The organism is Bradyrhizobium sp. AZCC 1719 (assembly GCF_036924525.1).
Classification (GTDB): Bacteria; Pseudomonadota; Alphaproteobacteria; order Rhizobiales; family Xanthobacteraceae; genus Bradyrhizobium.
Genome location: NZ_JAZHRU010000001.1, coordinates 3,513,995 through 3,571,665 on the forward strand (window position 1 = coordinate 3,513,995; position 57,671 = coordinate 3,571,665).

The 57,671-nt window shown below is 60.5% G+C and carries 53 protein-coding genes (2 of these 53 running past the window's edge); 38 read left to right on the forward strand and 15 right to left on the reverse strand.

The window, feature by feature from the left end; all coding sequences use genetic code 11:
* The 4 genes from V1292_RS16485 to V1292_RS16500 form a co-directional block, all read left to right on the forward strand.
* A protein-coding gene (locus tag V1292_RS16485) for an efflux RND transporter periplasmic adaptor subunit (RefSeq protein ID WP_334373777.1) crosses the window boundary here: on the forward strand, window positions 1-795 show its 3' portion. The gene continues 315 nt to the left of window position 1, outside the view; 795 of the gene's 1,110 nt are visible here — the last part of the coding sequence; its start codon lies beyond the left edge, outside the window; the stop codon is at window positions 793-795.
* Between the two features lie 41 nt (window positions 796-836).
* On the forward strand, window positions 837-1,292 hold the full coding sequence (locus tag V1292_RS16490; protein WP_334373778.1) for a nuclear transport factor 2 family protein: 456 nt from the start codon (window positions 837-839) through the stop codon (window positions 1,290-1,292).
* Window positions 1,293-1,408: 116 nt separating this feature from the next.
* On the forward strand, window positions 1,409-4,519 hold the full coding sequence (locus V1292_RS16495) for an efflux RND transporter permease subunit (RefSeq protein ID WP_334377069.1): 3,111 nt from the start codon (window positions 1,409-1,411) through the stop codon (window positions 4,517-4,519).
* A 15-nt stretch (window positions 4,520-4,534) separates the two neighbouring features.
* Window positions 4,535-5,149, forward strand: a complete 615-nt coding sequence (locus tag V1292_RS16500) for a TetR/AcrR family transcriptional regulator (protein ID WP_334373780.1) — start codon at window positions 4,535-4,537, stop codon at window positions 5,147-5,149.
* A 144-nt stretch (window positions 5,150-5,293) separates the two neighbouring features.
* Here the strand turns inward: V1292_RS16500 and V1292_RS16505 are convergent, their stop codons facing one another.
* Together V1292_RS16505 and V1292_RS16510 are read right to left on the reverse strand one after the other, a co-directional pair.
* Complete coding sequence (locus V1292_RS16505) at window positions 5,294-7,543, reverse strand: xanthine dehydrogenase family protein molybdopterin-binding subunit (protein WP_334373781.1); 2,250 nt, start codon at window positions 7,541-7,543, stop codon at window positions 5,294-5,296.
* A gap of 1 nt (window position 7,544) precedes the next feature.
* Entirely contained in the window at window positions 7,545-8,003 is a 459-nt protein-coding gene (locus V1292_RS16510) for a (2Fe-2S)-binding protein (RefSeq protein WP_334373782.1), read from the reverse strand.
* A 235-nt stretch (window positions 8,004-8,238) separates the two neighbouring features.
* Between V1292_RS16510 and V1292_RS16515 the strand changes: the two genes are divergently transcribed.
* Window positions 8,239-9,579, forward strand: a complete 1,341-nt coding sequence (locus tag V1292_RS16515; protein ID WP_334373783.1) for an SCP2 sterol-binding domain-containing protein — start codon at window positions 8,239-8,241, stop codon at window positions 9,577-9,579.
* A gap of 435 nt (window positions 9,580-10,014) precedes the next feature.
* Window positions 10,015-10,989 carry a LysR family transcriptional regulator gene (locus tag V1292_RS16520; RefSeq protein ID WP_334377070.1) on the forward strand — a complete coding sequence of 325 codons (975 nt, stop codon included), beginning with the start codon at window positions 10,015-10,017 and terminating at the stop codon, window positions 10,987-10,989.
* A gap of 164 nt (window positions 10,990-11,153) precedes the next feature.
* On the opposite strand, the gene V1292_RS16525 is transcribed toward V1292_RS16520, so the two are convergent.
* Window positions 11,154-12,251, reverse strand: a complete 1,098-nt coding sequence (locus tag V1292_RS16525) for an NADH:flavin oxidoreductase (protein WP_334373784.1) — start codon at window positions 12,249-12,251, stop codon at window positions 11,154-11,156.
* A gap of 223 nt (window positions 12,252-12,474) precedes the next feature.
* On the opposite strand from V1292_RS16525, the gene V1292_RS16530 reads away from it, so the two are divergent.
* The 8 genes from V1292_RS16530 (at window position 12,475) to V1292_RS16565 (ending at window position 22,670) form a co-directional block, all read left to right on the forward strand.
* The gene (locus V1292_RS16530; protein WP_334373785.1) at window positions 12,475-13,266 is read left to right on the forward strand and encodes a crotonase/enoyl-CoA hydratase family protein; all 792 of its coding nucleotides are present in this window, start codon (window positions 12,475-12,477) and stop codon (window positions 13,264-13,266) included.
* Between the two features lie 202 nt (window positions 13,267-13,468).
* Window positions 13,469-14,365 carry an alpha/beta fold hydrolase gene (locus V1292_RS16535; RefSeq protein WP_334373786.1) on the forward strand — a complete coding sequence of 299 codons (897 nt, stop codon included), beginning with the start codon at window positions 13,469-13,471 and terminating at the stop codon, window positions 14,363-14,365.
* 41 nt (window positions 14,366-14,406) lie between these two features.
* Entirely contained in the window at window positions 14,407-15,228 is an 822-nt protein-coding gene (locus tag V1292_RS16540) for an SDR family oxidoreductase (RefSeq protein WP_334373787.1), read from the forward strand.
* Between the two features lie 172 nt (window positions 15,229-15,400).
* A complete protein-coding gene (locus V1292_RS16545) occupies window positions 15,401-17,479 on the forward strand; it encodes a 3-hydroxyacyl-CoA dehydrogenase NAD-binding domain-containing protein (protein ID WP_334373788.1) in 2,079 nt (692 codons plus the stop codon).
* Between the two features lie 47 nt (window positions 17,480-17,526).
* Window positions 17,527-17,826: a putative quinol monooxygenase gene (locus V1292_RS16550; RefSeq protein ID WP_334373789.1), complete on the forward strand. Its 300-nt coding sequence runs from the start codon at window positions 17,527-17,529 to the stop codon at window positions 17,824-17,826.
* A 386-nt stretch (window positions 17,827-18,212) separates the two neighbouring features.
* A complete protein-coding gene (locus tag V1292_RS16555) occupies window positions 18,213-19,415 on the forward strand; it encodes an ABC transporter substrate-binding protein (RefSeq protein WP_334377071.1) in 1,203 nt (400 codons plus the stop codon).
* A gap of 73 nt (window positions 19,416-19,488) precedes the next feature.
* Window positions 19,489-20,688, forward strand: coding sequence for an ABC transporter substrate-binding protein (locus V1292_RS16560; RefSeq protein WP_334373790.1), 1,200 nt, complete (start codon window positions 19,489-19,491; stop codon window positions 20,686-20,688).
* A 179-nt stretch (window positions 20,689-20,867) separates the two neighbouring features.
* Window positions 20,868-22,670, forward strand: coding sequence for an AMP-binding protein (locus tag V1292_RS16565; RefSeq protein ID WP_334373791.1), 1,803 nt, complete (start codon window positions 20,868-20,870; stop codon window positions 22,668-22,670).
* A gap of 49 nt (window positions 22,671-22,719) precedes the next feature.
* Here the strand turns inward: V1292_RS16565 and V1292_RS16570 are convergent, their stop codons facing one another.
* On the reverse strand, window positions 22,720-23,235 hold the full coding sequence (locus V1292_RS16570) for a winged helix-turn-helix transcriptional regulator (protein WP_334373792.1): 516 nt from the start codon (window positions 23,233-23,235) through the stop codon (window positions 22,720-22,722).
* A gap of 244 nt (window positions 23,236-23,479) precedes the next feature.
* On the opposite strand from V1292_RS16570, the gene V1292_RS16575 reads away from it, so the two are divergent.
* Window positions 23,480-24,112: a 2-hydroxychromene-2-carboxylate isomerase gene (locus V1292_RS16575; protein WP_334373793.1), complete on the forward strand. Its 633-nt coding sequence runs from the start codon at window positions 23,480-23,482 to the stop codon at window positions 24,110-24,112.
* A 78-nt stretch (window positions 24,113-24,190) separates the two neighbouring features.
* A complete protein-coding gene (locus V1292_RS16580; RefSeq protein WP_334373794.1) occupies window positions 24,191-25,390 on the forward strand; it encodes a CaiB/BaiF CoA transferase family protein in 1,200 nt (399 codons plus the stop codon).
* 29 nt (window positions 25,391-25,419) lie between these two features.
* Here V1292_RS16580 and V1292_RS16585 read toward each other — a convergent pair whose 3' ends face one another.
* Both V1292_RS16585 and V1292_RS16590 read right to left on the reverse strand, forming a co-directional pair.
* Window positions 25,420-26,097 (reverse strand): glutathione S-transferase family protein, encoded by a 678-nt coding sequence (locus tag V1292_RS16585; protein WP_334373795.1) that lies wholly within the window; start codon window positions 26,095-26,097, stop codon window positions 25,420-25,422.
* Window positions 26,097-26,840 (reverse strand): SDR family NAD(P)-dependent oxidoreductase, encoded by a 744-nt coding sequence (locus V1292_RS16590; RefSeq protein ID WP_334377072.1) that lies wholly within the window; start codon window positions 26,838-26,840, stop codon window positions 26,097-26,099. Before V1292_RS16590 ends, V1292_RS16585 begins: the two co-directional genes overlap by 1 nt.
* 233 nt (window positions 26,841-27,073) lie before the next feature.
* Here V1292_RS16590 and V1292_RS16595 point away from each other — a divergent pair, with 233 nt between their 5' ends.
* The 12 genes from V1292_RS16595 (at window position 27,074) to V1292_RS16650 (ending at window position 39,463) form a co-directional block, all read left to right on the forward strand.
* On the forward strand, window positions 27,074-28,663 hold the full coding sequence (locus V1292_RS16595) for a class I adenylate-forming enzyme family protein (protein WP_334373796.1): 1,590 nt from the start codon (window positions 27,074-27,076) through the stop codon (window positions 28,661-28,663).
* A gap of 14 nt (window positions 28,664-28,677) precedes the next feature.
* Window positions 28,678-29,415 (forward strand): SDR family oxidoreductase, encoded by a 738-nt coding sequence (locus V1292_RS16600; protein WP_334373797.1) that lies wholly within the window; start codon window positions 28,678-28,680, stop codon window positions 29,413-29,415.
* Between the two features lie 15 nt (window positions 29,416-29,430).
* Window positions 29,431-30,612, forward strand: coding sequence for an acyl-CoA dehydrogenase family protein (locus V1292_RS16605; RefSeq protein WP_334373798.1), 1,182 nt, complete (start codon window positions 29,431-29,433; stop codon window positions 30,610-30,612).
* 21 nt (window positions 30,613-30,633) lie between these two features.
* Window positions 30,634-31,773 (forward strand): acyl-CoA dehydrogenase family protein, encoded by a 1,140-nt coding sequence (locus V1292_RS16610; RefSeq protein WP_334373799.1) that lies wholly within the window; start codon window positions 30,634-30,636, stop codon window positions 31,771-31,773.
* 14 nt (window positions 31,774-31,787) lie between these two features.
* Window positions 31,788-32,975, forward strand: coding sequence for an acetyl-CoA C-acyltransferase (locus V1292_RS16615; RefSeq protein ID WP_334373800.1), 1,188 nt, complete (start codon window positions 31,788-31,790; stop codon window positions 32,973-32,975).
* A 21-nt stretch (window positions 32,976-32,996) separates the two neighbouring features.
* Window positions 32,997-34,001, forward strand: a complete 1,005-nt coding sequence (locus V1292_RS16620) for an NAD(P)H-dependent flavin oxidoreductase (protein ID WP_334373801.1) — start codon at window positions 32,997-32,999, stop codon at window positions 33,999-34,001.
* A gap of 24 nt (window positions 34,002-34,025) precedes the next feature.
* Window positions 34,026-34,853 carry an enoyl-CoA hydratase-related protein gene (locus V1292_RS16625; protein WP_334373802.1) on the forward strand — a complete coding sequence of 276 codons (828 nt, stop codon included), beginning with the start codon at window positions 34,026-34,028 and terminating at the stop codon, window positions 34,851-34,853.
* 146 nt (window positions 34,854-34,999) lie between these two features.
* Entirely contained in the window at window positions 35,000-35,596 is a 597-nt protein-coding gene (locus tag V1292_RS16630) for a TetR/AcrR family transcriptional regulator (RefSeq protein ID WP_334373803.1), read from the forward strand.
* 81 nt (window positions 35,597-35,677) lie between these two features.
* Entirely contained in the window at window positions 35,678-36,667 is a 990-nt protein-coding gene (locus tag V1292_RS16635) for a fumarylacetoacetate hydrolase family protein (protein WP_334377073.1), read from the forward strand.
* Window positions 36,668-36,769: 102 nt separating this feature from the next.
* On the forward strand, window positions 36,770-37,567 hold the full coding sequence (locus tag V1292_RS16640; protein WP_334373804.1) for an enoyl-CoA hydratase/isomerase family protein: 798 nt from the start codon (window positions 36,770-36,772) through the stop codon (window positions 37,565-37,567).
* Window position 37,568: 1 nt separating this feature from the next.
* Entirely contained in the window at window positions 37,569-38,834 is a 1,266-nt protein-coding gene (locus tag V1292_RS16645) for a CaiB/BaiF CoA transferase family protein (RefSeq protein WP_334373805.1), read from the forward strand.
* An 80-nt stretch (window positions 38,835-38,914) separates the two neighbouring features.
* Window positions 38,915-39,463 (forward strand): winged helix-turn-helix transcriptional regulator, encoded by a 549-nt coding sequence (locus V1292_RS16650; RefSeq protein ID WP_334373806.1) that lies wholly within the window; start codon window positions 38,915-38,917, stop codon window positions 39,461-39,463.
* Here the strand turns inward: V1292_RS16650 and V1292_RS16655 are convergent.
* From V1292_RS16655 to V1292_RS16670, 4 genes are read right to left on the reverse strand one after another with little or no spacing between them, the layout of a single operon-like run.
* Entirely contained in the window at window positions 39,443-40,297 is an 855-nt protein-coding gene (locus tag V1292_RS16655; protein WP_334373807.1) for an FAD binding domain-containing protein, read from the reverse strand. The two genes, V1292_RS16650 and V1292_RS16655, sit on opposite strands and share 21 nt — an antisense overlap.
* Window positions 40,294-41,997 carry a xanthine dehydrogenase family protein molybdopterin-binding subunit gene (locus V1292_RS16660; protein ID WP_334377074.1) on the reverse strand — a complete coding sequence of 568 codons (1,704 nt, stop codon included), beginning with the start codon at window positions 41,995-41,997 and terminating at the stop codon, window positions 40,294-40,296. Before V1292_RS16660 ends, V1292_RS16655 begins: the two co-directional genes overlap by 4 nt.
* On the reverse strand, window positions 41,930-42,667 hold the full coding sequence (locus tag V1292_RS16665; RefSeq protein ID WP_334373808.1) for a xanthine dehydrogenase family protein molybdopterin-binding subunit: 738 nt from the start codon (window positions 42,665-42,667) through the stop codon (window positions 41,930-41,932). Before V1292_RS16665 ends, V1292_RS16660 begins: the two co-directional genes overlap by 68 nt.
* Window positions 42,664-43,155 carry a (2Fe-2S)-binding protein gene (locus V1292_RS16670; RefSeq protein ID WP_334373809.1) on the reverse strand — a complete coding sequence of 164 codons (492 nt, stop codon included), beginning with the start codon at window positions 43,153-43,155 and terminating at the stop codon, window positions 42,664-42,666. Before V1292_RS16670 ends, V1292_RS16665 begins: the two co-directional genes overlap by 4 nt.
* Window positions 43,156-43,315: 160 nt before the next feature.
* Between V1292_RS16670 and V1292_RS16675 the strand changes: the two genes are divergently transcribed.
* Window positions 43,316-43,816 carry a winged helix-turn-helix transcriptional regulator gene (locus V1292_RS16675; protein WP_334373810.1) on the forward strand — a complete coding sequence of 167 codons (501 nt, stop codon included), beginning with the start codon at window positions 43,316-43,318 and terminating at the stop codon, window positions 43,814-43,816.
* A gap of 13 nt (window positions 43,817-43,829) precedes the next feature.
* On the opposite strand, the gene V1292_RS16680 is transcribed toward V1292_RS16675, so the two are convergent.
* The gene (locus V1292_RS16680) at window positions 43,830-45,044 is read right to left on the reverse strand and encodes a multidrug effflux MFS transporter (protein WP_334373811.1); all 1,215 of its coding nucleotides are present in this window, start codon (window positions 45,042-45,044) and stop codon (window positions 43,830-43,832) included.
* Window positions 45,045-45,148: 104 nt separating this feature from the next.
* Complete coding sequence (locus V1292_RS16685) at window positions 45,149-46,345, reverse strand: acetyl-CoA C-acyltransferase (protein ID WP_334373812.1); 1,197 nt, start codon at window positions 46,343-46,345, stop codon at window positions 45,149-45,151.
* 390 nt (window positions 46,346-46,735) lie between these two features.
* Between V1292_RS16685 and grxD the strand changes: the two genes are divergently transcribed.
* From grxD to V1292_RS16730, 9 genes are all read left to right on the forward strand, one after another.
* Window positions 46,736-47,059: a Grx4 family monothiol glutaredoxin gene (gene grxD, locus V1292_RS16690; protein ID WP_334373813.1), complete on the forward strand. Its 324-nt coding sequence runs from the start codon at window positions 46,736-46,738 to the stop codon at window positions 47,057-47,059.
* 629 nt (window positions 47,060-47,688) lie between these two features.
* Window positions 47,689-48,912 carry an ABC transporter substrate-binding protein gene (locus tag V1292_RS16695; RefSeq protein WP_334373814.1) on the forward strand — a complete coding sequence of 408 codons (1,224 nt, stop codon included), beginning with the start codon at window positions 47,689-47,691 and terminating at the stop codon, window positions 48,910-48,912.
* Between the two features lie 98 nt (window positions 48,913-49,010).
* Window positions 49,011-49,304: an AMP-binding enzyme gene (locus V1292_RS16700; RefSeq protein ID WP_334373815.1), complete on the forward strand. Its 294-nt coding sequence runs from the start codon at window positions 49,011-49,013 to the stop codon at window positions 49,302-49,304.
* Between the two features lie 322 nt (window positions 49,305-49,626).
* Window positions 49,627-50,886 carry an aromatic ring-hydroxylating oxygenase subunit alpha gene (locus tag V1292_RS16705; RefSeq protein WP_334373817.1) on the forward strand — a complete coding sequence of 420 codons (1,260 nt, stop codon included), beginning with the start codon at window positions 49,627-49,629 and terminating at the stop codon, window positions 50,884-50,886.
* Window positions 50,886-51,380: an aromatic-ring-hydroxylating dioxygenase subunit beta gene (locus V1292_RS16710; protein WP_247514272.1), complete on the forward strand. Its 495-nt coding sequence runs from the start codon at window positions 50,886-50,888 to the stop codon at window positions 51,378-51,380. Before V1292_RS16705 ends, V1292_RS16710 begins: the two co-directional genes overlap by 1 nt.
* Window positions 51,381-51,398: 18 nt before the next feature.
* Window positions 51,399-52,193, forward strand: coding sequence for an enoyl-CoA hydratase/isomerase family protein (locus V1292_RS16715; RefSeq protein WP_334373818.1), 795 nt, complete (start codon window positions 51,399-51,401; stop codon window positions 52,191-52,193).
* 3 nt (window positions 52,194-52,196) lie between these two features.
* The gene (locus V1292_RS16720) at window positions 52,197-52,955 is read left to right on the forward strand and encodes an SDR family NAD(P)-dependent oxidoreductase (protein ID WP_334373819.1); all 759 of its coding nucleotides are present in this window, start codon (window positions 52,197-52,199) and stop codon (window positions 52,953-52,955) included.
* Complete coding sequence (locus V1292_RS16725; RefSeq protein WP_334373820.1) at window positions 52,952-53,887, forward strand: alpha/beta hydrolase; 936 nt, start codon at window positions 52,952-52,954, stop codon at window positions 53,885-53,887. The genes V1292_RS16720 and V1292_RS16725 overlap by 4 nt, the downstream gene beginning before the upstream one ends.
* A complete protein-coding gene (locus V1292_RS16730; RefSeq protein WP_334373821.1) occupies window positions 53,884-55,077 on the forward strand; it encodes an acyl-CoA dehydrogenase family protein in 1,194 nt (397 codons plus the stop codon). Before V1292_RS16725 ends, V1292_RS16730 begins: the two co-directional genes overlap by 4 nt.
* An 18-nt stretch (window positions 55,078-55,095) precedes the next feature.
* Here the strand turns inward: V1292_RS16730 and V1292_RS16735 are convergent, their stop codons facing one another.
* The 3 genes in view from V1292_RS16735 to V1292_RS16745 are tightly spaced (at most 30 nt apart) and all read right to left on the reverse strand, a layout consistent with a single transcriptional unit that may run on beyond the window.
* A complete protein-coding gene (locus V1292_RS16735; RefSeq protein WP_334373822.1) occupies window positions 55,096-55,842 on the reverse strand; it encodes an NAD(P)H-dependent oxidoreductase in 747 nt (248 codons plus the stop codon).
* A gap of 7 nt (window positions 55,843-55,849) precedes the next feature.
* Window positions 55,850-57,007, reverse strand: a complete 1,158-nt coding sequence (locus V1292_RS16740; protein ID WP_334373823.1) for an ABC transporter substrate-binding protein — start codon at window positions 57,005-57,007, stop codon at window positions 55,850-55,852.
* Window positions 57,008-57,037: 30 nt separating this feature from the next.
* On the reverse strand, window positions 57,038-57,671 hold the 3' portion of the coding sequence (locus V1292_RS16745; RefSeq protein ID WP_334373824.1) for a branched-chain amino acid ABC transporter permease. The gene runs 413 nt beyond the window's last position; the window shows 634 of its 1,047 coding nt (coding positions 414-1,047); its start codon lies off the right edge, out of view — the gene reads right to left on this strand; the stop codon is at window positions 57,038-57,040.

The following is a 57,671-nucleotide window of genomic DNA, read 5'->3' on the forward strand; positions in this document are numbered from 1 at the left end:
CGCCTTGCGGTCACGGCAAAGCGCAACGCCGTTGCTGCAGCGCGTGCATCTTTCGTTCAGACCGAAGCGGATGAACAGCGATACGCCAAACTGGTCAGCAACGGATGGGCTTCCCGACAGCGCTACGAGCAGGCGAAGGCCGCGTTGGATACGGCCGAGGCACAACTCGCCACCGCCGAAGCTGATGCGCGGGTCGCCGAGAATGAGGCGACCTACTCGGTCCTGGTAGCGGATGCGGACGGAACGGTGGTCGAAACGCTTGGAGAGCCCGGGCAGGTCGTCTCTGCCGGCCAGACAGTCGTTCGGATCGCCAAGGCCGGCCCCCGCGAAGCGGTGGTCGCGCTTCCCGAAACGATCAGGCCAGCGATTGGCTCCGAGGCTGAGGCCAGCATCTATGGCGTCGATGGGCGGCGCTATACGGCGCATCTGCGGCAGTTGTCGGACTCCGCGGATGCTCAGACCCGCACCTATGAGGCCCGTTATGTGCTCGACGGTGAGGCCGCGGCGGCGCCGCTTGGCGCGACGGTAACCATTCGGCTGGCAAGCCAGGCGAGTCAGCCGGAAGTCCAGGTGCCGCTGGGAGCCGTGCTCGATGACGGCCGGAAGACCGGCGTTTGGGTCTTCGACAGCGGTACGTCGACCGTACACTTTCGGCCCGTCAAGCTTGCACGTGTGACCAGCGAAACCGCCGTGATCTCCGGATTGAGCTCTGATGATCGGGTTGTTTCCCTCGGCGCTCACCTCCTCCAGGAGGGCGCTCGCGTCAGGACTGCATCTGAAAACAAGGGAAACTAACGCGCTTCAATCTTTCCGCGATCACCGTCGGAGGACGGCAAATGCCGTACAGCTACATTGTCAAGAAAGAAATCCGAAAGACCTTCGACCACGTCAACAACCATCGCTGGGATGACGCGGTGAAAGCGGTCGCGCCGCATGTTCATCACCGCGTTTCCGGCGCCCACGCGCTTGCTGGTGAGCGCCACGACAAAGAAGCGCTGCGCCGCTGGTTTGAGCGTCTCGGCCGCGTCCAGCCCACTCTCCATATCACGGTCAACAACATCTGGGTGAAGGGCTGGCCGTGGAATACCACCGTGTTTGTCCAGTGGGACGGCACCGCAACGCTGCTCGACGGCGACGCGTACGTGAACCGTGGTCTCCACGTGTTCACCCTGCGGTGGGGTAGAGTCTATGCACTTGAGGAATTTCAAGATTCACAGGAAGCGGCCCGTGGGCTTGCCGTCCAAGCGGCAGCTGGCCTCAAAGAAGCTGTCGCCGAACCAATTGTAAGTTAGCAGAAACACAGCCAGAGGCGCGCGTTCCTTAGAAAAGCGCGGTTCACTCGGCGCCCACCTGCTGCAGGACGGCGCGAGCGCCAGGACGAACGTCTAGGATTAGGAGTGGCCAAATGATGAATTTCAATCTTTCCGCGATCGCCGTTCGTGAACGGGCCGTCACCCTGTTCTTCATCATGCTGTTGGCGGCCGCAGGCGCCTACGCCTTCGTCATGCTCGGGCGGGCGGAGGACCCCTCGTTCACCATCAAGACCCTGACGGTCACGACAGTATGGCCAGGCGCGACGGCGCGCGAGATGCAGGACCAGGTCGCCGAACCGTTGGAGAAGCGGCTTCAGGAGCTGACCTGGTACGACCGGGTGGAGACGACCACGCGGCCAGGTTACGCGTACATGACAGTTACGCTGAAGGACAGCACACCGCCATCGAGCGTGCAGGAGGAGTTCTACCAGGCCCGCAAGAAGCTTGGGGATGAAGCGCGCAAGCTGCCGTCTGGCGTGCTCGGCCCGTTCGTCAACGACGAATATTCGGACGTGAGCTTCGCCCTCTATGCCCTCAAGGCGAAGGGCATGCCGATGCGAGAACTCGCCAGGCAAGCCGAAACCATTCGCCAGGACCTCCTGCACGTGCCCGGCGTCAAGAAGATCAACATCCTCGGTGAACGTCCCGAACAGATATTCATCGAGTTTTCCTATGCCAAACTGGCAACCCTCGGCGTGTCGGCGCAGGATATCGTTGCCGCCCTGCAGCGGCAGAACACCGTCACACCGGCAGGCTCGATCGACACCAAGGGGCCGCAGGTCTTCATCCGGGTCGACGGCGCCTATGACAGCGTCCAGGCGATCGCCGACACGCCGATCGTCGCTGCGGGGCGGACGCTGAAACTCTCCGACATCGCCGAAGTGCGCCGCGGCTACGAGGATCCTCCCACCTACCTCATCCGGCACCAGGGTGAGCCCTCCGTCATGCTCGCGGCGGTTATGCAAGAGGGCTGGGATGGCCTCGCGCTCGGCAAGGCGCTCGAGGAGAGGTCCGCAGCTATCGCTCGGACGCTGCCACTCGGGATGACTCTGGCCAAGGTCAGCGACCAGGCCGTCAACATCACCTCGGCGGTTGACGAATTCATGATGAAGTTTGCGATGGCGCTCGGCGTGGTGCTGCTGGTGAGCCTGCTCAGCCTCGGCTGGCGCGTCGGCATCGTCGTGGCGGCCGCGGTCCCTCTGACGCTTGCCGTCGTGTTCCTCATCATGCTGGAAACCGGCCGGTTCTTCGACCGCATCACGCTCGGCGCCCTCATCCTGGCGCTTGGTCTGCTCGTGGACGACGCCATCATCGCCATCGAGGTGATGGTGGTGAAAATGGAAGAGGGCATGGATCGCATCAAGGCGGCGGCCTATGCGTGGAGCCACACTGCGGCGCCAATGTTGTCGGGCACACTCGTGACCGTCGCCGGGTTCCTGCCGGTGGGCTTCGCGCGCTCGACGGCCGGTGAATACGCCGGCAACATCTTCTGGGTCGTGGGGTTCGCCCTGATCGTCTCCTGGATCGTCGCGGTGATCTTCACGCCCTACCTCGGCGTCAAGATGCTGCCCGCGATCAAGCCGGTCGAAGGCGGTCACCACGCGATTTACGGCACACCTAACTATCGGCGCCTGCGAAGCCTCATCACCTTCGCCGTGCGCCACAAGTTCGTAACCAGCGGCATCGTCGCCATCGCTTTCGCGCTTTCCGTCGTCGGCATGGGCGCCGTCAAACAGCAGTTCTTCCCGACGTCCGACCGCCCCGAAGTGCTGGTGGAGGTTCGCCTGCCGGAAGGCACCAGCATCGGGACGACGACCGCCACAGTCGAGAAGCTCGAACGCTGGCTGAACCAGCAGTCGGAGGCCAAGATCGTCACGAGCTATGTCGGTCAGGGCGCTCCCCGATTCTTCTTCGCGATGGCGCCGGAGCTGCCTGATCCGGCCTTCGCCAAGATCGTCGTGCTTACACCGGACGCGGAGGCGCGCGAGACTTTGAAGCACCGGCTCCGACAGGCGGTGTCAGACGGGCTTGCACCTGAGGCCAATGTGCGCGTCACGCAGCTTGTGTTCGGACCCTACACGCCGTTCCCGGTCGAGTTTCGCGTCATGGGGCCTGATCCCGCGCAATTGTACGCTATCTCTGAAAAAGCGCTCGGTATCATGCGTGGCGTTCCGGACGTGCGGCAGGCCAACCGGGATTGGGGTAATCGCACACCCGTGCTCCGCTTCATCCCGGATCAGGATCGACTGAACCTCATCGGCCTCTCGCCGGCGGAGGTGGGCCGGCAACTCCAGTTCCTTCTTACCGGCATCCCCGTTACGCAGGTCCGCGAGGACATTCGCAATGTCCCCATCGTGGCACGCAGCGCCGGCGGCGAACGGCTGGATCCGGCGCGTCTGGCGGATTTCTCCCTGATGAGCCGGGACGGCCGCCCGATTCCGCTCGACCAGATCGGCCATTCGGAAATCCGTCTGGAAGAGCCGATTATGAAGCGCCGCGATCGCACACCCGTCGTCACGATTCGCTCTGATATCAATGAGGCGACCCAGCCTCCAGAGGTCTCCAAGGAGATCAAGACGGCCCTTCAGCCGCTGATCGCATCCCTTCCGGCCGGCTATCGCATCGAATTGGGCGGATCGATCGAGGAGGCAACCAAGGCCAATGACGCGTTGGCGACGGTCTTTCCCGCCATGATCGCCGCCATGTTGATCGTCATCATGCTGCAGGTACGATCCTTCTCGACGATGGCCATGGTCATGCTGACGGCACCGCTTGGCCTCGTCGGCGTCGTGCCCGTGTTGCTCGCCTTCAACCAGCCCTTCGGATTCAACGCTATTCTGGGCCTGATAGGACTGGCCGGCATCCTGATGCGCAACACGCTGATCCTGACCGAACAGATCAAGGAGAACCGTGCTGCCGGCCTTGATGACTACCACGCCGTCATCGAGGCCACGGTGCAACGCACGAGGCCCGTGATCCTGACCGCACTTGCCGCCGTGCTGGCCTTCATCCCTCTCACGCATTCCGTCTTCTGGGGATCGATGGCCTATACGCTGATCGGCGGCACCGCGGTCGGCACGGTGTTGATCCTGCTGTTCCTTCCTGCGCTTTATGCCGCGTGGTTTCGGATCAAGCCGACGACAGATGCGATCCATGAGGATTCAACGGAGGAATCGGAATTGCAAACAGCAATGGCTGCCGAGTAGGGCTCTGTTGGATCCATGAATCGTCCGGTCCGAACGGGAACTGATCCCGATGAGGCGCGCGCGCGCATCCTGGAGGTGGCGGAGGAGCACTTTCGCCGCATCGGTTACCATAAGACGTCGGTGGCCGACATCGCCTCCGAACTCGGCATGAGCCCGGCGAATGTCTACCGCTTCTTTTCCTCCAGGGATGCGATCAACGAGTCGATCTGCGAGCGGGTTTTGAACGAGGTTGCTGACATCGCCTTTGCGATCGCACACACGAACGCGCCGGCCATGGAGAAACTCGATCAACTCCTGACCGCCGTTCACCGCCACAACAAGATGACGCTGGTCAAGCAAAGGCACATGCACGACCTGATTGTCGTCGCTATGCAGGAGAACTGGACGATCATCAAGGCGCACGTCGAACGGATAGTGGCGATCTTCGAGGCGATCATACGCGAGGGCATCGAAGCGGGCGAGTTCGAGGTCGAAGATGCCGCGAAAGCTGCGCGAGCTGTCAAATTCGCCTTCACGCCATTCTTCCATCCGCGTCTGATCGAGCACTGCGTTCAACACGGCGAAGATACCGAAGCAGACCTGCGCGAGCATATTCGCTTTATCGTGAAAGCTCTTGGCAGGTCCGGCTAAACCAGTCCGCGTATTCAGGTCTGTGGTTCCGAACTAAGCCGACTGCGTCGGAAACCGCAGGCTATGCTCTGTGGGAGTTGGAGGCTGGTAACTGCCTCCGGCGACCCGGTGAGTACAGTCGAGAGGCTTTCTCCCACCAATTTGTCACGCGAATTTGACGCTCTTGTTCAGGGGCAGTTCGCGCACACGCTTTCCGGTGAGAGCAAAGATGGCGTTCGCGAGCGCCGGTGCCGCAGGCGGAACGGGGGGTTCGCCAATTCCCCGCACCTCACCGCCAAGCTGCAATCCCTTGACGATGATTTCCGGTGCCTGATGGAATCTCATTCCCTCGAACTCGTGATAATTGGTCTGGACCGGCGCGAAGTTGTCGTAGGTCAGCTCACAATTCATCGCGTGGCCCAAGCCCCAGATAATGCCTCCCTGGATTTGCGCCTCGAAATTGATTGGGTCGAGAACGCGCCCCACCTCGCAAACGGCGTATACTTTGTCGATTCTGATGCCTTGAGCCGTATCGCTCACTTCAACGACTTGGGCCATCGGTACGCCAAATGATAATGTCAGGGCGACCCCACGAGCGCGCCTGCTGTCTATTCGCGGCCCTTTCCATGCAGAAATATCCCGCAAGGTCTCCAGGACTGCCTTCGATGTCTTATGATCGCATAGACGAATAAGTTCCGACATCGGATCAGCGCCGGCGGCATGGATCAATTCGTCCAGGAAGGAGGCGTGATGAAACCCATTCGCCGAGGCTCCAACCGATCGCCACGGGCTGACGGGCACCATTTCCTTCGCCCGGTAACCTGTCACCCGGTAGTTCGGTATTGCGAAAGGTTGGTCCCAAACACCATTGACACTGCTAGTATCGGGGCCGGGAGGAACGGGCGCCTGCAGACGGTTAAACCAAGAGGCCCCCATTGATTGGCCAGCGATATCGATGCTCATGCTCTCGACCTTGCCATCGCGAACCGTTCCCTTTGCGCGCGAGAGCTGGATTGGGCGCGGATAGTCGTGCGCCATGTTCTCTTCTCGGCTCCACGTCATTTTGACCGGAACGCCTTCCATCGCAATCGCAAGCTCGATGGCCTGCAACGCATAGGTATCGTCGAGTCGAGCTCCGAAGCTTCCGCCGATTGGCTGAGCGTGCACATAAACCTTGGATTCCGGCAGTTGGGCCAGCTTCGCGGCATGCACCTGGAGGAATAGCGGGATCTGCGTTCCCGTCCAGATGTCGAGCCGTTCCTTCGTGTAGAGTACAACCGCATTCATGGGCTCAAGCGGCGCGTGAGCTAGATATGGCGTTCGATACTCCGCCTCAATCTGGTTGGATGCGGCGGTCAATGCCTTCTCGACGTCTCCGTCGTTGCGAAGTCGGCTGTCCTGCAGGTCTTTGGAGAACGAATTCTCTAATAACTTCCACATTCCAGCCGAGTTGGCCGGATAGGGAGGATCGTTCCATTCGATCTTGATCGCGGCCGCAGCCTGAAAGGCTCTCCACGTGTTATCGGCGATGACGCCCACACCGTCTTTGACCGGGACGATCTTCTTTACGCCCCTCATCTTTTCCGCGATAGAGGCATCGTATCGTTTGATCGTGCCTCCCATGCCAGGATTGGCACGCACGGTTGCGTACAGCATCCGGTCCAAACGAACATCAATCCCATACTGCTGTGTACCGGTAGACTTCGCAACGATATCGATCCTGCGCATGCTCTTGCCGATGTAACGCCACTCCTGTTCCGAGCGGAGCGTGACATCAGTAATGGGCTCAAGCTGCGCTGCCTCGACGGCTAGTTCCGCGTAAGTAACGGACTTGCCATCGGGGAAGATCACCTGGCCATCTTTGGTTTTCAGTTGCGATCGGGACACTCCCGATCTCTTGGCGGCCGCCTCCTTCAGAGTCTCGCGCGCAACAGCCCCCGCCATGCGAAGTTTATGATATCCATCGGGTACAGTGGAGGAACCACCGGTGATCTGCATACCTAGCAGACGGCTTAACACTTCGCCGCCACCACGCGCACCCCGTGCCAAGAAGCCATCATCGATTGTAGCAAAGGGCAGGCTGTCGTCCATGATCCGGCTGTTGAAGTATGCCGGACTGGGCGGACCAGGATCGATGCGAACCTTATGCGGATCCACATCGAGCTCTTCAGCAATAAGATGAGCTTGGATGGAATAGGAGCCTTGGCCTTTATCGGCTCGCGGAGTAATAAGCGTGACGCCCTTCGCATCGACGCGGACGTAGGGCGTGATCGCGGCTTCACCCGGCTGGAGGCCTTTGAGCAACGGATTGAGAGGTTCCTTGCGCAAGTTGTAATAGCCGAACGCGACGCCACCGGCGATCGCCGCGGATCCGATCAGAAACGTGCGTCGTGCAATTTTTCCAAGCCGAGCCACGCTATTTCCCCTTCATCATCTGGGCTGCAGTTTCGACGGCGCGCCGGATGCGAGGGTAGGTGCCGCATCGACAGAGATTTCCGCTCATCGCATCGTCAATATCGGTCTTAGACGGATCGGGGGTTTTCGACAGGAAGGCTGCTGCAGTCATCATTTGGCCGGACTGACAATAGCCGCACTGCGCAACTTGGTGCTCGATCCAAGCCTGCTGAATCACGTGTGGGTTTGCCGGCGTTCCAAGACCCTCGATCGTCGTGACGCTGCCGCGAACCTCGCCAGCACTGATCGAGCAGGAACGAACCGCCTCGCCGTCCACGTGCACAGTGCATGCGCCGCAGAGGCCAGCGCCGCAGCCATACTTCGGTCCTGTAATGCCGAGTTCATCTCGAAGCACCCAAAGAAGCGGAATTTCCGGTTCGATGTCCAAGTCGTGCCGCTTGCCATTGACGGTCAATTGCATTGCGAGTGCTCCAGCGATTGAGAAAACGACGATTGGCGCCCGTCCACTCTTCAGGAGCTCCCAACACCCTGGCAGAGTTGAGGTCCCGCTGACAATGCGCGGTCATTCCCTATGGGGCGTTCCTCGTCTATTACCAGACTTGACTAGTTTTTTGCAAGTGACTAAGTTTTGCTTAGACATTTTGATTTGATCGAGATCGGGGCCGAGTTTGACCTGCTGATGAGGGAGCTGGTGTGTGGTCGATTTAGCGAGTCATCCAACCGTTGTATCGCATCGAGCTGAGACAAAAGCGTCGCCGCCGCACACATTGGATGCCGATCTGCTTAGATCATTGTGTTTGGAAGCGGGGGCGGACGACGTAGGATTCGTCGAGGTCGATCGGGAATATCTCGCGGCGCACCGTGCGGATATCGTCAGTGTGTTCCCGCGCACGAAATCGATCATCAGTATTGTGTGTCGGATGAATCGCGAGAACATCCGAACTCCAATGCGATCCATCGCAAATATCGAATTTCACCACGTCGTGCACAAGACAGACGGCGTGGTTCGAGAGATCGTCAGTAGACTGGAAGACGTTGGCGTTCGAGCGATAAATGCAGCTGCCGTCGGCTTTCCGATGGAAATGGACCGGTTCGGCGCAGGTAAGCAGTGGCTGGTATCGCACAAGCCCATTGCCGAAGCGGCCGGCCTTGGTCGGATGGGCATTCATCGCAACGTCATCCATCCCAAGTTTGGCAACTTTATTCTTCTCGGGACCGTTTTGCTGGACGCGGAGGTCAGCGCTTATTCCCGACCGCTCGACTTCAGCCCTTGTCTGGAATGCAAGCTCTGCGTTTCCGCTTGTCCCACGGGTGCGATCGCGCCAGATGGGCATTTTGATTTCGCGGCATGCTACACGCACAACTATCGTGAATTCTCAGGCGGTTTCACCGATTGGGTAGATACGATCGCCGACAGTCCGAGTTCGCGTGCCTATCGGGATAGAGTCACGCCGGCAGAAACGGCCTCAATGTGGCAAAGCCTTTCCTTCGGAGCGAATTACAAAGCCGCTTACTGTATGGCGGTGTGTCCGGCAGGCGAAGATGTGATCGGTCCGTATCTTGCCGACCGAAAGCAATACATGGAAGAGATAGCCAGACCGCTAAACGAAAAGGCTGAGACCGTCTATGTCGTCGCCGGATCTGACGCTGAAGCCTACGTGCCCCGCCGCTTCCCGCACAAGCCGATCAAGCGCGTCCGCAACGGGCTCTCGAACATACGTTCGATTTTCGCCTTTCTGAGATCGCTTACATTGGTCTTTCAGCGGGGACGTTCTGCCGGCCTTAATGCGACGTTTCATTTCACATTCGTCGGCCGCGAAACCGCGGAAGTGACCGTCGAGATCAGGAACAAGACGATAAAGGTTACCAATGGCCGCCACGGTGCGGCAGATTTCGCTATGACAGCCGATAGTGACGCGTGGCTGAGCTTTGTCCGCAAAGAGGTGAAGCTGCCTTGGCTGCTGCTGCGCAGGAGACTTCGCTTCCGCGGTTCACCGAGGCTGCTGCAGGCCTTTGGCCGGTGCTTTCCGTCTTGATCGTTCTGAGCGTGGACAGACGGCCATAAAGCCGTACAGATCTGATGCCCGAGCGTCTAAGCGTTGGCGCGGTAGCGCCCCCGGTCGCCAGTGTATCCTATCCTGCTATTTTGAAAGCACCGCGGACGGATGATCAACGCACTGCTTTACGAATCAAGATGCTCGCCGAGGCAAACGTTTTGCCTTGACGTTGTGCATGATGACCATCATTCTCGTTGCTGAAGATGAGGAACGAGGCAGAAAGCGCACCGAACTCTGGGCACTCTGGCAACTGTTCAGACGTCAGCGTTGCCCGTGCGGAATGGAGCAGATGCGCGCTGAGTGTCCAGGGGGGCGGCGATGGCGGTTGAGGTTCTGACGCAATCTTCCGGAGGCCATCGGGACGCTTGCCAGACCGTCGAGTCGACTACCGAAGCTGCAAGCGGTCAGGTCCAGATTTCGTCGCCGAGAGCACGAGGACGAGCGGCGGAAGTAAACTGGGATCTCTTCCGACTATTCGTTTCCGTCGCCAAGATCGGCAGTCTCAATCGGGCGGCTCGCGAAATTGGTATGAGCCAGCCGACACTCGGTCGGCGATTGAAGGAGCTGGAACGCTACATCGGAGCTCCGCTGTTCTTTCGAGTGTCGTCCGGTGTCAAGCTCACACAGGAAGGCGAACAACTCCGTCAGTCGGCGGCTGACATGGTACGTTCGTTCGAGTTGTTTCAGCGCGACCTGTCATCGCGCGTCGGGGACAGATCCTACTCTATCAAGATCTCTGCCACGGAAGGCCTGACCAAGCACTGGTTGTTGCCTCGCGTCAGAAAGCTGCGTGCGCTGGACGACCAGATCCGACTTGAGATTAACTCCACGGTTCTGCAGCAGAATCTTGCCGCAAGCGATCTCGATTTCGTTCTCAGGATGGGACATCCGGGCGACAACGAGCTGATTGGGCGGCGGGTGGCGACGGTTGCATTCGGTTTGTTCGCATCCGAAGCCTACCTGGCTGGGCATCCGGCGCCACGGTCTGTTGCGGATCTCGACAAGCACGAGATTATCGGGAGTCCGGTTGACTTTGCCGACCTTCGCAGTGAACGTGCTGGACAAATGGTTCTCCTCACGCGCTTCAAGGCTGCCGCGGACGCCCGCGGCGCATTGAGGGTAATGCCGATCGCAAATCATTTTTCGGCCGCTGCCGCGGGACTGGGGTTGGCATTCCTGGCGGTCCCGTTCGCTCTCGCAGAGGGCTTGGTGCGTGTTCTTCCGCACGAATCGTCGTCAATGGATCTTTGGCTATTGCGTCGACGCGAGAGCGATCTACGCAAGCTGACACGGCAGGTCCGTCGATGCCTCGAAGCAGAGTTTGCGGAGTCTCGTGCGTGGTTTCTGGGGCAGCAAGGGCCTCGAAGGCGTTTGCAGCGCATTGCGTGACGGTCTCATGATGCCCTGAAAACGAGCGCACCGGATCTTCCGCGGTCGCGGAGTGGCTTGGCGTCTCCTATTTCGCGGAGCCTATTGCCGCTAACAGCTATGTAGGCAGTGCTTGGCATGGCTCAGTTGCCAGAGCTTGTCTCAATCAAAAGGAGAAAGCCGGATCAAAGCATCGCCATCGATGCCGGAGAAAATGCCGACAGTTCGGCGAATTGCCGGTCGCGGACTTTCGATGTCCAATATGGATCGGCGATCAGCGCCCGGCCCACCGCGACAAGATCGAACTCGCCACGTCCAAGGCGCGCTTCCAGATCGTGCAACTCGCGGACTTCGGCGCTCTTGCCCTTGTAGGAGTCGATAAAGTCGGCACCTTTGAGGCCGACAGATCCAACGGTGATCGATGGTTTTCCGGTAAGCTTTTTGCTCCATCCGGCGAGATTGAGATCGGAACCGGAGAACTCGGGCTCCCAGAATCGTCGCGTTGAAGCGTGGAATATGTCGACGCCGGCGTCGACCAGCGGAGTCAGGAGGGCGGCCAGCTCGTCAGGGGTGTGCGCAAGTCGCGCGCTATAGTCTTGCTGTTTCCACTGGGAGAAACGGTGAATGATGACAAAGTCCGGTCCGACGCGCGTTCGAATTGCCTTGATGATCTCAGCGGCGAACCGGGTCCGCTTTACCAGGTTTCCCCCGTAGGCGTCGTCTCGCCTGTTGGACTGCGCCCAGAGGAATTGGTCCACCAGATATCCATGCGCCCCATGTAACTCGACAGCGTCGAAGCCGATCTCTTTCGCAACCAGTGCAGCTCTTGCAAACGCGTCGATCGTGTCGGCGATATCCGAATCGGTCATCGGCTCGGCGACTTGCTTCCCGGAACCCGAAAGTCCCGAGGGCCCGTCCGATTTGCCGGCAGGCCGGGGACCGGTGCCCGCTCTGCGCACCATGCCCTGATGCCAGATCTGCGGCGCGATCTTCGCGCCGGCGGCATGGACGGCAGCGACGACCTTGCGCCAGCCGTCGACGCTCTGGGGTGAATACAGGTTCGGGATATTGGAATCGTTTGAGCTGCCGGCCCGATCGATGGTCGTGCCTTCGGTAATGATCAGCCCAACCCCGCCTTCCGCTCGCCGGCGGTAGTATGCGGCAACATCGTCTCCGGGCGTCTCGTCGGGACTTTTGGAGCGGGTCATGGGCGCCATAACCACACGATTGCGAATTTCAAGCGATTTCAGCTTGAAGGATTCGAACAGTGGGTTAGTCGTCATGATGCGCCTCCGCAGTAGATATTGGGGTTTGCAGCGCTGCGGCCGCCAGCTGTTAGCGCCGGGAGAGTAAACGACCTACCCACCATCATGAAATTCATTCCTGAATAAGCGAGGCACAAGAATGTTGTAGCCGGCGTCGGGCACAAATTGTCTTGTGACCTGATCGAGCGCACCGCCGCGGGCTGCTATCCCCTCAGGTGTCAAGCGCTGCAAGGAGGAGCAAATGAGCGAGCAGAAGCCCCCGCTGGGTCAGATCCGCACTGAAGTTCATGATCGGGTGCTGAAAATCATCATCGACAATCCGACGAAGAAGAATTCGTTCAACCCGCAGATGATGGTGCAGATCTCCGATGCGATGACCTTGCTGGATCGCAATGACGATTATTGGGCCGGCGTGGTCTGCGCCGAGGGCAGCGACTTTACCTCCGGCCTCGACATGCCCAAATTCTTCGGCCCGAAGGCCGAAAGGGTTGATCCCCCGGCTGCCAACATCGACGTGTTCGCCCTCAAGGGACGTTGCCGAAAACCGGTTATCACCGCGGTGCAGGGCATCGTCTACACCATCGGCATCGAAATGATGCTCGCCGGAGACATTGTCGTCGCTGCCTCAAACAGTCGATTCTGCCAAATGGAGTCGAAGAGGGGCATTGCGCCGCTCGGCGGTGCGCACTTCCGCTTTCTGACCCGGGCCGGTTGGGGGGATGCAATGTACCATCTGTTCCTGTGCGACGAGTTCGATGCCGCGCAAGCCCATAAGATCGGCCTTGTGCAGGAAGTGGTCGAACCCGGAAAGCAAATTGAGCGTGCGATGGAGCTGGCGCAAGCGATCGTCAAGAACGCGCCGATCGGAATCCAGGTCACCAAAGAAGCTGCGTTGAAGTACATCGAGGCCGCTGAAAGAGCTGCGATCGACTACATCCCCAAGATCAAGGATCGTGTCTTCAACAGCCAGGACATGATGGAGGGCATCCAGTCCTTCGTCGAACGTCGTGCCGCGATCTTCAAGGGACGTTAGTCGCCTGCGCCCGCGACTAGTTCGGCAGTGAAAAGGAATCAGCGCGAAAGGCATTTGATCTTACGAAGATCGCGCTCGTGGCGGACGGCTAACGGTGGATTGGGCGCCAAATGGCCGAGGCGCTGGGCGAGCGAGGTGTCAAGGTGATTGTGCCGTCGCGGAATAGGTAGCTTGAGCAGAACCGAAGGAGCCATGACTTGCCATGATTCCCGCCCGCGAGACCTTTGGTGGAACTTGGCCCTTCAAACCACGCTTTTTTGAAGGGGCCGGCTTTCGGATGCATTACGTCGACGAGGGGACCGGCGATCCCATCGTTTGTTTGCATGGTGAGCCCACCTGGGGCTACCTCTATCGGCGTTTCATCCCGCCGCTTTCCGCGACGCACAGAGTCATCGTTCCTGACCACATGGGTTTCGGCAAGAGCGAAACTCCTCGGGATCGAGAATATTCGCTGAGGACTCATGTCGACAACCTGACCAAATTGATCGAAGCGCTTGATCTCAAGAACATTACGTTCGTTTTGCAGGATTGGGGTGGGCTGATCGGCTCAGCGTTCACGCTACGACATCCGCACCGCGTCAGGCGCCTGTTTCTCCTCAACACGTTGGCCGGCTATGGAAAGACCTCCGCGGGGTCGACGCCTTGGTTCCAGCTCATCCTGAAGCATCACAAAGCCGGCACGCTCGGGGAGGTGTTGGGGCACCTGGACGTGAATATCCTCGGCATCATGAAGACGCAGGGTTTGGAGAATTTGTCGGCGGTGGATTCCAATTGGCTTGCAGCCTTCGGCTCGGCCTTTCCAACCAAGGAGGACTGCGTCGGGGCAATTGAGTTTCCGCTCGACGCTTTGCTCGGTCGGATCATTCCATACCTCGAGGAGGGCTTTCCGCTTCTCCAAAACCTGAAATCGAAGCCCGCGATGCTTGCGGTCGGCATGAAGGATCGAGCGATCGCGCCGGAGAACCAGATCTCTGACTTCAGAGCAATATGGCCAGAGGGGCCAGTCATTAGGCTCCCGAATGCGGGACACTTTAGTCAGGAAGACGCACCGGACACCATCATTGCATTGGTTGAGCTGTTCATCCAAAGCGCCAGATGATTGTGCAAGCAAACCTGACTGGTTTGCAGGAACAGCGGTGCGTGTCCGGCTATGAAGAGCAACTCTTTGAAAAGGAATCGCTCATGGGCAGCGTGAAGAAGGCATTCGATCTTACGGGAAAAATCGCCCTCGTAACGGGCGGCTCACGAGGATTGGGCCTGCAGATCGCCGAGGCACTGGGCGAGCAAGGCGCCAAGGTGATTTTGTCCTCGCGCAAAGCCGCCGATCTGGAGCAGGCGTGTTCACATCTTTCGAAGCTCGGATATCAGGCGGACGCGATCGCGGCCGACAATTCCAAGGATGCTGATATCATGCGGTTGGTGGACCAAGCCTTGGGTAAGTTTGGCAGGATCGATATTCTCTTGAACAATGCCGGCGCTACCTGGGGAGCGCCGACGGAGGATCATCCTGTCGAAGCATGGGACAAGGTGATGAATCTCAATATTCGTTCCCTGTTCGTGTTGAGCCAGCAGGTCGCGAAGAGGTCGATGATTCCGAACAAGTACGGGCGCATCATCAACATGGCGTCGATTGCCGGATTGCGTGGTCATGTTGGCGAGCCGCAGATGATTGCCTACAACACGAGTAAGGGAGCGGTTGTCAATTTCACCCGCGCATTGGCGGGCAGTTGGGGTCAGTACGGCATTACGGTGAATGCGCTCGCTCCCGGTTTCTTCCCGTCCAAGATGACGGCCGGAACCATTAAGGCGGTTGGGCTCGACAAGCTGACTGAGGGTGTTCCGCTGCGTCGCATCGGCGATGAAGACGATCTAAAGGGGGCGATCGTCCTGTTCGCCAGCGACGCCGGCAAACATATTACGGGTCAGATATTGGCGGTGGACGGCGGCATCATGGCTGTCTGACAGCTCGCCCGCCGGCGCTTGCTGGCGCGCACTCAATTCAATGTTGAATTGCCGCTCGCCAGATGCGCTGTGGCCAGCACTGACCAAGCCGAACTACCAAGCTGCCAACCAGCCGATGCCGCGCAAACATTTGGGCGGATCCGAGCGCAGTCCTTCCTAAAGGAGATAGCCGATGACAAGCCCTGTTAGTATCGAGAAACACGGCACTGTGGCCGTTCTTCTGGTCGACAATCCGCCAGTGAATGCACTCGGGTCGGCGGTGCGCCAAGGTTTGCGCGATGCCATGCGGGAGGTTCTGGATAATCCGCAGTATGCGGCCGTCGTGCTTGCCTGCGCCGGCCGCACCTTCATTAGCGGGGCCGACATTCGCGAGTTCGACCAGAAGATCGAGGGACCCAGTCTCGACGAAATCAATCGCCTGTTCGAGAATCGGTCCAAACCTGTCGTCGCCGCAATTCATGGCGTCGCGTTCGGCGGCGGGCTCGAAGTTGCGATGGGCTGTCATTTCCGTATCGCGGCGAGCGATGCCAAGCTCGGGCAACCGGAAGTCAAACTTGGATTGATCCCGGGTGGTGGCGGTACGCAACGTCTGCCGCGTGCCATCGGACCGGCGAGAGCTGTGCAATTGATCGTGACGGGCGATCCGATCGGCGCGGAAGAGGCCCTGCAGCTTGGGCTGGTCCACGAAATATTCGAAGGGGATCCAGTCGCGGCAGGTGTTGCCTTTGCGCAGAAAGTTCTGTCCGAACGCCGTCCCGCGCGTTCCCTGCGCGATGACGATTCGAAGCTGAAGGCGGCGCGCGCTGACAGAAGCATGCTGACGAAGGCGGCGGCCGAAGCGATGAAGCGCAATAAGGGGCTGGAAGCTCCGGCGGCCTGCGTGGAAGCCGTTGCCTGGTGCCTGGACGTACCATTCGATGAAGCGATCCGGCGGGAATGGACGCTGTTCACCCGATTGAGAAGCGGCGATCAGTCTAAAGCACTGCGTCACGTGTTCTTCGCGGAACGCAGCAGCAACAAGATCGCTGGTGTCGAAGCGGGCACGCGCCCGCGCAAGATCGATTCGGTCGCGATCATCGGCGCGGGCACCATGGGTGGCGGCATCGCCATGTCCTTTGCCAACGCCGGCATCCCGGTGAAGCTGATCGAGATCGCAAAGGATTCGCTCGACCGTGGCCTTGGTACCATACGAAAAAATTACGAGGCGACCGCAGCGCGCTCCGGGATGTCTTCGGACACCGTGACCAAGCGCTTGGGACTGATAGCGGGTGCCGTTGGCCTGGAGCACGCTGGGCAAGCCGACCTCATCGTCGAGGCCGCTTTTGAGACTATGCAGATAAAGAAGGACATTTTCTCCGAGCTCGATAAAGTTGCGAAGCCGGGCGCGATTCTCGCAACAAATACGTCCTTTCTTGACGTCAACGCGATCGCAGCCGTCACGAAGCGTCCCCAAGATGTCCTCGGGATGCACTTCTTCAGCCCGGCGAATATCATGAAGCTGTGCGAGATCGTGCGTAGTGAAAAGTCGGCGCCGGACGTGCTGGCTACCGCCGCCGCAGTCGCGCGGCGCATCGGCAAGATTCCCGTGGTCGTGGGCGTCTGCTACGGCTTTGTCGGCAATCGAATGCTCGTGGTCCGCCTGCTCCAGGCCCGCAAGATGTTGCTTGACGGGGCACTGCCGGAGCAGGTTGACGCTGTCGCGACGCGGTTCGGAATGATGGGGCCTTTTGCCATGGGGGATATGGCAGGTCTCGATATCGGCTGGCGATCGCGCAAGGATAGTGGCGAGACATCTCCGATCGAGGATGCGTTGTGCGAAGCGGGAAGATTCGGTCAGAAGACCGGAGCGGGGTACTACCGGTACGATGCTGGATCCAGAACGCCGATTCCGGATGCCGACGTAGAGGCCTTGATCGTGGATACCAGTCGCAAGCTGGGCATCACGCGACGCCAGATCAGCGACGCCGAGATTCATGAACGACTGATTTATCCAATGATCAATGAGGGCGCACGAATTTTGGAGGAAGGGATCGTGGAGCGGGCGAGCGACATCGATCTGGTCTGGCTCTATGGATATGGCTGGCCGCCCCAGACCGGCGGTCCGATGTTTCTTGCGGATCAGGTAGGCCTGCCCGTCGTGGCTGAGCGGCTGGCGTTTATGGCCGCACTGGACAAGGACGAAACACTTCGGCCAGTGCCGCTGTTACATCGCCTCGCTACCGCCAGCGGAACCTTCGCGGCTTTCAAGTAGATGCAAGAGGTGCGGGATCTCCGCGTCAAGAGAGGACAATAGACGAGATGGTCTACGTGATAGCAACGCTCACGGTGAAGCCAGAAATGAAGGCGGAGTTGTTTTCCGCCGCGAAGGATTGCATCGCCGCCACCCGTCAGGAAGACGGGTGTATTTCCTACGAGCTGTTCGAAAGTACCACCGATCCGAACAAGCTCGTGTTCGTCGAACAGTGGCAGTCGGCCGACTGCCTCCCTCTGCATTCGAAGAGCGACCACATGAGAGCATTTGGCCGCGTGGCGGTGAAGTGCTTTGCAGCCCCTGTACAGGTCCAGATCATCACTCCCGAAAAGGTCGAGAAGCGGTAGCTCTATCGTCCTCAGACACACTGGGTAGCCATCAATGGGGCCCGGATAGTGGGTTCCATATAAGAACGATTTCAAGGGTGCACGGACTTCCCGTCACCTTTGTCGAGTCATTCAGTAACGACCGGTCCACCCCATGCCGATAGCAGCGTAAGCCGGTTGCCCGCTTCAAAGCTCAAACGCGGTTCTTGCGCGAGCTCAAACGGAGACGCCAGTCTCCCCACTGGATTGCTTCCGTACGGATACGCGGGACAATTCTTCTCGAAGCGGCTTGACGAGTTCTAAAAAAGAACTGTAGGTTAACGGAAAGACGGCTGAACAATGGCCGCGGTTTGCAGGATCGCGGGCCCCGCCGGGGCGCGCACTCCGCTGTTCACAGGGAGGACGCTATGCTCAAATTGTTCAAAGCTGCTTTCGCACTGATGCTTTTGGCGCTGGGATCATCCGCATTTGCCGCTGACGCCCCGGGGGTAACACAGACTGAGATCAAGATTGGCGGGGTCTTTCCTTTCAGCGGACCCGCTTCGTCGATCGGCCTGGTCGGCCGAGGGATTCTCGCTTATGTCCAGTCGATCAACGACCGCGGCGGCATCAACGGACGGAAGATCAACTACATCGCTTACGATGACGCCTACAGCCCGCCCAAGGCCGTAGAGCATGTTCGCAAGCTCGTCGAAAGCGATGAGGTTGCCTTCATCTTCAGCCAACTCGGCACGCCCGGTAATACGGCAGTGGCAAAATATCTGATGTCGAAGCGAGTGCCGGCTATCGGCATCGTCTCGGGGTCGAACAAGTTCACGAACGTGACGGACTTTCCGCTGACGACGACCAGCCTGGTCAGCTTCGACACGGAGGGAAAGATCTACGCCAAATTCCTGACCAAGACGCTGCCGAATGCGAAATATGCCATCCTCTATCAGAACGATGACCTCGGCAAAGATTACGTCAACGCTTTCAAGGCGAGTCTGAAGGGCGATTTCGACAAGAAAGTCACTGCCATCGCTTATGAAATCAGCGATCCAACAGTGGATTCTCAGGTCGTGAATTTGAAGAGCTCAGGCGCCGAAGCATTGCTGGTGGCAGGAACGCCAAAGTTTGCGGCGCAAGCAATCCGAAAGGCGGCCGAGATCGACTGGAAGCCAACAATCCTGCTGAACTACCCCTCCGGTTCGGTCGGCGCGACCCTTAAACCGGCAGGACTTGAAAGGTCGGTGGGGGTGATAGTCGGGACCATCGTAATGGATCCGACCGATGCGCAGTGGGATAGTACCGCAGGGATGAAGGATTATCGGGCCTTCATCGACAAGTACATGCCGGGCGTCGATATCGCCGACGGCAATTACCTCTTCGGTTACACGCAGGCCATGCTGCTCGAACAGTTGATCAAGCAGTGCGGCAACGATCTGTCCCGCGAGAACATCATCAGGCAGGCGAAGAGCATGAAGAATGTGGCGTTGCCGACGCTGCTGCCTGGCATCACCGTCAATACGAGCGACAAAATCAACATGAACTACACGCAGATGAGGCTGCAACGCTGGACCGGCACGCGTTGGGACCTTTTCGGCGAGGTACTCGATGCCTCTTCGGAGTGACCATGGACCAGTAGTAGCGCCGCAACAAAACAGAACCACCTGCCCGGAAGGGCGCGCGTTTGGAGGAAGAGCAATGTTGATGAGATGGAAGACCGTGGCGGCTTTGGCTTTAGTTTTGAGCGGCCCGGCATTCGCGGCCGAAGAGCCCGGAATTACAGCGACTGAGATCAAGATCGGCGCTGTTTTCCCCTTCAGCGGGCCGGCCTCATCGATCGGGCTCGTGGGCAGGGGAGTTATGGCCTATGTCCAGTCGGTCAACGATCGCGGCGGCATCAATGGCCGCAAGATCAACTACATCGCATATGACGACGCTTACAGCCCTCCCAAAGCGGTGGAGCACGTCCGCAAACTCGTTGAGAGCGACGAAGTGTCGTTCATGTTCGGTCAGCTCGGCACGCCCGGCATCTCGGCTACGGCCAAATACCTGAGGTCGAAAGGGGTGCCCAGCATCGCAATCATGAGCGGGTCATCCAAGTTCACGGATGTTGCCAACTACCCGCTGACCACGACAGGTCTCGTCAGCTACGACACCGAAGGAAAAATCTATGCCAAGTATCTGACGAGGGCACAGCCAAACGCCAAGTATGCCATCCTCTATCAGAACGACGATCTCGGCAAAGACTATGTCAACGCCTTCAAGGCGTTTCTCGGCAAGGATTTCGACCGAAAGGTCGTGACCGCTTCGTATGAGGTCACTGAACCGACGGTCGATTCACAGGTCGTCAATTTGAGGAGCTCCGGTGCGGAGGCTCTCGTGATCGCCGGCACACCGAAGTTCGCCGCTCAGGCCATCCGGCAAGCCGCGGTGATCGGCTGGAAGGCGACCGTAATCCTCAATTTTCCATCCAGCTCGGTCGGAGGCACGCTCGCACCGGCCGGACTCGACAAATCGGTCGGCGTGATCGTCGGCACGACCAACAAGGACATTCTGGATCCGGCATGGAAAGACGACCCGGGTATGCAGGCCTACCGGGTGTTCTTTGACAAGTATTTGCCGGGCGCCGACATCACCAATGGCAGCTATCTGACCGGCTATCAGCAAGGTATCGTGCTCGAGCAAATTCTAAAGCAATGCGGCAATGATCTGTCCCGCAAGAATATTCTTGCGCAGGCCAAAAACCTGAAGGACTTCGTCGTTCCAACTGCGCTGCCCGGCATCAAGGTCAACACCACCGACACCGAGAACATGATCTGGACGCAAATGCGATTGCAGCGGTGGGGTGGCACGAGCTGGGAAGCTTTCGGCGAAGTGCTGGACGCCAGGTCCGAGTGACCTGACCACCCGAAGCTACGAGTGCGGCAGTTCGATGCGAACTGCCCACCGTCTGGCCCGAAGCCCGATTGACGGATCACGCATCCAGGCGGTGGGCCCAGCGGCGATGGGCATCAGGGGTGGCAAAGCGCGTGCAGCGCGCGATGGGCTCAATGCAATAATTCAGGAGATCAATTTCGATGTCGACGAAGGCACTGACGTTTGCACCGAGGGAGCTTTCCATAGAGCGTCGAACCGACGGCACGCTCATATTGAGCTCGCCTATTCAGTTGGGCGAGTGCGATTGGCGCATCACAGACTTCCTTCCGACCTGGGCAAATTCTGTTCCGGATAGAATTTTTCTCGCGCAGCGCAACGCGAGGGGAGGATGGGACGAGATTACCTACAGCGAAGCATGGTCGCAGGTTCAGGCGGTCGGCCAAAGCCTGATCGATATGGGCGCAAAGCCGGCTGACAAGCTGGCGGTACTTTCAGGAAACTCGATCGAGAACGCGGTGATCTCGTTTGCAGCGATGTCAATCGGGGTAATCCTGGCGCCAATATCGCCAAACTACACGCTGATGCCCGGCGGCCTGGCTCGTCTCAAGGATATTGCGGAAACCTTGCGACCGAATTTCGTTTTCGTTCAGAGCGGACGCGACTTTTCCGCTGGCCGCTCCATTCCGGAACTGGCAGCCGCAACCTGGGTCAGCGTCGATGGCGCGAAGGACACGGTGCCTTTCCACACGCTGACCGCACGAAGCTTGAGCGACGGATTCGAGCGCGCTTCAAGTGCGGTGTCTTGCGATGCCATCGCAAAGATTCTCTTCACGTCCGGTTCGACCGGTTTCCCCAAAGGCGTGCTCAATACCCACCGCATGATGGCCAGCTCTTTGCAAATGGGGAGTCTGCTGGTGTCGCCTCAAGATGCTCCGGTCCAGGTTGAGTGGCTACCCTGGCACCACACGATGGGCAGCAACGTTATCCTTCACAGCATCCTCAAGAATGGCGGCACACTTTACATCGACGATGGCCGGCCGCTGCCTCAGCTCTTCCACAAGACAGTCGCGAATCTCAGGGAGATTTCGCCCACCGCCATGTTCAACGTGCCTGCCGGCTATAATCTCTTATGCGACGCGATCGAGAACGACCTCGAGCTTGGCGCCAGCGTGTTCAAGCGGATGGATCGATTGAGCTACGCCGGAGCTGCAATTTCGCAGGCGACGCTTGAAAAGCTCTATCGGCTGACATCGTCGATCACCGGCCGGCGAATTCCGGTCATGTCGGGCTACGGTACCACCGAAACGGCCCCGACCATCAGTACGACCCATTGGGCCACCGACCAGCCGGGAGAGATTGGTCTTCCGGCGCCGGGTCTGCAGCTAAAACTGATTCCTGTTTCTGATACTTACGAGGCGAGGGTGAAGGGGCCCAACGTCACCCCGGGTTATCTCGGAAGGCCGGATTTGACGGAAAAGGCGTTCGACGAGGAAGGGTTCTATCGCATCGGCGATACCGTCTCATTTTTGGACCCTCAGAAGCCGGAGCGGGGGCTGCGTTTTACGGGCAGAATTTCCGAGAACTTCAAGCTCGCGAACGGCACGTGGGTCTCGATCGGGAATATGCGCGCAGCAATCCTGGCTGCTACGCGCGGCGTCTTGCTGGACATTGTCGTTGCGGGAGAAAACCGTGAATCGTGCGCGCTGCTTTGCTGGTTGAATCCGACCGAGGCGGCGCGAATTTCGAAGACGCCAGCCTCGGATTTAACCTGCGACGCTCTCGTGGTTCAATTTCTGAGAGATCGTTTTCAGGAATACAATGAGTCCGTTGGAAGCAGCGAACGAATCTGTTCGTTCTGCCTGCTGACGGATCCGCCGTCATTGGCCGCAGGAGAAATCACCGACAAGGCCTATGTCAATCAACGTGCTGTGCTGAAACATCGCTCTGAACAGGTGGAGCGCCTCTACTGCAACGAAACAAATCGAGATGTGATACGGATTTGAGGCGAGTTCAGCCGTTCGCCTCTGAGGTAGTCCGGGGCGAGCAGCTACCTCAAGCGGCCGCTTTGCGGCGCGCTTTTGCCTTCGGGCTCTCTGGCGCCGTTATTGCCGGAGTGCTCCGGGCACCGGGGCCAGGGTGGGTATGAACCTCCTTGGCCGAAAGTGGCTCGCCGCATTCGGAGCACACCATGACCGGATCGAAGTTCTTGCCGCATTTGCGGTGCTGGTGCAGCAACGGTCGCCCGCGCTCGTCGACCATGTGGGTGTCGCCCCAATGCACGATCGCCATCATGATCGGATAAAGATCGAGTCCCTTCTGAGTGAGGATATATTCATGCCGCTTGGGCGACTCCTGATACGGAATGCGGCGCAGCACGCCTTGCCGGACCAGTTTCTTCAACCGCTCGGCGAGCAAATGCCGTGTAATCCCGAGCGCAGACTGAAATCCTTCGAAGCGGCGGGTGCGCAGGAAGCATTCGCGCAGGATAAGAAGGGTCCAACGGTCACCGATCACGCCGATGGTGCGGGCCATCGAACACGGCTCTTCTTCAAGGGCATCCCATCGCATTTTCCTGCTCTCCAGTCATCCGACGACCCGATTCCGCTCGAACCGTCCCGGGAACCTCAGCTTTACCTACCATTCTAGATAGGTACTCAGCTCCAAACAATCCCCTACTGGGGACGCCAAAAGCAGTAGGAATTCCCAGGAATTTGACAGTTCGTTTTTAGAACTGTAAAGATGGGTGGTAGCCGGAATTCGGCTATTGGACATTAAACCTGATCATTCGATGCACGCTCCGGGAGAAGCCGACATGCCCCTGAAGGTAGAATTCCAGTTCGATTTCGGCAGCCCCAACGCCTATCTGGCGGAGGTTGCCATTCCCGGCATCGAGCGGCGTACCGGCGTGAAATTCGAGTATGTCCCGGTTCTGCTCGGCGGCATCTACAAGGCGACGGGCAACATGTCGCCGTTCGATTCGCTTCGCGGCATCAAGAACAAGCCGGAATACCAGGCGCTGGAGACCCAACGCTTCATTCGCCGCCATAATGTAACGAAATTTCGCCAGAATCCGTTCTTTCCGGTCAACACGCTGATGCTGATGCGCGGCGCCGTCGCGGCCCAGTTCGAAGGCGTGTTCGAGCCCTATTTCCGCGCGGCCTACCATCATATGTGGGAAGAGCCGAAGAAGATGGACGACCTGGAAATCTTCCGGAGCGCATTCATCTCCTCGGGGATCGATATCGACCGGCTGATCGCGCGTGCGCAGCGGGATGACGTCAAGAAGAGGCTGATCGATCTGACCAACGACGCCGTCAGCCGGGGAGCATTCGGCTCACCGACCTTCTTCGTCGGAAAGGAAATGTTCTTCGGCAAGGACCAGCTCCGCGACGTCGAGGAATCGATCGTCGAGCAGACCAGACAGGCTGTTCCCAAGACGGCCTAACGGCGACGAGGGCCCGGGTAGAGTGCTAAAAGCCAAACTCCCGGACCTAAAGCAAAAGTGAACTCAGGGAGAATGCCCATGCCTGGCCCGCTTAGCGGTGTTCGCGTCCTCGACCTGACCGGGGTGGTGTCGGGCCCGTTCGCGACCATGTTTCTGGCGGACCAGGGCGCCGACGTGCTGAAGATCGAGCCGATCGGCGGCGATATTACGCGCCGCAGCCGTGCCACCATCGACAAGGATGGCGAATTCTCCGCGCTGTTCATCTCTTCGAACCGCGGCAAGCGTTCGCTGTCGATCGACGTCAAGAGCACGGGTGGCCGTGAGGTGCTCACCAGGCTGGTCGCACAGGCCGACGTGTTGGTGCAGAACTTCCGGCCCGGCACCATGGAGCGCCTCGGTCTAGGCGTAGAAGAATTGCGGCAGCGCCATCCGCGCCTGATCTACGTCTCGATTAGTGGCGTCGGCGATACCGGCCCGTATGTAAAGAAGCGTGTATATGACCCGATCATTCAGGGCCTGTCGGGCTTCGCCGATATCCAGTCGCAGCCGGTCACTAACCGTCCGCAGATGATCCGCACGATCGTATGCGACAAGACCACTGCAGTGTTCACTGCACAGGCTGTGGCGGCAGCGCTCTATGCCCGTGAGAAGACGGGGCAGGGCGATCATATCCAGGTCGCGATGCTGGATGCGATGATTTCCTATCTCTGGCCCGAAGGCATGATGCAGTACACGGTCGTGGGGGCCGAGGCTGCCGCAGCCGATCCCAACGATCGGCCGGATCTCGTGTTCAAGACCAGTGACGGCTACATCACCGCCGGCACGATTTCGGATTCCGAATGGCAGGGTTTCTGCCGGGCATCTGGCGATCCCGAGCTTGCCAACGATCCCCGGTTCGCGACGCCATCGGCGCGTTCGGTCAACGCCACCGCGCGCATCAACAAGATGGCTGAGTATATCAGCCAGCATACCACCGCGGAATGGCTGGACCGGCTAGACGCCGCCGACGTGCCTTGTGCGCCGATCCTGCGGCGGAGCGAAATCATCCACAATGAGCAGGTGGTGGCGCGCGGTATCATCGCGGAATTCGATCAGCCGAAAGTCGGCCGGGTGCGGCAGCCGAAGCCGGCGGCTCGCTTCGAAATCAATGAGGCTGCAATTGGCGGACCCGCGCCAAGGGTCGGTGAGCATTCGCGCGATGTATTGCGCGAACTGGGTTATGATGACAGCGCCATCGAGAAGATGATCGCCGAACGTGCCGTGCGTGTGGCCGTCTAGGTCAAGCTATCGCGATCGACGAACGGTTCTCAGATCTTCGCCGCTGCCGGCGTGATCGGTGCCACCGGGACATTCGCCGCGACGGCTCGCTGATAGGCCTCTCGGCTTTGGATGCGCTTAAGGTAGGGTTGCGCGTTGTCGCAGATGCCGACGCCGTAGGCGATGGCCCAATCGAGGCACGTCGTGAGCAGAATGTCGGCGCTGGTAAATTGGTCACCCATCAGGAATGTCCGCCCATCCGCCAGCGCGACCTCCACGTGTCGTAACTGCTGCCGGAAATACTCACCCGCCTGTGCGACAACTTCGGGCGCAACTCCATAGATATGTCCCAGTGCATCCGCGCGATGGCGGCGCATGACGTAGAGGCTCGTAGAATCGAGTTCGGCCACGATAAAGAAGCACCATTCGAGCCACGCGGCATACTCGCGCTGGGTTTCCGGGATCAGCGAGCGTTCCGGCGTCGAATAGGTTCGCGACAGATAGGCGACAATCGCGGCGCTTTCGCCGATGCAGAAGTCGCCGTCCTGCAGCAGGGGAATCTTCTGGCGGGGATTGAGCTTGGTGTATTCGGCCGTCTTGGTCTCGCCGGTCCGCGGCCCGATCGGTTTGACCTTGTAGGATAAGCCAAGCTCGTGCATGGCCCAGTGCGGACGAATGGTGCGACTTGTACCAACGCCCCACAGGGTGAGATCGGGTGTAGCGTTCATCACCATCTCTCCACGGACGGACGAAGATCGAGTTCATGGGTCCAGCCGTCTCGGCTTTGCTGATGGGCGAACCAATAGGCCTCGGCGATGGAAGACGTCTTCGTCAGGCTGTCCGGGGGAATCTCGCTTGCCTCGATTCCCTTCGCCGCTTTCATGCGCTGATGAATGGCTTCGCTATCTACGCCGGCGTCGATGATGAGATGGGCGACGTGAATGTTCTTCGGCCCCAGCTCGCGCGCCATGGCCTGGGCCACTGCGCGAAGGCCGAACTTCGCCGATGAAAATGCAGCAAACCCCTGGCCGCCACGCACACTGGCGGTCGCGCCGGTAAAGAAGATGGTGCCGCGTCCGCGCGGCAACATGACGCGAGCAGCCTCGCGCCCGACCAGGAATCCGGCGTAGCAGGCCAGTTCCCAGGCTTTGAAGAACAGCTTTTCCGTGGTCTCCACGAGGGGCTTGTTGACATTCGATCCGGCATTGAAAAGGCAGACTTCGATCGGTCCGATGTTGCTTTCGACGTCGGAAAAAAGCTTTTGAACTTCGGCTTCCTGGCGGGCATCGACACTGAACGCGTGAATGTTATGCCCCGCAGCCCTCAGCTCGCCCACGAGCCCCTGCGACTTGGACGCATCGCGCCTGCAGATGCAAACCGTATAGCCGCCCTTCGCAAAACGCCTGGCGACGGCCGCGCCGATGGCGTCGCCGGCGCCCACAAGTATCGCTACGCCGCGGCGCTCCACCATCCCGTTCTCCCATAAGTTCCTATTTGATACTTCAATCGTAGCTGCGGGAAGATGCATTGTAAACGAGGCTTTTCAACAACGTTGCGGATAATAATAGGGCAGCAAAGTTGCCCCTTCGGGCCTCATGAAACGGGGGGTGATGAATTAGTGATTGACGAGTTCTAAAAAAGAACGTTAGGTAAGCGGCGAATGTGCCGCGTTAGAGGCAGGCATGCTTGGTCGGGAGGTCGGTCGTGGCGGAGCTATCGGAGGCGATCAATCTCGACGAGATTGCTGTCGGCTTGCCGAGCCGCATCCATGAAGTAACGGCAGGACAGCTTGCCGAAGCCCCCGACCGGATCGCGCTGATCGAGAACGGGGCGTCCTGGAGTTACCGCGATCTGGAGCAGCGCGTTAGAGAGATCGCAACCGTCCTCTCCTCGCTTGGAATCAGAGCGGGTGATCGGATGGTCATTATCAGCGAAAACTGCATTGCGTTGGCGGCCTTGCTGCTTGCGGCGAGCCGGCTCGACGCCTGGGCAATCGTCGCCAACCCGCGATTGTCGGCGCGCGAGTTGGACCAGATCCGGGATCATAGCGGCGCCCGCCGGATGTTCTTCACGTCAGGTGTTTCGAAAGAGGCTGCGGCGCACGCATCACGCTATGGTGCGGAGAACCGGCAAATTGGCGCGCTGCGGGAGATTGGCATCGGTCCGCTGAACGAAAGCGCCACCGTCGAGCCGGTGGAGGCCGATCCGGCAAAACAAGTCGCAGTGCTGATCTACACCTCGGGAACGACGGGGACGCCGAAGGGGGTGATGCTCTCCCATGAAAACCTGCTGATCAGCGCCAAGACCACGGCGCATTTCCGCAAGATGGATCGAGACGACAAGATCTATCTGGTGTTGCCGATTTCCCATATCGTCGGCATCTCGCTCCTGATCATGACCCTGATGGCCGGCGGCACCGTGCGCTTGGCCAGCCGATACGATCCTGCCACGCTTGCCAAGTCACTGGTCGATGAAGGCATCACTATGCTCGATGGCGCGCCGGCCACCTATCAAGGTCTTCTCGAATACAAGAATGTCGCAGGTCTGAAGCAGGTTGACTGTGGCGTACTGCGTTTGATCGCCGTTTCTGGCTCATCCCTCGATCTCAATCTGAAAACTCGCGTAGAGAGGGAGTTTGGTTTGCCTCTGCTGAACGGCTATGGGACCACCGAATGCTCGCCAGGGGTATCTGCCGTGCGCTTTGATGCCCCACGGTCCGATGATGCGGTCGGTGCGCTGCTGCCGGGAGTGGAGGCCCGCGTCAGAACGCTCGATGGTATACCGCTGTCAAGAGGGGAAGTCGGCGAGCTTCACGTGCGCGGACGCAACGTGATGCGCGGCTACTATCGTGCGCCAGACCTGACGGCGAAGGTGATTGATACCGAGCACTGGTTCAACACTGGCGATCTCGCGCGTTTCGAAGGCGATTGCCTCCACATCGTTGGCCGTAGCAAGGAACTGATAGGCGCGATCTCAGCCAATATTGAGGCGATCCTCAATGCGCACAAGCATGTGCAGTCCGCCGTCGTCGGCCGAGCCCTCACCGGCAACGGGGAGATTGTCGCATTCGTGCGGCCGTTGCCAGGATCGCGCGTTAAGCCGACCGATCTGATGGAAGCCATCAAACCTTGGCTCACCTCCTATATTCGGCCGCCAAAAATCGTCGTCGTTGATGTTTTACCGGGAAGCTCAACCGGCAGGATACGCGAGCATGAGCTCGCGGCCTGTCTGCATCGCGACCGAGCTGCCGCCAAGCAGGCGGCGAAATTCCAGCGACGAACTCACTTTACTTGACCGGGAGAAGACCCTTGCAAAAGAGAAACGCGACCGTGGCCGTAATCGGCGCCGGGGACTATATCGGCGGCGAGATTGCGAAGAAGTTCGCCTCCGAGGGCTTCACGGTGTTTGCCGGGCGCCGTAACGGGGCAAAACTCGAACCGCTCGTCAAGGAGATCGAGAAGGCCGGCGGCGAAATTCACGCGCGCTCGCTCGATGCCCGCAAGGAGGAGGAGATCATCTCGTTTCTCAACGATGCCGACAAGCACGCGCCTCTCGAGGTCTGCATCTTCAACATCGGCGCCAATGTCAACTTTCCGATTCTGGAAACCACCGAGCGCGTGTTCCGCAAGGTGTGGGAAATGGCCTGTTATTCCGGCTTCCTTGCCGGCCGCGAAGCAGCGCGACTGATGCTGCCCCGCGGCAAGGGCAACATCTTCTTCACAGGTGCGACGGCGAGTCTCCGTGGTGGAACGGGTTATGCAGCCTTTGCCAGCGCCAAGTTTGGCCTGCGGGCCGTCGCGCAAGCCGCGGCGCGCGAGTTGGGGCCCAAGAACATCCACGTGGCGCATCTCATCATTGATTCCGGCGTCGACACCGAGTGGGTGCGCCAGCGACGGATCGAGGCACTCGGTCCGAACGCGCTGGATGATCCCGACGCTTTGATGCCGCCGTCCTCGGTCGCGGAATCCTATTGGCTGCTCTATCAGCAGCCGCGCAGCGCCTGGACGTTCGAGCTGGAGATTCGTCCCTTCGGCGAGAAGTGGTAACGGGAGCCTCGCACGATGGAGCTCAATCTTTCCAGCGAGGACGCTGCGTTTCGTGACGAGGTACGCGCTTTTATTGCGGAGAACTATCCGCAGGAAATGCGCGTTCCAAACCCCGAGACCGATTTGACCAAGGAGCAGTCGCTGCTCTGGCACAGGATCCTCTACAAAAAGGGCTGGATAGCGCCGCTATGGCCCAAGGAGTATGGCGGCCCCGGCTGGTCCGTCACGCAACGATTCATCTTTGAGCAGGAGACCTCGCGCGCCGGAACGCTGCCGCCGCTCGCATTCAGCGTCACCATGGTCGGTCCGGTCATCTACACCTTCGGCCACGAGGCGCAGAAGAAGAAATATTTGCCGCGAATCCTCTCCGGCGAGGACTGGTGGTGCCAGGGCTATTCGGAGCCGGGCTCCGGCTCCGACCTCGCCTCGATCCGCACCAAGGCGGTACGCGACGGCGACCACTACATCGTCAACGGCCACAAAACCTGGACGACGTTGGCCCAGCATGCCGACTGGATCTTTTGCCTGGTGCGAACGGACTCTAGCGCGAAGCCTCAGGCCGGCATCTCCTTCCTGTTGATCGACATGAAATCGCCCGGCGTCACCGTGCGGCCCATCATCACCATCGACGGTTCGCATGAAGTCAACGATGTGTTCTTCGAGGACGTGCGGGTCCCCGTGGAGAACTTGATCGGCGAGGAAAACAAAGGCTGGACCTACGCTAAATTCCTGTTGGGTAACGAGCGTACCAGCATGGCCGGGATCGGCCGGTCCACTCGGTATCTCGGGCGTCTCAAGCAGATCGTGAGAACCGAAGTTGGCGAGGACGATCCGTCCTTCGGGGAGTTCATCAGGGAGATCGCGCGCGTCGAGCTCGATGTGCTGGCGCTGGAGGCGACCGAACTGCGCATCGTCGCGCAGATGTCGCGCGGCATCGACCCGGGACCGGCCGCGTCGCTGTTCAAGATCAGGGGAACCGAGATATTCCAGCGCATCACCGATCTGACGCACCAGGCGATCGGTAATTACGGCCTGGCCATCCGTGAGCACCCGGCAAGCGCCAACCGCTTCATGCCGGGTCCGGACTACGGACACACCGCGACCGAGAAGTACCTGAACTCCCGCAAGCTCAGCATTTATGGGGGATCGAACGAGATCCAGCGCAACATCATCGCGAAAGCGGTGCTGGGTCTCTGATCACAGCGCACGAGGCATCCGATGGACATCCAGTTGACGGAAGAACAGGAATTGCTCCGGTCCAGCATTCAACGCTTCCTGCGCGAGCAGTACGATTTCGATGAGCGCCGCAAGATCGTTGCGACCGATGAAGGCTGGAGCCGCAGGCACTGGAAATCCTTCGCCGAACTTGGGCTCTGTGCGGCGCCGTTCCAGGAAAGCTCCGGCGGCCTTGGTGGCGGCTCGCTTGCGACGATGATCGTGATGCAGGAGTTCGGCCGCAACCTCGTCGTCGAGCCGTATTTTGAGACGGTTGTCCTCGCCGGTGGACTGATCGAGGACGTCGGCTCGCCCGAGCAGCGCCAGGCGCTTCTGCCGAAGATCATGGAGGGCGAGGCGATATGGGCGCTGGCCTGGGCGGAAGGACGGTCACGTTATGATTTCAACAACGTCACCACGACCGCGCGCCGCCAAGGGGACAAGTTTGTCCTGAGCGGAACCAAAGCCGCGGTGGTCGGTGCGCCATGGGCCGACAAGCTGATCGTTTCGGCGCGCACCTCGGGCCAGCAACGCGATCGCGACGGCGTCAGTCTGTTTGTCGTCGATCGCCATGCGGCCAATCTTCACCTGCAGAGCTTCAAGACGATCGACGGCCGGCGCGCCGCTGAACTCACGCTGATGAAAGTCGAGGTGCCGGCCAGCCAGATGCTGGGCAGCGAAGGCGAGGGCGTCGCGGCCCTGGAGGCGGCTCGCGATCGCGCCATCGCGGCCCTTTGCGCGGAAGCCGTCGGTGCCATGACGGAGCTGAACTCGGCGACGCTCGAATACAGCAAGACGCGCAAGCAGTTCGGGGTTGCGCTGGGAACGTTTCAGGTGCTGCAGCACCGCATGGTCGACATGTTCATCGCGCTTGAGGAATCGATTTCGCTCACTCAGCATTTGAATCTAACCCTGGCGTCGAAGGAACCGAACGGATCGAAACTGGCGTCCGGCGCCAAGACGAAGGTCGGCTACGCCGCACGCTTTGTCGCAGAGCAGGCCGTGCAACTGCACGGCGGCATGGGCATGAGCGACGAGTTGAACGTCGGCCACTACTTCAAGCGAATCTCCTCCATCAACATCCAGTTCGGCGATCCCGCCTACCATCTGATGCGGTACGCGCAGCTGGACGCGGCCGCCTAAGCAGAGAGGCAAGCATGACGACTGAAGCAGTAATCGTTTCCACCGCCCGCACGGGCGTCGGCAAAGCCTATCGCGGTGCGCTCAACAACACCGAGGGCCCGACTTTGGCTGGCCACGTCATGGCCGAAGCGGTGAAGCGGGCCGGCATCGCGCCCGGCGAGGTCGAGGACGTGGTGATGGGCTGTGCGATGCAGCAGGGCACCATGGTGATGAACGTGGCGCGCAAGGGTGCGATCCGCGCTGGCCTGCCGGTGACGGTCGCCGGCACCACAATTGACCGGCAATGTGCCTCCGGCCTGCAGGCGATTGCGGTTGCCGCACGATCGGTGATGCTCGACGGCGTCGAGATCGCGATCGGCGGCGGCATCGAATCGATCAGCCTCGTGCAGAACGAGCACATGAACAAGTTTCATGTCGTCGACGAAGAGTTGATGGCGATGAAGCCCGAAATGTACATGTCCATGTTGGAAACCGCCGAGGTCGTCGCCGAACGCTATAAGATCGGTCGAGACAAGCAGGATGAATACAGCCTCGAGTGCCAGCGCCGCGTGGGCGCTGCGCTGCAAGGCGGCCGTTTCAATGACGAGATCGTGCCGATCACGACCAAAATGGCCGTGGTCGACAAGGATACCAAGGAGGTCAGCTATCAGCAGGTGACGCTGTCGAAGGACGAGGGGCCGAGGCCGGACACTACCGCCGAAGGCCTTGCAAAGATCAAGCCCGTGTTTGAAGGCAAAACAATTAGTGCGGGCAATGCGAGCCAGCTCTCCGATGGCGCCTCGGCCTGCGTGATCATGAGCGACAAGATTGCGGCGAAGAAGGGCCTGAAGCCGCTTGGCATCTTCCGCGGGTTCGTTGCCGCCGGCGTCGAGCCAGACGAGATGGGCGTGGGCCCGGTCGCCGCGATCCCGCGGTTGCTCAAGCGCCATAACCTGAAAATCGATGACATTGATCTCTGGGAGCTCAATGAGGCCTACGCGGTGCAGGTGATCTATTGCCGCGACAAGCTCGGGATCGACCCGGAGAAGCTCAACGTCAATGGCGGATCGATCGCGATCGGTCACCCCTACGGTATGACCGGGGCGCGGCTCACGGGCCACCTCCTGATCGAGGGCCGGCGGCGCAAGGCGAAGTACGGCGTGGTGACCATGTGCATCGGTGGCGGCATGGGCGCGGCGGGTCTGTTCGAAATCGTCAACTGATCGGAAAGCGGAGAATCACACGTGAAGACAGCAATCACTGAATTGTTCGGCATCCAGCATCCGATCATCCAAGGCGGCATGCACTATGTCGGCTTCGCCGAGCTGGCCGCAGCGGTGTCGAACGCTGGCGGTCTCGGCATCATCACCGGCCTTACCCAGAAGACGCCGGAATTGCTGGCGAAGGAAATCGCGCGCTGCCGCGATATGACCGACAAGCCGTTCGGCGTGAACCTTACTTTCCTGCCGAGCTTCACCGCGCCGCCCTATCCGGAATATATCGCCGCTATCAAGGAAGGCGGCGTCAAGGCGGTGGAGACCGCTGGCCGCAGCCCCGAGCAGTACATGCCTGCGCTGAAAGCTGCTGGCATCAAGGTGATCCACAAATGCACCTCGGTGCGGCATTCGCTGAAAGCCGAGAAGATCGGCTGCGACGCCGTCAGCGTCGACGGCTTTGAATGCGGCGGCCATCCCGGCGAGGACGACATCCCGAACATGATCCTGCTGCCGCGTGCGGCGGACGAGCTGAAGATCCCGTTCGTGGCGTCGGGCGGCATGGCCGACGCGCGGAGCCTCGTCGCGGCGCTGTCGATGGGGGCCGCCGGCATGAACATGGGTACCCGCTTCATCGCCACGAAGGAAGCGCCGGTCCACGACAATGTAAAGCAGGCGCTGGTCAAGGCGACCGAACTCGACACCGTTCTGGTCATGCGCGCGCTGCGCAATACCGAGCGCGTCTTGAAGAACAAGGGCGTCGACCAGCTGCTCGAGGTCGAGCGCGAGAAGGGCGCGAGCCTGAAGATTGGTGACATCCACGAGCAGGTCGCTGGAGTCTATCCAAAGGTGATGATCGATGGCGACATGGACGCGGGCGCGTGGAGTTGCGGCATGGTCGTTGGACTCATTCAGGACATTCCGACGGTGAAGGAGTTGATGGATCGCATCATGGCGGATGCCGAGCGGCTGATCAGGGGCCGGCTTACGGGATTCCTGGACGCGGACAGCAAGGAAGCCTTGATGGTCGCCTGAAGGCGCGCAAGGAGAACAGGGCGGATGGCAGAAGATCGGATCGAGGTCGATACCGGCACAGAGGAGTTGCTGTGTGAGATCCGGGATCGCGTGGCGCTCGTCACGCTGAACCGGCCCGAGGCCCGCAACGCCTTGTCCGATCAACTGACCCCAGCGCTCCGGCGCATGATCAGGCAGTGCGGCGAAGATTCCAGGGTCGGCGCACTGCTCATCACTGGCGCCGGGACTGCCTTTTGCGCCGGCGGCGACGTCAAGGGCATGGGGAACAATTCTGCGAAGGCAGAAACGCCGATCGATGAGCGGATCGCCGACTTGCGTGTGAAGCAGCGCACCCTCACGGGCGCGCTGGTGGAACTACGAAAGCCGACGCTCGCGGCGCTTCCGGGGCCTGCCGCGGGCGCGGGGCTTGCGCTCGCACTCGCCTGTGACATTCGAATCGCCGCTGAATCGGCTGTGATGACCACAGGATATGCCCGCATCGCCTTGACGGGAGACTACGGCATCGCCTGGCTGCTGACGAGGCTGGTGGGAACGTCCCGGGCACGCGAGTTGATGTTTCTGTCGGAGCGGATCGACGCACGCCGCTGCGAAACCCTGGGACTGGTAAACCGGGTGGTGGCCGACGCTGAGCTGCGCGCTGTTGCATTTTCGCTTGCAAGGTCCTTGGCGGAGGGCCCCTCGCAAGCTTTCGCCGGCATGAAGGACAACCTTGACCATGCCTTGGCCACGGACCTTCTGGATTCGATGGACCAGGAAGCGGCATACATGGTCCGTTCCGCGCAAACGACGGATCACAAGGAGGCGGTGCGCGCCTTCATCGAGAAGCGCAAGCCCGTATTCGTCGGACACTAGCGTGCCTTAAATCTGGAGGTCAGCTTCGCTGACCGGCTTTTCCTGGTAGGGCGCAGGTCAAAAGACCATTCTGCGGAATTTGATTGTTATATATGATGATAATCATCTAATATGGCTCTGTTTCTTTGGTCATCCCGGAGCAAGCAATGCGTTACCCGAAAGACCATGGGCAGCAGACACGCAGGCGGATTGTCGAAAATGCTTCCTACGGCCTGCGTCAGAACGGTGCCGACGGCTTGAGTGTGGTCGACCTGATGAGGCTCGTCGATCTGACGCATGGGAGCTTCTACGCCTACTTCAAGTCGCGTGACGCTCTGGTCATTGAAGCGCTCGCCTTGGCCATGGATCAAACCGTCGACCATTGGCTGGATCTCACGCAGGGGTTACCCGACGAGAAAGGGTTCGACGCAGTCGTCGAGTCCTATCTGAGCCCCCGCCATCGCAACAATGCGGCCCGCGGTTGTGCTCTTCCGGCTCTGGCCGCGGATATCGGACGCTCGGGCCCGGAGGCGCGGCGTACCTTTGCAGGCAGGCTCGAGAAAATGATCGATGTCATCGCTGGTTTGATCCCGAAGAGATCGTCAATGGATGCGCGGCAGGCCGCAGCCGGCGCAATTGCGACCATGGTCGGTTCCATCGTGCTCGCGCGTGCGGCCGGCGACAAGCGGCTGTCTGACGCTCTTCTGGAGGCCGGTCGGCAGGCCCTGCGCAACCAGGGCGCTAATGTCTTTCCGAGTCCATAAGCCTCCGGCGCTCTATAACTTGCAAAATGCAAGTTGGTGTCTATGCTGCAGTCAAGTGCTCATTTGGCCTGGGAGGCGCCCTTGAAACTAGCTACCTATCGATCCGGCGGTCAAAATAAGATCGCGTTAGTTCATGCCGGCGGCCGCTTGTTATTTGATCTCGCTGCCGCATCGCAGCGGGCCGGTAAGCAAAATCCGGCGTTCAACTCGATGCTTGACCTTGTGGATCACGGCGACGCTGCGCTCGATGAAGCATCCAACCTGTTTGATCGCTATAGGAAAGATCAGGATTTGTGGTCCGCGGTTGCGGAATCCGAGATTCTTGCGCCGTTGCCGGAGCCGCGCCAGATGCGCGACGGCATGTCGTTTCCGGTGCATATCGTTCAAGGCCCGATCGGACATCTCAAACTGAAGGCGCGAAAGGCGGGCGATGCGGCTGAGCTTGCACGCCTCCAGGCGGCCCCGCTGCCCGAGTTGCCGGAGGTATATCGCAAGCAACCGATCTACTACGTTACCAACCGTTTTAGCGTGAAGGGCCCCAACACGACAGTCAAATGGCCGCGCTACAGCCAAGTGATGGACTACGAACTGGAATTCGGAATCGTCACCAAGAACAGGGGCGCCAACATTTCTGCGGCGAAGGCGCGCAATCACATCTTCGGCTACACGATTTTCAACGATTTTTCCGCCCGCGATGCCCAGCGAATAGAGATGGAAGGCCGGTTGGGGCCCGCCAAAGGCAAGAGCTTCGATGGCGGCAACGTGCTCGGGCCCTGGATCGTGACACCCGACGAAATCGGGGACCCCTACAAGCTCAAGATGGAAGCCCGCGTCAACGACGAAGTTCGTTCGCAAGGCACGAGCGAAGGCATGCTGTTTTCGTTCGAGGAAATCATCGCCTACATTACCCGGGATGAGACGTTGATGCCCGGTGAGTTCATCGGCTCCGGCACCGTGGGCAATGGCTGCGGGCTCGAACTTGGCTGGTATCTCGAGCACGGGGATAGCATCGAGCTCGAAGTGGAGAAGATCGGCGTCTTGAAAAATCGGGTCGAGCGCCAAGACGTTTGATGCAGGAGCAAATTACAGCTTGCAAAACGCAAGTCATGATGTAGCTTGTGTTGATGGCTAGATAATGCGGTCGCGAGAACCGCCGGCAAACAGGAGGCAGCTTTGTCCGAGGATGCATTGGTGACGCGCGAGCAGCGCGGCAATATCTCCGTTTTGACCATGGTTTATCGGCCGCACAACCTGCTCGGCCCCAAACTCCTCAACGCGATCGTCGAGCAGGTGGAGGCGGCGCAAAGGGCAGGCAGCCGCGCCATCGTCATCCGTAGCGGACTGCGGCATTTCTCCGCCGGCGCCGATCTGGATATCTTCGAGAAGCGGGTGGAGGCAGGCAGCGGAGATCAGGCCGGTGAAAATCGGCAGCTGAACGGCGTCGAATTCCTGCGCTTCATGGAGCTGCTGCCAATCCCGCTAATCGCCAGTGTTCACGGCGTTTGCCTGGGGGGCGGTCTCGAGCTTGCGCTGTCGTGCGATTACATCATCGCGGCCTCTTCGGCGAAGATCGGCTCGGTCGAGGCGACGCTTGGGCTGCATCCCTTGCTGGGAGGAATCCAGCGTCAGGTGCAGCGGATTGGTGCCCAGCGCGCCAAGGAAATGTCGATGCTGGCGCGGCGATACGATGCGCCGACGCTGGAGAAGTGGGGATTGATCAATCTCACAGTTCCGGAAGAGTCGCTGGAGACGGCCACGATGGCGATAGCGGAGGAGTTTGCGCAGGGGCCTACGGTGGCGCATGCCGCGACCAAGGAGCTCGCGCATATCGCCGCCAACCAGGGCGTGGTGGCCGCGGACGAGGCGATGGCAAGAGTTCAGGCGCCGATCTGGGCGTCGGAAGACCTCAAGACCGGTCTTGCGTCATTCCGCAAGAACGGGCCCGGTCTCGCCAAGTTCGCGGGGCGCTAACATGAGTGGCCCCCTGAGTGGAATCCGTGTCGTCGATTTCTCCCGCGTGCTGGCTGGTCCGCTGTGCGCTCGGACGCTGCAGGATCTTGGCGCCGAGGTCATCAAGATCGAACCGCCAAGCCCCGACGTTTCCCGGTTTGCATTTCCATCGACCGACGGCATGTCGGGCTACTACGCCCAGCAAAATGCCGGAAAACGGAATGTCAGCATCAATCTCAATATGCCGGGCGCCTATGAGTTGGTGCTGAAACTCTGTGACACCGCCGATATCGTCGTCGAAAACTTCCGTGCCGGGACTCTGGCTTTCTTCGGCCTTGACTACGAAACACTGTCCAAACGCAACCCGCGTCTGATCTACGCGTCGATCACCGGCTATGGCCAGGGCGGTCCGTGGCGTAGCCGGATGGCCTATGCGCCAACCGTGCAGGCCGAGGCCGGCTTTACCGACAACAGCGTTCGTCACTATGGCAACACGCTGGCGGAGCCGCGTACCGACAGCCTGTCGCATGCAGACGTCTATGCCGGATTGCAGACCGTGATTGCGATTCTCGCAGCGCTCAACAGCCGCCAGAAGACCGGGCAGGGCCAGTATATCGACGTTGCAATGGCGGCGACGCTGCTCGCCGTCAATGAACGAGCGCATGTCGATCTCTCCGACGACGATATCGGGGCGGAGCCCGCGATACTCGGGGCCACCGATTGCCCATTTTTCACGGGACCGCAAGGCGAGCACTTCACGGTTGCGACCAGTATCATCGGCAGCCTGACCTTTCCGTCGTGGCTGCGCGCCATGCGCCGCGTCGATCTGATGGACGATCCCCGGTTCTCCACTGCTGCCGCGCGCCGCTTGAATTTCGGCGTGTTGCACCAGATCATCCAGTCCTGGATCCTGACCTTTCCGGATATGGCGACCCTCGACGCCCAGTTCGACGAGGCCAAGATCGCCATGGGCGAGATCCGTTCGATCAAGGAGCTCACGGCCTCGGAATGGAGCGATTACTGGGGCGCCGTGCAACACGTTCCTGACCGCAGCGGTGGCGAGTATCGCCTGCCGGGTCGGCCGTGGCGCTTTTCGGCAGAAGAGTTGACGCCAATTGGCACGCCTGCCTTTCAGGGCGAGCATAATTTCGCGGTCTTCAGCGAACTCGGCGTCAGCGAGGCGGAGCTGAAACGCCTGAGCGAAGCAGGCGTGCTCGTCACGCATCGCCGCGCGCTAGAGCCCGAGGTCGTGGCCAAGGCGCAAGCCCAGCCGGGTCAGGCCGCCTGATCAGCGAAACGCCGAAGGGCACTGGACATACACGAATTCCGCTCAATATGGTATGGGCTGAGTTCGGGGTTGAAAGAGCGATGTCTAGTGTCAAGCAAAGCCGTCTTGCCAACAAGGAATGTTCCATGGCGCGCGCCATGGAAATCGTTGGCGACCGCTGGTCCATCCTGATCCTGCGCGAGGCCTATTACGGCGTGAAACGCTTCGACGAGTTCGAATACTATGTCGGGATCGCTCCGAATATCTTGAGCACTCGACTGAAGAAGTTCGTCGAGGCCGGCGTCATGACGCGGGTGCCGCTACCCGAACACGCCGGTCGATATGAGTACGTTCTGACCGAGAAGGGACGTGATTTCTTTCCGGCCTATCTCGCGCTGAAGAAATGGGGTGACGACTGGCTGGCGGAGCCGGCCGGGCCGCAGGTCGTGTTCCGCGAACGCGCCGCCGGGCGCCCGATCGAATATCCGGAATTGCGGACGAGCGGCGGCAAGCGGTTGCGGCTCGAGGACGTCGAGATCGTTGCCGGCGCAGGTGCTGTTCCGTTCAACCGCAAGCGGTTTGGCGGCGATGCCGTTGATCGCGTTGCGGCCGGCTCGAAGGCGCGCGTCTCACGACGAAAGCGCAAGTAGCGCTCGCGTGGTCTCGATCCGGATCAGATTCGCTCGGTACTCCGCCGACGCGTAGCGGTCCGAGAGGCACTCGGTGGTTTCACTCAGCAGTTTTGCCGCCTGATCGATATTGTCTCGCGAAAGCGCCTTGCCGGTCAGAAAATCGGCGGCGTGCTGGCCGGCGAAGGCGTGGTTCGCTGCACCGGTGACGCCGATGGAGACTTCGGCGACGAAGTCGTCCTGCAGCAGTACGCCGACCGCGATTCCCACGACGGCAAAGCCGCTCGCGGGATGCCGGATCTTTCGGTAGATGAAGCGCATGCCGGGCTTCGGCCGCGGGATATGGATATGGGCGAGAATTTCATCCGCTTCCAGCACGGTCGAGAAGATATCGACGAAGAAGTCCCGTGCCGCCACCCTTCTCAGGCCATTCGGGCCTGCGATCTCGATCTGTGCCTGCAGCGCCACCACAACGGCCGGCCAATCGGCAGCGGGATCGGCGTTCGCGAGCGACCCGCCGATCGTGCCGCGGTTACGTACCTGGGGATCGGCAATGAGTCCGGCCGCCTGGCGGAAGACCGGCAACTCCTTGTTCAGCGGCTCGGAAGCGAGCAAATCGGCATGCGTCGTCAACGCACCAATTCTGATGCCGGTTTCGCTGATTTCGATTGCCTTGAGCTCGGCGATTCCGCCGATATCAATCAGGCATGAGGGCGATGCCAGCCGCAACTTCAGCGCCGGCAGCAAGGTATGACCGCCGGCCAGAAGTTTCGTTCCGTCGGGATCCTCGCGCAACAGATCGATCGTCTGGGCGAGCGAGGATGCGCGGACATAATCGAAGGCCGCGGGGATCATTGGGGGGCTCCGGTGCGTGCCTTTTGTACCGCCGCCCAGATTCGAGGCGGCGTCAGCGGCATATCGAGATGCGTGATACCGAACGGTGACAAGGCATCGAGCACGGCGTGAACCATGCAGGGTGGGGCGGCGATAGAGCCGCTCTCGCCGATGCCCTTGACGCCGATCGGATTGGTCGGCGAGGGCGTTTCCTGGAACAGCGATCGGATGTTCGGCACATGTTCGGCTCGCGGAACAGCATAGTCGAGCAGCGAGCCGGTCAGAAGTTGCCCATTGTCGGGATCGTAGCTGACCTCTTCATAGAGCGCCTGCGCGATACCCTGAACAACGCCGCCATGGATCTGGCCGGCCGCGAGACGAGGGTTGATCAGCGTGCCGACGTCGTCGACGGCGACATAGTCGAGAATGTCGACGATCCCGGTCTCCGGATCGACCTCGACATAAGCGAGGTGGATGCCTGACGGCGAACCCATGCCGACCGGATCATAAAACACTGTCTCATCAAGGCCCGGTGCGACTCCGTCCGGCAGTTTGTGCCCGACATGGGCCATGCGAGCCACCTTGGAGAAAGTCACTGGCGCAATATCGGTGCCGGGCACGCTGAACGCGCCCGCCGAGTAGGAAACATCCTTCTCGTCGACTTCCAGCATGCCCGCCGCAATCTTCTTGGCCTTGGCAATGACGCGTTGCGAGGAGACATGGACGCTCGAACCGCCGACCGCCATCGATCGTGAGTTAAACGTGCCATGGCCAGCCTGAACCTGGCGGGTGTCACCCTGCACGATGTCGATGTTCTCCATGGGAATCTGCAGCACGTCAGCAGCGATCTGCGATAGCGACGTGATATGCCCTTGTCCCTGGCTCATCGAGCCCGAATAAATCGTGGCTCGCCCGCTGGAATCGATGCTGACCCGCGCGCTCTCCCAGCCGCCACGATCAAATCCGCTCATGGCTAACCGGCGTGATGGTGCCATCCCGCACATATGTGTATAGGCGGCGACGCCAATGCCGCGATAGGTGCCGCTTGCGCGCAGGGCTTCGCATTCGCTGCGGCGTTCGTCATAGTCGAAAGCCGCGAGCGCCTTGTCGAGTAGTCCCTGATAGTTGCCGCTGTCATACATCACGCCCATGCTGCCGTAGGGCCGATAGGGAAATTCCGCTGGTTTAACGAAATTCTTCCGCCGCACTTCGACTTGGTCCAGTTTGAGATGGCGCGCCACCGCGTCGATCGCGCGCTCGGCGATGTAAGCGCCTTCGGGCCGGCCATAACCGCGATAGGCATCAACCGGTACGGTATTGGTAACGACGACGCGGGAAATCGCTTCATAGTTGTCGATCTTGTAGGTGCCGGTGCCGAAGTTGACCGTATTCACGGTCGGACCGCCGCTTGCCATGTTGGAGAGATAGGCGCCGACATTGCCTAGCGTGTCGACCTTCAGGCCGAGGATCCTGCCGTCGTTCCTGAAAGCGATCTCGATGTTTTCTGTATGGGCGCGACCATGGCTGGTCGATTGATGGCTTTCGGAGCGGCTTTCCCACCATTTGACCGGCGCGCCGAGTTCGCGAGCGAGATAGGGGCAGAGCAGGTCCTCTGGATAAAGATGCATCTTGGCGCCAAAGCCGCCCCCGATATCAGGTGCGACCACCCGCAATTGATGCTCGGGAATACCGACTGTTTCCGCGATCCAGCGTCGGTGCATGTGGGGAACCTGGCTGCCGATATAGACCGTCAGCGTGCCGTCCGGTTTCTGGTGAGGCAACGATCGCGCGCGTTTCCATACAGGTCGGGATCAGGCGGTTGTTGACGACGCGCAGTCCGATAACGTGATCGGCCTCACGGGTGGCCTTCTCATAGTCGCCGCCGCGCACCTTATAGATCGTCGTGATGTTGCTGGGCACGTTATCATGGAGCTGTGGCGCGTCTTCTCGGATCGCGACCTCTTCGTCGGTCACCGCGGGCAGCACCTCGTAATCGACCTCGATCAGGCCGATCGCGTCGTAAGCCTCGGCCAGCGTCTCTGCCACCACCAGCGCCACGCACTCGCCGACAAAGCGCACGCGATCGGTTGCGATCACGGGACGGAACGGCACCTTGCTTCCGGGAATGATCCAGTTCGGCACGATCGGGCCCATTTTGCCGTCGAGCGCCTTGCCGGACAGGACGAGACGAACACCCGGCGCGACTTTAGCTGCCGACAGATCGACGCTTCTGATCTCGGCGTGGGCGTGTGGCGACCGCAGTACCGCCATGTGCAGCATACCAGGCAACCTGACGTCATCGACGTATCGACCCTTGCCGGCGAGAAGCTTGAGATCTTCGCGTCGCTTGAGCGGCTGACCGATATGGCGGATAGCAGTCGTAACGTTCATGGCTGATCGCCTTTCGTTACCAGGCTTTCGACGGCGCGCACGATGTTGTGATAGCCCGTGCAGCGGCAGATGTTACCGGCAAGGCCGTGGCGGATGTCGTGCTCGCTCGGATCGGGCTTATCCTTCAATAGCTGGCGCACACTCATCACCATGCCCGGCGTGCAAAAGCCGCATTGCAGCGCGTGATGCTCGTGGAATGCCGCCTGAACGGGGCTGAGTTCGGAGCCTATATCGGTCAGGCCCTCGATTGTCGTGATCGACGCGCCGTCTGCCATCACGGCCAGCACGGTGCACGACTTCACCGCTTGTCCGTCGATCTCGACGGTGCAGGCGCCGCACTGTGAAGTATCGCAGCCCACATGCGTGCCGGTGAGGCCAAGATCCTCCCTGATCAGATGGACCAGCAATTTTCGCGCCTCGACGGCGACGGTCTTGCGCGTGCCGTTGATCTCCAGCGTCACGACGTGATGGTTGTCGAGCCCGGGCATGTACCCTCCTGATGGCGGCAGGTTTGGCCGTGCTTTTGCTTTACTCGAAGTAACTCTAATAATAAGAGTGACTAGCGGCAAGCGATTTTTGCACCCCGAGGCGGCTACTTGGATCCCACTGCCGCTTCTATACTCTGGTAATGCGAGTTGTTCGGAGTCGATGTCGATGCGCTCTAAGAGCTTTGAGGGAATGGCGTGCTCGATTGCTGGCGTGCTCGATGCGGTAGGTGACCGCTGGGCCATTCTGATCCTGCGCGATTTGTCGCTCGGGTTGAGCAAATACGAGGATCTGAGGAAGTCGACTGGCGTTACTCACGCCACGCTGTCCGACCGGCTCAAGCACCTGGAGGAAAACGAACTCATCGAGCGGCAGCAGTATCAGACCGGGCCCGATCGCTACGAGTACCTCCTGGCCCGCAAGGGCAGGGACATCATCCTGGTCATTCAGGCGCTTGCCCAGGTGGGGGACAAGTGGGCGATCACAGGTAATGCCGGGCCGCCGCTCAAATTCATCAGCAAGAACAGTGGCCGTCCGGTGAAGCTCGCGCTCGTCGATGACAAGTCGGGCGAATTGGTACGCTTACGGGACGTCCGGCCGCAGGCCGGCCCAGGCGCCGACGACCTGGTGAGGTGGCGACTGGCCAAGTTCGACCAACGATGATTTCGGTTTGCTGCTAATCATGGCCCGGCTTCAGCGCATACAGGCCAAAAGCAGCCAGCGAAAAGATCGTCAACACCACGCCTAGTGCGAACATTGCTTCATGCGACACGGTGGCGGCCAGCCATACGCCGGCCGCGGCGTTCATCATCTGCCAGAAACCGAGCAGCGCCGAGGCCGCACCGGCCTTCTCGCCGAACGGAGAGAGCGCCTGCGCGGTACCGAGGGGAGTGACAATGCCCATGCCGAGGACGAACGCGCTCATCGCGCAGAGATACGGCAAGAAGGTCGGGCTGAACAGCGAGACAAGCAGGATCCCCACGCCGCCCGCGGCTGTTGCCCCCAAACCGGCACGGATCGAGAGCCCGAGCCCGTAGCGTGCTGCCAATTTCGTTGCCAGCATGCCGGCCGCGAATACGATCAGAACGGTGGCGGCAAAAAAGAGACCTAGCTGGATCGGGGTGAATTGAAGTGCTTCGATGAAGATGCGCGGAGAGGCCGAAAACATCGAGAACAGTCCGCCTATGATCAGGCTGACGGTTGCGGCAGGGACCGCGAAGCGGCGATCGCAAATCAGGCCGAGATAGGCTCCGATGATCGCGAACGGATCGAGCGGAGTTCGGACCGAATTGTGGGTTTCGCCAAACACGATGCCATAGGCAATGGCACCAACCACCGCAAAAACGGCGACGAGGGCGAATTCGGAGCGCCAACCAAAGGTGTGATCGAGCGCGCCGCCAAGCAGCGGCGAGAAACCAGGAGCGACCGACATCGCAATCATGATTAGCGCCATCGCGCGCGCCAGCACTGCGCCACTAAACATGTCGCGGGCTATGGCACGCGACAGTACTGATGTTGCGCAAGCGCCCGCAGCTTGCAAGACGCGGCCGATCAGCAGATTCGGTAGATCGCTTGCCAGTCCGCACCAGACACTGCCTCCGAAGAACACCGCAAATCCGACTAAAACTGGACAACGTCTTCCGTAGCGATCCGAGATTGGTCCGACCAGGAGCTGGCCGAAGGCGAACACGACAAGAAAGACCGTGATGGCGGACGTGACCGCCGCGCTTGTGACATCCAACGATGTCGCCATCTGCGGCAGCGACGGCAGCATAATATTGGTCGCGAGCGTTCCCATTGACGCGAGCCCGGCAAGGACCGCGATCTGCAAGGCGCCGGAGACTGGCGCGCGCGGTGGTGCAGTCGCGACCGCTTCGCTCTGGTCGGCCATGAGAACTTTCGTCACGTTGAGGTGCCAGCTTCCGGGTGCGTTACAAGACGTCGGGCGACACCGTTCGTGCCGCTCGCCGTAGTATGTTCCTCCTGGTCGATCTGTCAGCGGACGATGCGCTCGACCGCGATGGCGGTGGCCTCACCACCGCCGATGCAGAGCGCAGCTACGCCGCGCTTCAGATTGTGAGCTTCGAGCGCGTGCAGCAGCGTCACGATGAGGCGCGCGCCAGTGGCCCCGATCGGGTGGCCGAGCGCGCAGGCGCCGCCGTTCATGTTCAGCTTTTCGCGGGGAATGCCGAGATCCTTCTGCGCGGCCATTGCCACCACCGCAAAGGCTTCGTTGATCTCGAACAGGTCGACGTCGGCGACGCTCCAGCCGATTTTATCGAGCAGTTTGCGAATGGCCGGGATCGGCGCCGTGGTGAACCATTGCGGCTCCTGGCTGTGGGTGGCGTGGCCCTTGATCTCGGCGAGCATCGGAAGGCCGTCGCGATCGGCGAGTGAGCGTTTTGCCAGAATGAGCGCCGCGGCGCCGTCGGCGTTGGCCGAGGAAGCGGCTGGCGTGATGGTGCCGTTGGCGCGGAACGCGGGTTTAAGGCCGGGGATCTTGGCGGGATCGACCTTGAGCGGATGCTCGTCGTTGGCGATGATCCGCGGCCCGGTCTTCTCGGTCAGTGTGATCGGCACGATCTCGGCCTCGAACGCACCGCCTTCCACCGCCTTGCGCGCACGGGTCAACGTCTCCATCGCGTAGGCGTCCTGGTCCTTGCGGGTGAACTGATAAGCTTCCGCGGTCGCTTCGCCGAAATCGCCCATCGAGCGGCCGGTCTCGTAGGCGTCCTCGAGTCCATCCATCATCATGTGATCGATGATCCTATCATGGCCGGCACGATAACCGCCGCGCGCCTTGGCGAGCAGATAGGGGGCGTTGCTCATGCTCTCCATGCCGCCGGATAGCACGATGCCGGCGGAGCCTGCATGGATGATGTCGTGGGCCAGCATGGTGGCCTTCATGCCGGAACCGCAGACCTTGTTGATGGTGGTGGCGCCGGTGGCGTCAGGCAGTTTGGCGCCGCGTGCGGCCTGGCGTGCTGGCGCCTGACCCTGGCCGGCCGGGAGTACGTTGCCCATGAAGACCTCGTCGATCCGCTCCGGCGCGAGCTTGGCGCGCTCCAGCGCGGCGCCGATTACGTGGGAACCGAGCTTGTGTGCGCTGAAGGGAGACAGTTCGCCCATGAAACGGCCGAGCGGCGTGCGGGCGGCGGAAAGGATGACGACGGGATCGTTGGCGGCGGCCATGACTGGTTCTCCTGCTTGTCGCGGCTTATTATATGACGATAATCATCTATGTGCTGGAATGCAATGCAGTGTTGGCGGCTCCTTCCCTAGATGAAGGCGCTACGCAGAGAGGCTTACTCAATTCTATTTTGGAATTGACTTTCTCGAAAATCGGTCGTTTGGTGCGATTCAGAATGCTCCCCCAAGGTAAGCGGCGCTGCGTCCGCTGAACTTGGAACTTAGGCCGGCTGCATCGCAGCCGGCCTTTTTTATGAATCGGCACAGCCGCGGACTAAAGGGGAGGTTGTGACCTAGGGGACTGTAATAAAGTTCTAAATTGGTACTTTAGGGTTCCTCGGTTGGATGGTAAGTAGAGGCCGGCTCTCGCCGATTCAGATGGAGGGAAAGATCATGAGTGTTGCAGATTTCATCCGTAGCGAAGTGAACTCCAATGAAATCGTTCTGTTTATGAAGGGCACGCAAGCCGCACCGGCGTGCGGATTCTCGGCGCAGGTGGTGCGAATACTCGACCACCTCGGCGTAACCTTCAAATCGCACAACATCTACGAATCCGAAGAACTGCGGCAGGGGATCAAGGATTACTCGGATTGGCCGACAATCCCCCAGCTGTACGTGCGAGGGGAATTCGTTGGCGGTTGTGACATCGTGACGGAGATGTTCCAGTCGGGGGAATTGCAGGCTCTTCTCGAGAAGAAGGTGCCAGCGCAGTCCTGAGCGCACGCTGTGGCTACATCGAAGGTCCATGCAAGGCTGCTTCGAAGGTGATCTTCGACGATGCAGGGCTCGCATCACCACACGGATCTGCATTGCGATCTCCCCTGTTGAAATGAAGCGGGCAGAATCGAGGTCTCATGGAATGCGGTCTAACCCTGCTGCTCGCTACCGAGCTCCTTCCCGACCTGAACATCGATGAAATCAGACGGGGACAGCTCCTCGCGTTGACGTTGGGGCTGCCTTGTGCGGTCGTGGGACAACTCGTTCTTTGGCTTGCGCTGTAACGCGCAGGCGCGCGGCACTTTTCCTACCCCATCCCTACAAATCTCCGAATTCGCGCTGGAGAAGAAATCGTGCGGGCTAAGCGGAAGACGGCTCGCTGCGGCCGGTTGCTCCCGCCCGGCAATCGGAACGTTGCGAATACGTTCTGACGCCACGCGGCTTCAGAGCCGGTCAGCAGGCAAGACTGGGCGGCGGTGCCGCTAATCACACGTGAATAGCGCTATCTCGATTTTTGGTCTAGCGCAGCGCACAGGTTACGGTGACCATATTGGAACTGACCTCCGTCACGAGCCACAAACAAAAAGGCCAGGCGAATATCGACATCTGCCCCTTAGGGAGGGACACCAATGGACTATCGCATCTTGAAGACAGCGGGTTCGTTACTGGCCGCCGGTCTGCTCGGCGCAGCGACCGCGACCGGCGCGATCGCCCAGAAGGCTTATGACGCTGGCGCGAGCGATACCGAAATCAAAATCGGCAACATCATGCCATACAGCGGACCGGCGTCCGCCTACTCCGTGATCGGCAAGACGTTCTCTGCCTATTTCAGAATGGTAAACGAGCAGGGCGGCATCAACGGCCGCAAGGTCAACTTCATCAGCTACGACGACAGCTATAGTCCACCGAAAACCGTCGAGCAGACGCGCAAGCTCGTCGAGAACGACGAAGTGCTGCTGCTGTTTGGCATACTCGGAACGCCGGGCAACTCCGCCATCCACAAGTACGTCAACACGAAGAAGATCCCGCACCTCTTGCTCGCGACGGGCGCTTCGAAGTGGGTGGATCCGCAGAACTTTCCCTGGACGATGGCCTTCATTCCCAACTACCAGAACGAAGCCCGCATCTACGCGCAATACATCATGAAGAACCATCCGAACGCGAAGATCGGAATTCTTTATCAGAACGATGACTTCGGCAAAGACTACCTCACCGGCTTGCGCGACGGTCTGGGGGCCAAGGCCTCGATGATCGTATCGGAGGCTCCATTCGAAGTGACCGCGCCGACGGTCGACTCCCAGATCGTTCAGATCAAATCCGCGAATGCCGATGTTCTGCTGACGATCGCAACGCCGAAATTTGCGGCGCAGAGCATCAGGAAGGTCACCGAGGTGGGATGGAAACCCGTTCACATCGTTAGCAACGTTTCAACGTCGGTGAACGGCGTGATGAAGCCGGCCGGCTTCGAAAACGCTCAGGGTGTGTTGAGTGCCGTTTATCTCAAAGACGCAAACGATCCGAAGTGGAAGAACGACCCTGGCATGAACGAGTGGTCGGGCTTCATGGACAAGTATTTTCCTGAGGGCGACAGAGGCGACGGCTTCACGGTGTACGGCTACGCCGTCGGAAAGACCATAGTCGAAGTGCTCAAAAAATGCGGCGACAATCTCACCCGCGAGAACGTGCTCAAGCAGGCGACCAATCTCGATATCGAGGTCGGACAGTTGCTTCCCGGCATCCGCCTCAAAAGCAGCCCGACCGACTACAACTTGATCAAACAGCTTCAGATGCAGCGATTCCAGGGTGGCAGCTGGGAACTGTTCGGGCCGCTCCTCAGCTCCGAACGCAGCTGACTCGCTCTCCTGTTCAGACAACGAAGACCTGTGCACCGTACAGGCCTTCCCTATGAGGCTCCTCGACCCGCTCCCTTCAACGCCGCACTGGCACGCTCTTGTCCAAGTGTTACGTCAGATGCGTCTTCAGGGCGAGCCATCCCGGAGGAGGGGGCAGAACAACAGCGTCCGCTACCCGGCCCGAAGCTGAACGCCCGGCGGACAGCCCGTTGACGATCGAGGATGTGATCGCAACCGCTCAAGGAGGGATCGCGGGCTACAAGAAGCCCAAGCACGTCTTCCTGGTCGATGACCTCCCGCGAAACGGTACCGGCAAAGTCTTGAAACACGAGCTGCGTATGCGCGCGGAACGATGGCTGCGTCCTCCGTCTGAAGCGACCCCGACGCGCTGATCGAGCGCAAGACCGTCCGTGCAATATCGCCAAGGTAAGGCCGGAGAGGGTGGCCATGAATCAGGAACCTGGAGTCGCGTTGCTGGTGGGAGTCGGCGACGCAATCGGAGCCGCCGTCGCGCGCCGCTTCGCGGCCGCGAACTACAAGGTATGCATCACAGCATTACCGTGGTCCGGATTGCAGCAGCATCCTGCTTCTTGATTGGGCTTGAAAGCGGCAATAGGCGGTGCTAATAGTTAAACGGTCGTTCGGATTATTTATGGCGCCGGCGCACCCCGCTGAGGACGGCGGCGGCTTGGCCTGCGTGTGGGAGGAGCAGCGATGAACGTGATGCCGCGCGCGTCGCAGTGGAAGGAGTTGATCCGCGCCGATCGGGTGCACGGCTCGCTCTACAGCGATCCGGCGATCTTCGAGGCCGAACTGCAGAACATTTGGTACCGCACCTGGGTCTATGTCGGGCACGAGAGCGAGGTGCCGAACGCCAACGACTACGTCGTCAAGTCGATCGGCCCGCAATCTGTCATCATGACCCGCGACGAGCAGGGCAGGGTCAATCTGTTGCTCAACCGCTGTTCGCACCGCGGCAATCAGGTCTGCTCCTACGACCGTGGCAACGCGCGTTCCTTTACCTGCCCATTTCACTCCTGGACTTTTGCCAATGACGGCCGGCTGGTCGGCTATGCATTTCCCGATGGCTATGAGGGCCAGGACAAGTCGCAGCTTGCGCTCGGCCGCGTCACCCGCGTGGAATCCTATCGCGGTTTCGTGTTCGGATCCTTTGCCGCGGAAGGGCCGACATTGAAGGAACATCTCGGAGGCGCCGCGGAGACGATCGATCGCCTGGTGCGCACGTCGCCGGAGGGGGAAGTCGAGATCACGGCAGGTTTTCTCAAGCACCGCGTGAAAGCCAACTGGAAATTCATCCTTGAGAACGAGTGCGATGGTTATCATCCGGCCTTCGTGCACTCGTCGATCTTCGGCGTTGCCGACAGCGCGATCGGAAAACTCTATGGCGGCGCGTCCACCGCGCTGACGCGCGACTATGGTGGTGGCCACACCGAAATCGACCTGCGCCCCGAGTTTCGCAAGCGCGATGCGCCCATGAGCTGGTTCGGCACAACGGCCGAGCGGTTGCCGGACTATGCCGCGCGCATGAATGCGGCCTATGGCGACAAGGCAGCGCGCGAGATCATGATCGACGGCACGCCGCATGTGATGATCTTCCCAAACCTGTTCATCGCCGAAATCCAGATGTTCGTGATCCAGCCGCTCGCCGTCGACGACAGCGTGCAGCACGTCACCGCGCTGCAGTTCAAGAGCGCTCCCGACCTGAACCGCCGCCTGCGGCAGCAGACCATGGGCTCGGTCGGCCCCGCCGGTTTCCTGCTGGCCGACGATTCCGAAATGTACGAGCGCTGCCACCGCGGCGTACTGGCGCGCAACCCGGAATGGATCTACCTCGGCCGCGGCGAGAAGCGCGAGCGCACCGACGAGCACGGCTACAAGGTCGGCCATGTCACCGACGAGATTCCCTCGCGCGGAATCTGGCGTCACTATCGCGAATTGATGGAGGCGCGCTGATGCTGTCGCGCGAGAGCGACGCCACGCTGTTGAATGCCGTCACCGCCTTCATCTACAGGGAGGCGCGCTTTCAGGACGAGCATCAATATGAGGCCTGGGAAGCGCTGTGGACCGACGACGGGGTCTACTGGGTGCCGGCCAACGGCGTTGACATCGATCCGGAAAAGGAGATGTCGATCATCTACGACAATCGCTCGCGCATCGCCTTGCGCGTCAGGCAGTTGATGACGGGCAAGCATCATACCCAATCGCCGCAATCGCGGCTGCGGCGGCTCGTCTCCAACATCGAACTTCTGGACCGGCAGCCGGGCGGCGACATATCGGTCGCCAGCAACAGCATGATCTTCGAGTCAAGCCTGCGTGACGACACAGTGTGGGCCGCACGTAACGAGTATCGTCTGCGCCATGTCGATGGCGAGCTGCGGATGGCCTACAAGAAGGTGGTGCTGGTCAACAACGAGAAAGCGCTGTTCACGCTTTCCTTCCTGATCTGATCTCGGGAGAAGACGGCGATGACCGACAAGGCTCCGGTTCTGCTCGATATCAGCGATGGCATCGCGAGGTTGCGGCTTAACCGGCCGGATGTGGCGAACGGCATGAGCGCCGAATTGTTGAGCGCGCTGTGCGACGCCATCATGACCTGCCATGGCCACCCGGATCTGCGCGTGGTGCTGTTGTCGGGTGAGGGCGCCAATTTCTGCGCGGGCGGAGACGTTCGCGCCTTTGCGTCCAAAGGCGAGAAGCTGCCGGATTATATTCGTCAGGCGACGGCCTATCTGCAGAACGCGGTGACGGGCCTGCTGCGGCTGGAGGCGCCGGTGATTGCTTCCGTGCAGGGGTTTGCGGCGGGCGGCGGCGGTTTTGGGCTGGTCTGCGCCTCCGATATCGTGATCGCCGCGGAGTCGGCAAAATTTCTTGCCGGCGCGACGCGCGTGGCCATGGCGCCGGATGCCGGCGTGTCGGTGACGCTGTCGCGGCTGGTCGGCCTGCGCCGGGCAATGTCGATCCTCTTGATCAATCCCGTGATCTCGGCGGCGGAAGCCCTGGAAATGGGAATCGTCACGAAGGTCGTGCCCGATGGCGAGCTTGCCGTTGCTTCGCTGACGTTGGCCAAAGAACTGGCAGCCGGCGCGCCAAAGGCGCTGGCTGCGACCAAGCGTCTGGTCTGGGCCGGGACCGGCACAAGCGTCGAACAATGCCTTTCGGAGGAAGCGCGCACGGTCGCCGAGCTTTCGGGCATGGCCGATGCCCGCGAAGGCCTTGCCGCCGTGATCGAGCGGCGCAAGCCAAAATTTACCGGACGCTAGCAAATGTCCGCCAAGAGCACACTGGCTTTCGGACGGCTGGATGGCCGCCGCGCCTTCGTGTCCGGCGGCGCGAACGGCATCGGCGCGGCGATCGTGCGGAGCTTTGCGGAAGCCGGCGCCAGGGTCGCGATCGGCGATCTAGATTCGGCTAGCGCCACCGCGCTGGCCGGGCAGGTGGGGGCCGTCGCGGCGAAGCTCGACGTCAGCGATGCCGCCGCGGTGGGTGCGATGATGTCGCAACACGGCCCGTTCGATATCATCGTCAACAATGCCGGCGTCGACCAGCATGCCTTCTTCACCGACACCACGCCGCAGGACTGGGCAAGGCTGATCGGTATCAATCTCGTCTCGGCCTTTGCGTGCACGCATGCCGCCTTGCCGGCGATGCAGGCAGCTGGTTTCGGCCGCATCATCAATATCACTTCGGAGGCCGCCCGGCTGGGCTCGAGAGGTGGCGCGGTCTATTCCGCGGCGAAGGGGGGCGTCATCGCGTTCACCAAAAGCATCGCGCGGGAGAATGCGCGCTTTTGTATCACCGCGAATGCGATCGCGCCGGGGCCGATCCGCACGCCGATGCTGGAGCAGGCGGTGGCCAAAGGCGGCGACAAATTGCTTCACGCGATGACGGAAGCGACGCTGCTGCACCGGCTCGGCGAGCCCGAGGAGGTTGCCGCGGCGGCACTTTTCCTCGCCTCCGATCAGGCCGCCTACATCACCGGCGAGACGGTCGGCGTTTCCGGCGGCATGGGACTAAGTGCATGATCCGCGCCGGCGAACAGATCGTGATAAATCCGCTCGACCAGGCGATCGCGCGCATCCGCGCGGTCTATCGGAGCTGGAACCGCGATACGCCAGTCGCGCAGATGCGCCGGGATTGGGACGCTGCCTTCGCTGGCAATGTGACCGGCGTACATTGCGAGGCTCTCTCCATCGGCGGCATTTCCGGTGAATGGATTGTTCCGGCGCATGCGCCGTCAGCCAAGGCGGTGCTGTATTTCCACGGCGGCGGTTTTCGCATCGGATCGGTGGCGTCGCATCGCGGCCTGATTGCGCAAATCGCCGAGGCGAGCGGCTGTCGCGTACTGGCGATCGACTATCGGCTCGCGCCCGAGCATCGGTTTCCGGCCGCGTTGGACGACGCCCTGAGTGCCTGGCGCTGGTTGCTCGACCATGGCCTGAAGCCGGCCGATATCGCCCTTGCCGGCGATTCTGCCGGCGGCAATCTCGCGCTCGCCCTTATGTGCAGCCTCCGCGACCGTGGTTTGCCGCTGCCGGCTGCATCCGCACTGATGTCGCCATGGACCGATCTCACCGCAACCGGCGCCAGTTACGAAAATCGCGCCGAGGTCGATCCGATCCATCAGCGGGCGATGATCCTGGCGCTCGCGAAGAACTATCTGGGCCAGCAGGGCGATCCGCGCGATCCGCTGGCCTCGCCTCTGCACGCCGATCTCTCCGGACTGCCGTCGCTCCTCATTCAGGTCGGCGACCGCGAAACGGTGCGCGATGATTCGACGATGCTGGCGGACAAAGCGAGGGCTGCCGGCGTCGATGTCGGGCTTGAAGTCTGGGACGGCATGATCCACGTCTTCCAGATGTTTTCCGAGATTCCGCAAGGGCAGCAGGCGATCGGATCACTCGCAAGGTTTTTGCGTCAGCATCTTCACATCTCGGCCGAGAGGACAGCACAATGAACGTCATGGCCGCCGATCCCCGCCATTCGAACGAAGCCGAATTTCATTTCTCGGAGCAGCCCGGTCTTTCGGAAGAACTTCGGATGCTTCGCGAGCAAGTACGCCGCTTTGTCGAGAAGGAGGTGATACCTCATGGCGAGCAATGGGAGCGTGACGGCAAGATCCCGCGCGAAATTTTTCGCCGCATGGGCGCGCTCGGCTTCCTCGGCATGCGCCACGCCGCCGAATATGGCGGCACCGATATGGGCCCGCTGGCCTCGATGGTATTTGCCGAAGAGCTCGGCCGTTCCAGTTTCGGCGGCTTCACCTCGTCGACCCTGGTCCATACCGACATGTCGGCCGTTCACATCACGCTGCGCGGTACGGCGGAGCAGAAACAAAAATACCTGCCGGCGATCATTCGCGGCGAAGCTGTCTGTTCGATCGCCGTGACCGAGCCCGACGCGGGGTCCGACGTGGCGGGCCTGAAGACGCGCGCGCGCCGAGATGGCGATACCTGGATAATCAACGGCTCAAAAATGTTCATCACCAATGCCGTCTATGGCGATATCATGATCGTCGCCGCGCGCACCGATCCGAACGCCAAGGGCAGCCGCGGCATTTCGCTGTTCATCGTCGAGCGCAGCACGCCGGGCATCGCGGTGGCGAAGCTCGACAAGCATGGCTGGCTTTGCTCCGACACCGCCGAAATCGCGTTCCACGACGTGCGGATCCCTGCCGGAAATCTGGTCGGCGAAGAGGACCGCGGCTTCTACGGCATAATGGAGACGTTCCAGAACGAGCGCATCTGCATCGGCGGCATTTGCGCTGGCGAATGCGCCAAGGCCATCGAGCTGACGACGAATTATGTGAAGACCCGCCAGGCTTTTGGCGGTCCGTTGTGGAACCAGCAGGGCGTGCGCCTGAAGCTGGCAACGCTGGCGACCAAGGCGGCCGCGGCAAGGGCACTGGCGTATCACGCCGCCGAACTGGCCGAGGCGGGAAAGCCCTGCGAGCGCGAAGTCTCGATGGTGAAGGCGTTGTCGCCCGAGGTGCTGCACGAGGTCGTGCATGGCTGTCTGCAACTGCACGGCGGCACCGGCTTCATGCGGGGAACGCCGATCGAGCGCATGGTGCGCGACGCCCGCGTGCTGACCATCGGCGGCGGCGCCACCGAGGTGATGCTCGAAGAAGTCGCCAAGCGGATGTAGGCGCGGACTTAACCACTTCTATGGGGCGACCGCTTTTCCCTGACCGACCGCTCGCGGTGTGACGCCGGGCTTGAGTCGCCAGTTCGGACCGAAATCCTGCAAGGAATGAAAGAACAGCGGCTCCGTCGTCTCGATCTGCTGCAGTCTGGTTCCATACTCATCGAGATAGCGCCGCCGCACGGTCTCAGCGACGAAATTGACCGACCACGACACGAACGGCGGCAACACCTTGCAGCCCGCGTAGGCCAGTGCACCGCTCTGAATCGGCCACAGGATGACATCGAGCGCGCCGACCAACCCGTCTGCGGCGCACATATCGGGATAGGCTGCGGTGCTGGTCACGACCATGGCGCGCCGGCCTTTGAGTCCGCCGGTGTCATAGCGGCGGCCGCCGCCATAAACCGCGCCATTGACGAAGACGCGGTCGATCCAGCCTTTCATGATGGCTGGAACCGAGAACCACCAGAGCGGAAACTGCAGGATCAGCATGTCGCACCAAAGCAGCTTCTCGATCTCGCCTGCGATGTCATCGCTCAGGCTGCTCTTCTGGTAATTATGCTTCTGTTCACGGTCGTATTGCAGCACAGAGAGAAACCGCCGCTCGCGGAAGTCGTCGGCGGTGGCCACCGGATTGAAGCGCATGGTGTAGAGGTCGGAGATCCTGACCTCATGCCCGCACGCGGTCAGCACATCGACCGATCGCGCGAGAAGGGCACCATTGAATGACTGCGCTTCGTGATGGGCGTAGACGATCAGGACCTTCATGGCCGCCTCAGTTCACCGACTTGAAGCTGAGCGTCGAAAAATCCGCCTGCATGATCTGTAGCTTCTGGTTCGAGAAGCGCACGCCGGGGCCGAAGCTGATCGGCGCCATCACGCCGGTCTCGACGTTCTTGGTCTTCTCGAGCTCCGAAACGGTGCAGGCCCAGGTCGGCTGCTTGCCGCAGCGCTCGATCGCCGCGATCAGCACCTTTGCGGCGGCATAGCCGGTCATGGTGTAGCGGTTGATGCCCTTGAACTCGTTCTCCGACACCAGCGGCTTTGCCTTTTCCAGAAAGGCCTTGCCGGCCGCACTCGCGAACGGCTCAACATAATCCACCGCATAGATGCCGTCGCCTGCCGGACCCATCAGCTTGAGCACCGGCTCGACGCGGCCCGGCCAGAAGATTCCGGTCACGGGTTTCACGTTGAGCTTTTCCAGCTCCTTCATCATGGCGATGTTCTCGGCGATGATGCCGCCGGCCAGGAAGACGTCCGCGCCGGAGCCTTTCAGTTGCAGCATGTCGGACGAAAAGTCCTGCTGGCCCTTCTTGTAGTTGCCGCTGTAGACGACGTTGAGCTTCTTGGCCTTGACCACGGTGTCAAAACCGTCGCGCACGGTGATGCCGTAATCGTCGTCCTGCGTGATCAGGCCCCACTTCTTGCCGGGGTTCTTGTCCGCGAGATAGTTCACGAGATGGATGATGCCTTCCTCATAGGACTGGCCGACTACGAACACGTTCTTGCGCGGCGGCTCCCACAGGAATTTGACCGGAGCGACGTCGATCACGGTTGGAATCCCGGACTTTTCCAGCACCGGCATCACGGCAATGGATTGTCCGGAGCCGGAAATGCCGAGCAGGGCAAAGGCCTTGTCGACGTCGATGACCTTCTTCACGCCCTGGATGGTGCGGGCGGTGACGTAGCCGTCGTCCTCCAGGACGTATTTGATCTTGCGGCCGTTGATGCCGCCGGCATTGTTGGCCTCCGCGATCGCGATCTTGTGGCCGATCGAGGCGGCGACGCCGAGCAGCGCCGGCGGTCCGGTCAGGGGTTCGACGTCGCCGATCACAATCTCGGTGTCCGTTATTCCCTGTTCGGCGGCGAGCGCCACGCTGCTGGACAATGCCCCGGCGAGCAACAGCGACGCGGTCGCCAGATATGCCTTCATTGTTTCCTCCCTGGTTTGTTGATTTTCCGGTCAGTAACGCAGCGGCCAGTGCACCCATGTCCGCCTGATGTCGTGCCACGCGCCGACCAGGCCGCGCGGCTGGAAGCGCAGGAACAGGATGATGACGAGGCCGTAGAGCATGCTCTTCAGCTCCTGCGCGCCGGTCGAGAACATCGCGTCCATCTGCGTGCTGAACAGGCTGAAGACGATCCGCGTGGCCTCCGGCAGCAGCACGATCAGGATGGTCCCGAGCACGGCGCCGAGCGCGGAGCCGAGGCCGCCGACGATCAGGATCGCCAGCGCCTCGATGCTGAGCAGGAACGGAAAGCCTTCGACGCTGACGAAAGAGAGGTAGATGCCGTACAGCGCGCCAGCGATGCCGGTGATGAAGGCGGAGGTGACGAAAGCAAGCAGCTTGTAGGCATGCAAGTTGATGCCCATGACGCGGGCGGCGGTGTCGTTATCGCGGATCGCAACAAAAGCGCGCCCGACCCGGCTGCGGCGAATATTGAGCGTCGCGAACAGGGTTACAATGGCAAAGCCGAGACAGAGATGGGTGAAGGCGGCATCGCCATCAAAACTGATGCCGAGTAGCTCCGGGCGCTGTACTGCGATGCCGCGCGCGCCGTTTGTGAGCCAGCGCACTTCCAGGATTGCCGTATTG

Bases quoted from the DNA above. Each gene is read 5' to 3' on its own strand.
- V1292_RS16550 (WP_334373789.1), top strand. From the start codon at position 17,527: ATGGTCTACGTGATAGCAACGCTCACGGTGAAGCCAGAAATGAAGGCG.
- V1292_RS16670 (WP_334373809.1), bottom strand. From the start codon at position 43,155: ATGCCCGGGCTCGACAACCATCACGTCGTGACGCTGGAGATCAACGGC.
- V1292_RS16725 (WP_334373820.1), top strand. From the start codon at position 52,952: ATGATCCGCGCCGGCGAACAGATCGTGATAAATCCGCTCGACCAGGCG.
- V1292_RS16665 (WP_334373808.1), bottom strand. From the start codon at position 42,667: ATGAACGTTACGACTGCTATCCGCCATATCGGTCAGCCGCTCAAGCGA.
- V1292_RS16740 (WP_334373823.1), bottom strand. From the start codon at position 57,007: ATGAAGGCATATCTGGCGACCGCGTCGCTGTTGCTCGCCGGGGCATTG.
- V1292_RS16615 (WP_334373800.1), top strand. From the start codon at position 31,788: ATGACGACTGAAGCAGTAATCGTTTCCACCGCCCGCACGGGCGTCGGC.
- V1292_RS16610 (WP_334373799.1), top strand. From the start codon at position 30,634: ATGGACATCCAGTTGACGGAAGAACAGGAATTGCTCCGGTCCAGCATT.
- V1292_RS16655 (WP_334373807.1), bottom strand. From the start codon at position 40,297: ATGATCCCCGCGGCCTTCGATTATGTCCGCGCATCCTCGCTCGCCCAG.
- V1292_RS16605 (WP_334373798.1), top strand. From the start codon at position 29,431: ATGGAGCTCAATCTTTCCAGCGAGGACGCTGCGTTTCGTGACGAGGTA.
- V1292_RS16510 (WP_334373782.1), bottom strand. From the start codon at position 8,003: ATGCAATTGACCGTCAATGGCAAGCGGCACGACTTGGACATCGAACCG.
- V1292_RS16720 (WP_334373819.1), top strand. From the start codon at position 52,197: ATGTCCGCCAAGAGCACACTGGCTTTCGGACGGCTGGATGGCCGCCGC.
- V1292_RS16705 (WP_334373817.1), top strand. From the start codon at position 49,627: ATGAACGTGATGCCGCGCGCGTCGCAGTGGAAGGAGTTGATCCGCGCC.
- V1292_RS16730 (WP_334373821.1), top strand. From the start codon at position 53,884: ATGAACGTCATGGCCGCCGATCCCCGCCATTCGAACGAAGCCGAATTT.
- V1292_RS16715 (WP_334373818.1), top strand. From the start codon at position 51,399: ATGACCGACAAGGCTCCGGTTCTGCTCGATATCAGCGATGGCATCGCG.
- V1292_RS16710 (WP_247514272.1), top strand. From the start codon at position 50,886: ATGCTGTCGCGCGAGAGCGACGCCACGCTGTTGAATGCCGTCACCGCC.
- V1292_RS16570 (WP_334373792.1), bottom strand. From the start codon at position 23,235: ATGCGATGGGATGCCCTTGAAGAAGAGCCGTGTTCGATGGCCCGCACC.
- V1292_RS16625 (WP_334373802.1), top strand. From the start codon at position 34,026: ATGGCAGAAGATCGGATCGAGGTCGATACCGGCACAGAGGAGTTGCTG.
- V1292_RS16645 (WP_334373805.1), top strand. From the start codon at position 37,569: ATGAGTGGCCCCCTGAGTGGAATCCGTGTCGTCGATTTCTCCCGCGTG.
- V1292_RS16535 (WP_334373786.1), top strand. From the start codon at position 13,469: ATGATTCCCGCCCGCGAGACCTTTGGTGGAACTTGGCCCTTCAAACCA.
- V1292_RS16630 (WP_334373803.1), top strand. From the start codon at position 35,000: ATGCGTTACCCGAAAGACCATGGGCAGCAGACACGCAGGCGGATTGTC.
- V1292_RS16545 (WP_334373788.1), top strand. From the start codon at position 15,401: ATGACAAGCCCTGTTAGTATCGAGAAACACGGCACTGTGGCCGTTCTT.
- V1292_RS16575 (WP_334373793.1), top strand. From the start codon at position 23,480: ATGCCCCTGAAGGTAGAATTCCAGTTCGATTTCGGCAGCCCCAACGCC.
- V1292_RS16495 (WP_334377069.1), top strand. From the start codon at position 1,409: ATGAATTTCAATCTTTCCGCGATCGCCGTTCGTGAACGGGCCGTCACC.
- V1292_RS16565 (WP_334373791.1), top strand. From the start codon at position 20,868: ATGTCGACGAAGGCACTGACGTTTGCACCGAGGGAGCTTTCCATAGAG.
- V1292_RS16590 (WP_334377072.1), bottom strand. From the start codon at position 26,840: ATGGTGGAGCGCCGCGGCGTAGCGATACTTGTGGGCGCCGGCGACGCC.
- V1292_RS16660 (WP_334377074.1), bottom strand. From the start codon at position 41,997: ATGCACCGACGCTGGATCGCGGAAACAGTCGGTATTCCCGAGCATCAA.
- V1292_RS16555 (WP_334377071.1), top strand. From the start codon at position 18,213: ATGCTCAAATTGTTCAAAGCTGCTTTCGCACTGATGCTTTTGGCGCTG.
- V1292_RS16695 (WP_334373814.1), top strand. From the start codon at position 47,689: ATGGACTATCGCATCTTGAAGACAGCGGGTTCGTTACTGGCCGCCGGT.
- V1292_RS16735 (WP_334373822.1), bottom strand. From the start codon at position 55,842: ATGAAGGTCCTGATCGTCTACGCCCATCACGAAGCGCAGTCATTCAAT.
- V1292_RS16560 (WP_334373790.1), top strand. From the start codon at position 19,489: ATGTTGATGAGATGGAAGACCGTGGCGGCTTTGGCTTTAGTTTTGAGC.
- V1292_RS16675 (WP_334373810.1), top strand. From the start codon at position 43,316: ATGTCGATGCGCTCTAAGAGCTTTGAGGGAATGGCGTGCTCGATTGCT.
- V1292_RS16490 (WP_334373778.1), top strand. From the start codon at position 837: ATGCCGTACAGCTACATTGTCAAGAAAGAAATCCGAAAGACCTTCGAC.
- V1292_RS16585 (WP_334373795.1), bottom strand. From the start codon at position 26,097: ATGAACGCTACACCCGATCTCACCCTGTGGGGCGTTGGTACAAGTCGC.
- V1292_RS16525 (WP_334373784.1), bottom strand. From the start codon at position 12,251: ATGACGACTAACCCACTGTTCGAATCCTTCAAGCTGAAATCGCTTGAA.
- V1292_RS16685 (WP_334373812.1), bottom strand. From the start codon at position 46,345: ATGGCCGCCGCCAACGATCCCGTCGTCATCCTTTCCGCCGCCCGCACG.
- V1292_RS16650 (WP_334373806.1), top strand. From the start codon at position 38,915: ATGTCTAGTGTCAAGCAAAGCCGTCTTGCCAACAAGGAATGTTCCATG.
- grxD (WP_334373813.1), top strand. From the start codon at position 46,736: ATGAGTGTTGCAGATTTCATCCGTAGCGAAGTGAACTCCAATGAAATC.
- V1292_RS16580 (WP_334373794.1), top strand. From the start codon at position 24,191: ATGCCTGGCCCGCTTAGCGGTGTTCGCGTCCTCGACCTGACCGGGGTG.
- V1292_RS16530 (WP_334373785.1), top strand. From the start codon at position 12,475: ATGAGCGAGCAGAAGCCCCCGCTGGGTCAGATCCGCACTGAAGTTCAT.
- V1292_RS16500 (WP_334373780.1), top strand. From the start codon at position 4,535: ATGAATCGTCCGGTCCGAACGGGAACTGATCCCGATGAGGCGCGCGCG.
- V1292_RS16680 (WP_334373811.1), bottom strand. From the start codon at position 45,044: ATGGCCGACCAGAGCGAAGCGGTCGCGACTGCACCACCGCGCGCGCCA.